The organism is Acidocella sp., assembly GCF_028687955.1.
Classification (GTDB): Bacteria; Pseudomonadota; Alphaproteobacteria; order Acetobacterales; family Acetobacteraceae; genus Acidocella.
In genome coordinates, this window is record NZ_JAQTZC010000011.1 from 1 (window position 1) to 41,859 (window position 41,859).

General features: G+C 62.9%; 51 protein-coding genes and 1 pseudogene. 28 read left to right on the forward strand and 24 right to left on the reverse strand.

Annotated elements, in window-relative coordinates; translation table 11 throughout:
* Positions 1-95 precede the first annotated feature (95 nt).
* The gene (locus PHE40_RS02535) at positions 96-1,310 is read right to left on the reverse strand and encodes an NADP-dependent isocitrate dehydrogenase (RefSeq protein ID WP_299957563.1); all 1,215 of its coding nucleotides are present in this window, start codon (positions 1,308-1,310) and stop codon (positions 96-98) included.
* A gap of 137 nt (positions 1,311-1,447) precedes the next feature.
* On the opposite strand from PHE40_RS02535, the gene PHE40_RS02540 reads away from it, so the two are divergent.
* Genes PHE40_RS02540 through PHE40_RS02550 form a run of 3 tightly spaced genes read left to right on the forward strand, consistent with a single transcriptional unit; the run spans position 1,448 to position 4,065 of the window.
* Positions 1,448-2,203 carry an orotate phosphoribosyltransferase gene (locus PHE40_RS02540; protein WP_299957566.1) on the forward strand — a complete coding sequence of 252 codons (756 nt, stop codon included), beginning with the start codon at positions 1,448-1,450 and terminating at the stop codon, positions 2,201-2,203.
* Positions 2,203-3,618 carry an FAD-binding oxidoreductase gene (locus PHE40_RS02545; protein WP_299957568.1) on the forward strand — a complete coding sequence of 472 codons (1,416 nt, stop codon included), beginning with the start codon at positions 2,203-2,205 and terminating at the stop codon, positions 3,616-3,618. The genes PHE40_RS02540 and PHE40_RS02545 overlap by 1 nt, the downstream gene beginning before the upstream one ends.
* Positions 3,619-4,065, forward strand: a complete 447-nt coding sequence (locus PHE40_RS02550) for a thioesterase family protein (RefSeq protein WP_299957572.1) — start codon at positions 3,619-3,621, stop codon at positions 4,063-4,065.
* Here PHE40_RS02550 and PHE40_RS02555 read toward each other — a convergent pair.
* Both PHE40_RS02555 and PHE40_RS02560 read right to left on the reverse strand, forming a co-directional pair.
* Positions 4,043-5,650, reverse strand: a complete 1,608-nt coding sequence (locus PHE40_RS02555) for a PhoX family phosphatase (protein WP_299957575.1) — start codon at positions 5,648-5,650, stop codon at positions 4,043-4,045. The genes PHE40_RS02550 and PHE40_RS02555 overlap by 23 nt on opposite strands.
* Before the next feature lie 3 nt (positions 5,651-5,653).
* Entirely contained in the window at positions 5,654-6,190 is a 537-nt protein-coding gene (locus PHE40_RS02560; RefSeq protein WP_299957578.1) for an outer membrane protein assembly factor BamE, read from the reverse strand.
* A gap of 96 nt (positions 6,191-6,286) precedes the next feature.
* Between PHE40_RS02560 and PHE40_RS02565 the strand changes: the two genes are divergently transcribed.
* The 6 genes from PHE40_RS02565 to PHE40_RS02590 all read left to right on the forward strand — a co-directional run bounded on the left by PHE40_RS02565 (position 6,287) and on the right by PHE40_RS02590 (position 10,343).
* On the forward strand, positions 6,287-6,808 hold the full coding sequence (locus PHE40_RS02565) for a DUF177 domain-containing protein (protein WP_299957581.1): 522 nt from the start codon (positions 6,287-6,289) through the stop codon (positions 6,806-6,808).
* A 124-nt stretch (positions 6,809-6,932) separates the two neighbouring features.
* Positions 6,933-7,136 (forward strand): 50S ribosomal protein L32, encoded by a 204-nt coding sequence (gene rpmF, locus PHE40_RS02570; protein WP_291425237.1) that lies wholly within the window; start codon positions 6,933-6,935, stop codon positions 7,134-7,136.
* Positions 7,137-7,187: 51 nt separating this feature from the next.
* Entirely contained in the window at positions 7,188-8,240 is a 1,053-nt protein-coding gene (gene plsX / locus PHE40_RS02575) for a phosphate acyltransferase PlsX (RefSeq protein WP_299957589.1), read from the forward strand.
* The gene (locus PHE40_RS02580) at positions 8,233-9,213 is read left to right on the forward strand and encodes a beta-ketoacyl-ACP synthase III (protein ID WP_299957592.1); all 981 of its coding nucleotides are present in this window, start codon (positions 8,233-8,235) and stop codon (positions 9,211-9,213) included. The genes plsX and PHE40_RS02580 overlap by 8 nt, the downstream gene beginning before the upstream one ends.
* A gap of 54 nt (positions 9,214-9,267) precedes the next feature.
* Positions 9,268-9,576 carry an integration host factor subunit alpha gene (locus tag PHE40_RS02585; RefSeq protein WP_299957594.1) on the forward strand — a complete coding sequence of 103 codons (309 nt, stop codon included), beginning with the start codon at positions 9,268-9,270 and terminating at the stop codon, positions 9,574-9,576.
* 11 nt (positions 9,577-9,587) lie between these two features.
* A complete protein-coding gene (locus tag PHE40_RS02590) occupies positions 9,588-10,343 on the forward strand; it encodes a MerR family transcriptional regulator (RefSeq protein ID WP_299957704.1) in 756 nt (251 codons plus the stop codon).
* 213 nt (positions 10,344-10,556) lie between these two features.
* On the opposite strand, the gene PHE40_RS02595 is transcribed toward PHE40_RS02590, so the two are convergent.
* The 10 genes from PHE40_RS02595 to PHE40_RS02640 are packed head-to-tail and all read right to left on the reverse strand — an operon-like array spanning position 10,557 to position 16,640.
* Positions 10,557-11,153, reverse strand: a complete 597-nt coding sequence (locus tag PHE40_RS02595) for a chalcone isomerase family protein (RefSeq protein ID WP_299957597.1) — start codon at positions 11,151-11,153, stop codon at positions 10,557-10,559.
* 1 nt (position 11,154) lies between these two features.
* Complete coding sequence (locus tag PHE40_RS02600; protein WP_299957600.1) at positions 11,155-11,454, reverse strand: hypothetical protein; 300 nt, start codon at positions 11,452-11,454, stop codon at positions 11,155-11,157.
* A gap of 17 nt (positions 11,455-11,471) precedes the next feature.
* The gene (locus tag PHE40_RS02605) at positions 11,472-11,627 is read right to left on the reverse strand and encodes a DUF1674 domain-containing protein (RefSeq protein ID WP_299957603.1); all 156 of its coding nucleotides are present in this window, start codon (positions 11,625-11,627) and stop codon (positions 11,472-11,474) included.
* 24 nt (positions 11,628-11,651) lie between these two features.
* Positions 11,652-12,278, reverse strand: a complete 627-nt coding sequence (gene ccmI / locus PHE40_RS02610) for a c-type cytochrome biogenesis protein CcmI (protein ID WP_299957606.1) — start codon at positions 12,276-12,278, stop codon at positions 11,652-11,654.
* Positions 12,275-12,718, reverse strand: a complete 444-nt coding sequence (locus tag PHE40_RS02615; RefSeq protein WP_299957608.1) for a cytochrome c-type biogenesis protein — start codon at positions 12,716-12,718, stop codon at positions 12,275-12,277. The genes ccmI and PHE40_RS02615 overlap by 4 nt, the downstream gene beginning before the upstream one ends.
* Entirely contained in the window at positions 12,715-13,272 is a 558-nt protein-coding gene (locus PHE40_RS02620) for a DsbE family thiol:disulfide interchange protein (RefSeq protein ID WP_299957611.1), read from the reverse strand. Before PHE40_RS02620 ends, PHE40_RS02615 begins: the two co-directional genes overlap by 4 nt.
* Entirely contained in the window at positions 13,272-15,236 is a 1,965-nt protein-coding gene (locus PHE40_RS02625) for a heme lyase CcmF/NrfE family subunit (protein WP_299957614.1), read from the reverse strand. Before PHE40_RS02625 ends, PHE40_RS02620 begins: the two co-directional genes overlap by 1 nt.
* Entirely contained in the window at positions 15,233-15,739 is a 507-nt protein-coding gene (gene ccmE / locus PHE40_RS02630) for a cytochrome c maturation protein CcmE (RefSeq protein ID WP_299957617.1), read from the reverse strand. The genes PHE40_RS02625 and ccmE overlap by 4 nt, the downstream gene beginning before the upstream one ends.
* Positions 15,739-15,867 carry a heme exporter protein CcmD gene (ccmD, locus tag PHE40_RS02635; RefSeq protein WP_291423865.1) on the reverse strand — a complete coding sequence of 43 codons (129 nt, stop codon included), beginning with the start codon at positions 15,865-15,867 and terminating at the stop codon, positions 15,739-15,741. Before ccmD ends, ccmE begins: the two co-directional genes overlap by 1 nt.
* Positions 15,864-16,640, reverse strand: coding sequence for a heme ABC transporter permease (locus PHE40_RS02640; protein WP_299957623.1), 777 nt, complete (start codon positions 16,638-16,640; stop codon positions 15,864-15,866). The genes ccmD and PHE40_RS02640 overlap by 4 nt, the downstream gene beginning before the upstream one ends.
* A gap of 64 nt (positions 16,641-16,704) precedes the next feature.
* Between PHE40_RS02640 and PHE40_RS02645 the strand changes: the two genes are divergently transcribed.
* The 4 genes from PHE40_RS02645 to PHE40_RS02660 all read left to right on the forward strand — a co-directional run bounded on the left by PHE40_RS02645 (position 16,705) and on the right by PHE40_RS02660 (position 19,275).
* Positions 16,705-17,118, forward strand: a complete 414-nt coding sequence (locus tag PHE40_RS02645) for an EVE domain-containing protein (RefSeq protein ID WP_299957626.1) — start codon at positions 16,705-16,707, stop codon at positions 17,116-17,118.
* Positions 17,115-17,654 (forward strand): peptide-methionine (S)-S-oxide reductase MsrA, encoded by a 540-nt coding sequence (gene msrA / locus PHE40_RS02650; protein ID WP_299957629.1) that lies wholly within the window; start codon positions 17,115-17,117, stop codon positions 17,652-17,654. The genes PHE40_RS02645 and msrA overlap by 4 nt, the downstream gene beginning before the upstream one ends.
* A 261-nt stretch (positions 17,655-17,915) precedes the next feature.
* Positions 17,916-18,554 (forward strand): LysE/ArgO family amino acid transporter, encoded by a 639-nt coding sequence (locus tag PHE40_RS02655; protein ID WP_299957632.1) that lies wholly within the window; start codon positions 17,916-17,918, stop codon positions 18,552-18,554.
* Between the two features lie 52 nt (positions 18,555-18,606).
* Positions 18,607-19,275 (forward strand): class II aldolase/adducin family protein, encoded by a 669-nt coding sequence (locus PHE40_RS02660; RefSeq protein WP_299957635.1) that lies wholly within the window; start codon positions 18,607-18,609, stop codon positions 19,273-19,275.
* Here the strand turns inward: PHE40_RS02660 and PHE40_RS02665 are convergent.
* A complete protein-coding gene (locus PHE40_RS02665; protein ID WP_299957638.1) occupies positions 19,272-20,789 on the reverse strand; it encodes a methyl-accepting chemotaxis protein in 1,518 nt (505 codons plus the stop codon). The two genes, PHE40_RS02660 and PHE40_RS02665, sit on opposite strands and share 4 nt — an antisense overlap.
* 139 nt (positions 20,790-20,928) lie before the next feature.
* On the opposite strand from PHE40_RS02665, the gene PHE40_RS02670 reads away from it, so the two are divergent.
* The 8 genes from PHE40_RS02670 to PHE40_RS02705 all read left to right on the forward strand — a co-directional run bounded on the left by PHE40_RS02670 (position 20,929) and on the right by PHE40_RS02705 (position 26,906).
* Positions 20,929-21,690 carry a molybdopterin-synthase adenylyltransferase MoeB gene (locus PHE40_RS02670; protein WP_299957640.1) on the forward strand — a complete coding sequence of 254 codons (762 nt, stop codon included), beginning with the start codon at positions 20,929-20,931 and terminating at the stop codon, positions 21,688-21,690.
* Positions 21,672-22,196: an SH3 domain-containing protein gene (locus PHE40_RS02675; protein WP_299957641.1), complete on the forward strand. Its 525-nt coding sequence runs from the start codon at positions 21,672-21,674 to the stop codon at positions 22,194-22,196. The genes PHE40_RS02670 and PHE40_RS02675 overlap by 19 nt, the downstream gene beginning before the upstream one ends.
* Positions 22,197-22,301: 105 nt before the next feature.
* Entirely contained in the window at positions 22,302-22,751 is a 450-nt protein-coding gene (locus tag PHE40_RS02680) for a GcrA family cell cycle regulator (RefSeq protein WP_299957644.1), read from the forward strand.
* 240 nt (positions 22,752-22,991) lie between these two features.
* Entirely contained in the window at positions 22,992-23,228 is a 237-nt protein-coding gene (locus PHE40_RS02685; RefSeq protein ID WP_299957706.1) for a cold shock domain-containing protein, read from the forward strand.
* Positions 23,229-23,332: 104 nt separating this feature from the next.
* The gene (locus PHE40_RS02690; RefSeq protein ID WP_299957646.1) at positions 23,333-24,748 is read left to right on the forward strand and encodes a M17 family metallopeptidase; all 1,416 of its coding nucleotides are present in this window, start codon (positions 23,333-23,335) and stop codon (positions 24,746-24,748) included.
* Between the two features lie 315 nt (positions 24,749-25,063).
* Positions 25,064-25,441 carry a MarR family transcriptional regulator gene (locus PHE40_RS02695; protein WP_299957649.1) on the forward strand — a complete coding sequence of 126 codons (378 nt, stop codon included), beginning with the start codon at positions 25,064-25,066 and terminating at the stop codon, positions 25,439-25,441.
* A 58-nt stretch (positions 25,442-25,499) separates the two neighbouring features.
* Positions 25,500-26,096 (forward strand): outer membrane lipoprotein carrier protein LolA, encoded by a 597-nt coding sequence (locus PHE40_RS02700; protein WP_299957652.1) that lies wholly within the window; start codon positions 25,500-25,502, stop codon positions 26,094-26,096.
* A gap of 6 nt (positions 26,097-26,102) precedes the next feature.
* Positions 26,103-26,906, forward strand: coding sequence for an exodeoxyribonuclease III (locus PHE40_RS02705; RefSeq protein ID WP_299957655.1), 804 nt, complete (start codon positions 26,103-26,105; stop codon positions 26,904-26,906).
* Here the strand turns inward: PHE40_RS02705 and PHE40_RS02710 are convergent, their stop codons facing one another.
* From PHE40_RS02710 to PHE40_RS02730, 5 genes are all read right to left on the reverse strand, one after another.
* On the reverse strand, positions 26,907-27,455 hold the full coding sequence (locus tag PHE40_RS02710; protein WP_299957658.1) for a histidine phosphatase family protein: 549 nt from the start codon (positions 27,453-27,455) through the stop codon (positions 26,907-26,909).
* A complete protein-coding gene (locus PHE40_RS02715; RefSeq protein ID WP_299957660.1) occupies positions 27,456-28,073 on the reverse strand; it encodes a glutathione S-transferase N-terminal domain-containing protein in 618 nt (205 codons plus the stop codon).
* Between the two features lie 29 nt (positions 28,074-28,102).
* Positions 28,103-29,035 (reverse strand): ribose-phosphate pyrophosphokinase, encoded by a 933-nt coding sequence (locus PHE40_RS02720; protein ID WP_299957663.1) that lies wholly within the window; start codon positions 29,033-29,035, stop codon positions 28,103-28,105.
* Positions 29,036-29,104: 69 nt separating this feature from the next.
* Entirely contained in the window at positions 29,105-29,914 is an 810-nt protein-coding gene (gene proC, locus PHE40_RS02725; RefSeq protein ID WP_299957666.1) for a pyrroline-5-carboxylate reductase, read from the reverse strand.
* A gap of 13 nt (positions 29,915-29,927) precedes the next feature.
* Positions 29,928-30,434: a YbjN domain-containing protein gene (locus PHE40_RS02730; protein ID WP_299957669.1), complete on the reverse strand. Its 507-nt coding sequence runs from the start codon at positions 30,432-30,434 to the stop codon at positions 29,928-29,930.
* 222 nt (positions 30,435-30,656) lie between these two features.
* On the opposite strand from PHE40_RS02730, the gene queE reads away from it, so the two are divergent.
* A complete protein-coding gene (gene queE / locus PHE40_RS02735) occupies positions 30,657-31,289 on the forward strand; it encodes a 7-carboxy-7-deazaguanine synthase (protein ID WP_299957672.1) in 633 nt (210 codons plus the stop codon).
* A complete protein-coding gene (locus PHE40_RS02740) occupies positions 31,289-31,666 on the forward strand; it encodes a 6-carboxytetrahydropterin synthase (RefSeq protein WP_299957675.1) in 378 nt (125 codons plus the stop codon). The genes queE and PHE40_RS02740 overlap by 1 nt, the downstream gene beginning before the upstream one ends.
* 119 nt (positions 31,667-31,785) lie before the next feature.
* Here PHE40_RS02740 and eno read toward each other — a convergent pair whose 3' ends face one another.
* Positions 31,786-33,063, reverse strand: coding sequence for a phosphopyruvate hydratase (eno, locus tag PHE40_RS02745; RefSeq protein WP_299957678.1), 1,278 nt, complete (start codon positions 33,061-33,063; stop codon positions 31,786-31,788).
* A gap of 369 nt (positions 33,064-33,432) precedes the next feature.
* On the opposite strand from eno, the gene PHE40_RS02750 reads away from it, so the two are divergent.
* Positions 33,433-34,848, forward strand: coding sequence for a nitronate monooxygenase family protein (locus PHE40_RS02750; RefSeq protein ID WP_299957681.1), 1,416 nt, complete (start codon positions 33,433-33,435; stop codon positions 34,846-34,848).
* 3 nt (positions 34,849-34,851) lie between these two features.
* Here the strand turns inward: PHE40_RS02750 and PHE40_RS02755 are convergent, their stop codons facing one another.
* On the reverse strand, positions 34,852-35,457 hold the full coding sequence (locus PHE40_RS02755; protein ID WP_299957684.1) for a Pr6Pr family membrane protein: 606 nt from the start codon (positions 35,455-35,457) through the stop codon (positions 34,852-34,854).
* Positions 35,458-35,581: 124 nt separating this feature from the next.
* On the opposite strand from PHE40_RS02755, the gene PHE40_RS02760 reads away from it, so the two are divergent.
* Together PHE40_RS02760 and cobA are read left to right on the forward strand one after the other, a co-directional pair.
* On the forward strand, positions 35,582-36,421 hold the full coding sequence (locus PHE40_RS02760; RefSeq protein WP_299957687.1) for a division plane positioning ATPase MipZ: 840 nt from the start codon (positions 35,582-35,584) through the stop codon (positions 36,419-36,421).
* Positions 36,422-36,489: 68 nt separating this feature from the next.
* The gene (gene cobA / locus PHE40_RS02765) at positions 36,490-37,248 is read left to right on the forward strand and encodes a uroporphyrinogen-III C-methyltransferase (protein WP_299957690.1); all 759 of its coding nucleotides are present in this window, start codon (positions 36,490-36,492) and stop codon (positions 37,246-37,248) included.
* A 22-nt stretch (positions 37,249-37,270) separates the two neighbouring features.
* Here cobA and PHE40_RS02770 read toward each other — a convergent pair whose 3' ends face one another.
* On the reverse strand, positions 37,271-38,242 hold the full coding sequence (locus tag PHE40_RS02770) for a succinylglutamate desuccinylase/aspartoacylase family protein (protein ID WP_299957693.1): 972 nt from the start codon (positions 38,240-38,242) through the stop codon (positions 37,271-37,273).
* A gap of 89 nt (positions 38,243-38,331) precedes the next feature.
* Here PHE40_RS02770 and PHE40_RS02775 point away from each other — a divergent pair, with 89 nt between their 5' ends.
* Both PHE40_RS02775 and PHE40_RS02780 read left to right on the forward strand, forming a co-directional pair.
* Complete coding sequence (locus PHE40_RS02775; protein WP_299957696.1) at positions 38,332-39,264, forward strand: mitochondrial fission ELM1 family protein; 933 nt, start codon at positions 38,332-38,334, stop codon at positions 39,262-39,264.
* Positions 39,265-39,266: 2 nt separating this feature from the next.
* A complete protein-coding gene (locus PHE40_RS02780) occupies positions 39,267-41,153 on the forward strand; it encodes a hypothetical protein (protein WP_299957698.1) in 1,887 nt (628 codons plus the stop codon).
* On the opposite strand, the gene PHE40_RS02785 is transcribed toward PHE40_RS02780, so the two are convergent.
* Complete coding sequence (locus tag PHE40_RS02785) at positions 41,150-41,473, reverse strand: cupin domain-containing protein (RefSeq protein ID WP_299957701.1); 324 nt, start codon at positions 41,471-41,473, stop codon at positions 41,150-41,152. The genes PHE40_RS02780 and PHE40_RS02785 overlap by 4 nt on opposite strands.
* Positions 41,474-41,506: 33 nt before the next feature.
* Positions 41,507-41,859 (reverse strand): annotated as a pseudogene (locus tag PHE40_RS02790) (hypothetical protein); the annotation flags it as partial.

The window sequence follows — 41,859 nt, forward strand, 5'->3', positions numbered from 1 at the left end:
CGCGCATACCAGTCAGCCTTAAGGCTGAATGGTATTAAAGCGATCAGGCGCTAAACTCCCTGGCCACCGGCAAAAACCGGCGGCCAGGGCAGGGGTTATTTCATCGCGAGCTTCAGATTGCTGTCGAGCTTGTTGAGGAAGTCCTGGGTGTTCATCCAGGGCGCATCCTTGGAGATCAGCGTTGCCAGATCCTTGGTCATGAACCCGGCTTCCACCGTCTGCACGCAAACCTTCTCCAGCGTCTCGGCAAAGGCCACCACATCGGGCGTGCCATCAAACTGGCCGCGATAGATCAACCCGCGTGTCCAGGCGAAAATGCTGGCGATCGGGTTGGTCGAGGTCTGTTTGCCCTTCTGGTGGTCGCGGTAATGGCGCGTCACCGTGCCGTGCGCGGCCTCTGCCTCAACGGTCTGGCCATCGGGGCTGAGCAGCACCGAGGTCATCAACCCGAGCGAGCCAAAGCCCTGCGCCACGATGTCGGACTGCACATCGCCATCGTAGTTCTTGCACGCCCACAGATACCCGCCGCTCCACTTCAGCGCGCAGGCCACCATGTCGTCGATCAGCCGGTGCTCATAGGTCAGCCCGGCGGCATCGTATTTCGCCTTGAACTCATTGTTGAAGATCGCCTCGAAGGCATCCTTGAAGGTGCCGTCATAGGCTTTCAAAATCGTGTTCTTGGTTGAGAGATAAACCGGGTATTTGCGCATCAGCCCGTAGTTGAAGCTGGCGCGCGCGAACCCCTCGATCGAGGCCAGGGTATTGTGCATGCCCATGGTCACACCCGCACCTTTGAAGTCATGCACTTCCAGGCTCACGGGCGCGCCGCCATCGGCGGGGGTGTAGGTCAGCTCCACCTTGCCCGCGCCGGGGACTTTCATCTCAACCGCGCGGTAAACATCACCATAGGCGTGACGGCCGATCACGATCGGCTCCGACCAGTGCGGCACCAGGCGCGGCACATTCTTGCAGATGATCGGCTCGCGGAAGATGGTTCCGTCCAGCACGTTGCGGATGGTGCCGTTCGGGCTGCGCCACATCTTCTTCAGGCTAAATTCAACAACCCGCGCCTCGTCGGGCGTAATGGTCGCGCATTTAACGCCCACGCCGTATTTTTTGGTGGCATGGGCGGCATCCAGCGTTACCTGGTCGTCGGTCTGGTCGCGAGATTCAATGCCGAGGTCGTAATATTTAAGGTCGATGTCGAGATACGGGAGGATCAGCTTCTCCTTGATGAACCCCCAAATGATCCGGGTCATCTCATCGCCATCCATCTCCACGACCGGGGTTTTTACCTTGATTTTCGCCATGCGCAACGCTCCTTATATTACGGCGACTTCCATATCATTCCAGGCTGGGGAGACAAGCCTGCCCAGCGGTCAGCCCCCGCATGGACGGGTTGCGCAACTCGGGATAGGAAAACCCCAGGATTCTGAGGAGTTGAACCATGAGTGGGCGGATTGCGGCAAAAATTGACTGGGCGAGCGACTGGGACAGGGACGCGGCGCTGACCACGGCCAAGCTGCTGCTTGAGATCAAGGCGGTGAACTTCCGCCCGGAGGAGCCGTATACGCTCACCTCCGGCTGGAAATCCCCGGTTTATATCGACTGCCGCAAAATCATCTTCTTCCCCCGCGCGCGCGCTAAAATCTGCGACCTCGCGGTCGAGAAAATCAGCCGCCACATCGGCTATGAGGCCATCCAGGCCGTGGCCGGCGGCGAGACGGCAGGCATCCCCTTCGCCGCCTGGATCGCCGAGCGCATGAGCGCCCCCATGGCCTATATTCGCAAGCAACCCAAGGGTTTTGGCCGTAATTCCCTCATCGAGGGCGATGTGCCCGAGGGCATGAATACCCTGCTGGTGGAGGATTTAACCACCGACGGCGGCTCCAAAATCCAATTCGCCAAGGCCCTGCGCGATGCGGGCGCCATCTGCAACCACACCTTCGTGGTGTTTTTCTACGGCGTCTTCCCCGGCAGCTTCGAGACCCTGGCGAGCATGGATATTTCGCTGCATCACCTATGCACCTGGTGGGACGTTCTGGAGGCCGCCAAGAGCCAGCCCTATTTCTCCGACTCGGCGCTCACCGGCGTGCGTAAGTTTTTGGAGAACCCCATGGCGTGGTCGGCGGCGCATGGCGGCGTCGGCACTGCTGAGGAGGCGCTCGCGCATAAAATGGGCAAAACCGCGAAACCAGCCTGATGGCGCTGTTCGCCGCCCTGCGGGAGATTGCCGGGGAGGGTGCCGTCCTCACCGCCCCGGCTGACCGCGCCGCGTATGAGACCGACTGGCGCCAGCTCTCGCGCCACACGGCGCTCTGCGCGGTGATGCCGCAATCCACCGCCGAGGTCGCGGCAATCGTGAAGCTGTGCGCCGGGGCGGGGGTCAAAATCGTCCCCCAAGGCGGCAACACCGGCCTCGTCGCGGGCGGCGTGCCGGCCCCTGGCGGCAATCAGATCATCCTCAACCTGCGCCGGTTGCACCAAATCCGCGCGCTGGACCCGGTGGGTGACACCATCACCGCCGAGGCGGGGGCAACCCTGCACGCGGTGCGCGAGGCGGCGGCGCGCGCGAACAAGCTCTTTCCCATCAGCTTCGGCGCGGAGGGTTCGGCCCAGATCGGCGGGATCGTCTCCACCAATGCCGGCGGCATGCAGGTGCTCTCCTACGGCTCCACCCGCGCCCAGGTGCTGGGGCTGGAGGCCGTGCTGGCCGATGGCCGTATCTGGAATGGCCTTGGCGCCCTGCGCAAGGACAACACCGGCCTCGACCTCAAGCAGCTTTTCATCGGCGCGGAGGGCACGCTCGGCATCATCACCGCCGCCACCCTGCGGCTCTACCCCGCGCCAGGCGCCCAGGCCTGCGCCCTGGCGGGGGTGGCGGATGTCGCGGCGGCGCTGGAGCTGTTCACGCGGCTTCGCCGTCAATGCGGCCCCGCGCTCACCCTATGCGAGTTTATCGGCGGCCCGGCGATGCAACTCGGCGCCGCCCACACGCCAGGCGGGCGGCTGCCCTTTGCCGCGCCCGCTTATGTTTTGCTTGAACTCTCGGCCCTTGATGCCGCCGCCACCCCCACCGCCACGCTGGAGCGCCTGCTGGGCGAAACCCTGGAATCCGGCCTCACCCAGGACGCGGTGATCGCCCAGTCCACGCGCGAGGCACAAAACTTCATCGCCATGCGCGAGGCCGTCTCCGAAGGGGAGTTGCGCGAGGGCGGCGCGGTCAAGCATGACATCGCGGTGCCTCTGGCCGCCATCCCCGAGGCCGTGGCGGCGATCGAAGCCCTGGTGGCGGAAAAATACCCTGATTGCAGGCTAAACATTTTCGGCCATCTGGGCGATGGCAATCTGCACATCAACATCCGCCCGCCGGCGGGCCAGACCCTGGCCAGCCTCGCCACCCGCAAAGCCGCCATCACCACTGACATCGAAGCCCTGGCGGTGGCCCGTGGCGGCAGTTTCTCGGCCGAGCACGGCATCGGCCAATTCCGCCTCGCGGGCATGCGCGCGCATAAATCAGCGGTGGACCTCGACCTCATGCGCGCCCTCAAGGCCGCGCTGGACCCGCAAAACCTCCTCAATCCGGGCAAACTGCTGCCAGAGAAAGACCTGAGCTGAATGACCTCCCATCCGCTGCTGGCTGATTTTCCCTCCCAGACCTACGACAAGCTCCGCTACGGCGACATCGACCGCCAGGGCCATATCAACAACGTCGCCTTCGCCACTTTTCTTGAAACCGGCCGCGTTGCCTTGCTCGAGGCCGCAGGGCGGATGCTCGCCAAGCCAGGCTTCAGCTTTTTCCTGGCCCACATCTCTATTGATTATCTGGCGGAGATCCATCCGCCAGGAACAGTCGAGATCGGCTCAGCCGTCAAAACCATCGGCAACAGCTCGGTTACCTTAACCCAGGCCCTGTTTCAACGCGAGAAATGCGTGGCCACCTGCGAGGCTGTCGTGGTCCAGGTGGACCCGGCAACCAGCCGCCCCGCCGCGCTCAGCCCCGCCCTGCGCGCGTCGCTGAATGCGCTGATGTCATCGGGCTCTAAACCCGCACCAGCCCGATAATGGTGGTCTGCGGCGGCATGTTGGGCAGCAGTGTCGGCCAGCGTGTCGCCGGATCGTCAAAACTGGCGGCAGGCGTAGCGCCCGGATGGCGCACCGCCGCGAAAATCGTACTGCGATCAAAGCCCACCCCGCCCATCGCCGCGCCAACCGGCGCCAGATAAGCGGTTGTAAGCAAATACGGGCTGGGGCCTGCGGTCTGCATCACAAACAGCCCGTCCGCGCCCAGGCTGGTGTCACCGCCCTGGTCAGTGCCGATCCACAGCTCACCCGTGGCGGCCAGATTCAGCGTGCGCGGCTTACGTAGCCAGCCGCTGGAGCCCGCCACATAGTTCGTGCCCGCCGTGGTGGCCGGGTTACCGGCGGCCAGCACCACCTTTCCGGCAAAATTTTCCGCGCTCACATCGCCGCCCGGCGGCATCAGCACCACGATATGCCCGTTGCCGTCCCCCGCGCGCGGGTTGAGCGCATCGGGCGCCGTGCGGGCGGGGTTTCCGGCACAGGCAAGGTAGATTGTCCCTCCGTCCGCGCTGATGGCGATTCCACCCGGCGCATCAAAGGCCGAGCCTCCGGCGATCGCGGCGGCGTTCACCGCCCCAACCAGAGCCGGGATGGTGCCCGGCAGATCGAGCCAGATAATGCCGCCAGCGGTAATCTGGGCGACTGCCAGCGTGCCTGAATCCAGTGACGTGCCGCCGGTTGTGGGGGCGGCGGCGGCGATGAAGCGGAACAGATACCCGCCTGGCGCATCCTGGCTCATAAAAATAACCGCCCGGCCATCCTGTGTCGCCGTGGCGGCGATCCCCGCGCGCGCAAAACGCCCCAGCGCCGTGCGCTTCGCCGGTATCGACTCCGGATGCAGCGCGTTCAGCTCGCTCACCCAGCCGAAGCACGGCGCCTGCGCCGGGTCGTCATAGCCATAACCCACCCCCGCGAGGCGCTTCAGCCAGGGCGCGGTATGGCCCTCGGCCAGCAGCACATTGCCCCAGGGGGTGGCGCAGCCCGCTTGCGGCGCCAGCAAACCCTGCACGGTGCTGCCGATAACCGGCGCCACGGGCCCGGTGATTTCGCAGAGCGTGCCGTCCGTGATGCGGCGCGACTGATAGCCCCCATCAACCGTCACCCAGCGGCCGGACATGTATTGCAGGTTCAGGATGGTCGCGCCCTGCAACCGGCCGGCCACAGCGGGATTATCAATCCCGCCGGGAAAGACCATGCGCGCCGGCGCCGCCGGGTTGGCCACCACCATCACCAGCCGGGGAATACCATCCTGCGCCGGGGGCGGGGAGATCATCGCGGCGATCACGCCGTCATAGGGAAATTGCGCCCGGGCCTGATCCGCGTTCAGCGCGTCCGGGTTGAATGGCGGCGCATTGGGCAGCACGGCATCGCCCCAGCGGATCATGACAATGCGGTTGAACCCTTCGCCCACCGTATCGTCGAGCTTGGCGGCCTGCGATCCACTCCCCGTTGCGGCGGAGGCCGCGGGTGCGGAATCACTGGTAACGCCCAGCACGGATTGCGCCCGTGCGCTGGCAAGAGAGAGTGTGGCGAGTGAAAGGCCGTTAAGCAGATCCCGCCGTTTCATGGGCTAAAACCCGCTGCCGCTGCTGGGGCCGCCAGCCGGGGCGCCGCCCAGGCTGCTGGCGCTTGAACTGGCGCTGCTGGTATCCGCCGCGGCTCCCAGCGGGTTGTAGCTGCCAACCCCGCCGATCAGCTGGCGGATGAAACTCGGCTTGCCGCCCGGCACCGGCGTCTGCGCGCCATCCATCGCGACATACACGCGATTCTTAAGATCTTTCTCTGAAATGCCTTGCAGAATACCGCTATTGTTGAACTTCAGCACCACGACATGCTGGTGCTTCACGCCCTCGGTCTGGCCGATGCGGATTTTCGTGATCTGGCTGACATAATCCCAGTTGTTATTGTCGAACTGCTCCACGAAGGTCGGCGGACCGAGCAGCGCCTGCACGTCGGCCTGGCTGGAAATCCCCGGGGTCAGCTCGTTAAGGTCATGCTGCGTCACGGCGATGCCGCGGTAGTGCGGCGCATCGGTGAACACGGCGCAGCCCGGCAAGGTCAGTATCGCGCAGAGCAGGGTCGTCAATGACAGCGGGGCAGGGCGCACGCTTGGGGTCCTTAAAGAGCTTGGAGAGGGTATCTCAGCCGATTGGGTCTCACGGCAGGGGCTTCCGTGTCAATGCAGTCAGCCTATATCTAGGGCATGGAACAGAATTTTCACCGGCCCATCAGGGCCTCGCATATTAAAGACGCCACGCAGGAACATATACTGCTGGCCGATGAACCGACCCGCGCGGCGCTGGCATCGCGCTTCACCCTGCCGGGCATCGCCCTGCTGCGGGGGGAGTTCGCGCTCCGTCACGAGCGCGCCGGGATTATCGCCGCGCGTTTGCGCATGCAGGCCAAGGTCACGCAAACCTGCGTCGTCAGCCTGGAGCCTTTCGACACCCGCATCGACGAGGAATGCGAGCTGCGATTCGTCCCCGCGCAGAGCCTGCCTGAGTCCGAGGGCGTGGAGCTGGACCCCGAAACGCTCGAAGGCCCGGACGAAATTCCCTACACGGCTGACCTGCTGGATCTTGGCGAAGCCCTGGCCGAACAGCTCGCCCTGGCGCTGGACCCTTACCCGCGCAAGCCTGGCGCAGCCCTTCCGGCCGAATTGAGCGGCGAGCCGGAAAGCCCCTTCGCCGCGCTCAAGGCCCGCAAAGGCGGGGCTGACGTATAAATTCCCCGCCCGCCGCCAGCCCTTCCGCCTTCGCGTGGCATCTATGACTTGCGACACAGCGGCGCCTCTGCTACGCCGCGCCTCTCGTTCCTCTTTACCGTATTTTTTTAAGGTTGCAGCAGCTATGGCCGTTCCTAAACGTAAAACCTCCCCCTCGCGCGCCGGCATGCGCCGCAGCCATCAGGCATTGCGCGCGGAAGCGCACGCGGAATGCGGCAACTGCGGTGAGCTCAAGCGCCCGCACCATGTCTGCGCCCATTGCGGCCATTATGATAACCGTGAAGTCGTTGCATCCGGCAAGACCGCCAAGGGCGTCGTTCGCGTCTAGCGCCTTTCTTTCGGTAAAATCGGTAACAGGAATCTCCCCCAAGGGTATGCAATGAGCCGGAGCAATATACTGGCTGTGGATGCCATGGGGGGGGATCACGCGCCCGAGGTGATTATCGCCGGGCTCGAGATTGCCGCGGTGCGGCATCCGCTGGCCCGTTTTTTATTGTTCGGCGATGAAGCGGTGCTGGCGCCGCTGCTCGCCAAAACCAAGCGCCTCAAGTCTCAGAGCACGCTGCACCACGCCGGCGCCATCGTCACAGGCGACATGAAGCCGACGGTCGCCTTGCGGATGCGCGATTCCTCGATGCGCCGCGCGATTGACGCGGTGCACGATAACCAGGCCGCCGGGGTAATCTCCGCCGGCAACACCGGCGCGCTGCTCGCTCTCTCCAAAATTGTCCTCAAAACCCTGCAAGGGATTGACCGCCCGGCGATGGCGGCAACCGCCCCCTCGGCCAGGGGCGATGTCGTGATGCTCGATCTCGGCCTCAACGTGGTCTGCGATTCCCGCAACCTGGTCGAATTCGCCCTGATGGGCGAGATGTTCGCCAAAATCGTACTGGGCCTGCCCGCGCCCACCATCGGCCTGCTCAATGTCGGCTCCGAGGAAGGCAAGGGGAACGACATTCTCCGCGCCGCCGCCGCCACGCTGCGCGAAAGCCCGATCGGCGCGCAGTTCCACGGCTTCATCGAAGGCCACGACATCACTGCGGGCACGGTCAACGTCATTGTCACTGATGGCTTCACCGGCAACGTCGCGTTGAAAACCGGGGAGGGCGCCTTCAAGCTGGTCGGCGACCTGCTAAAGCGGGTTTTCGCCTCCGGGCCGCTCGCCAAGGCCGGTTATATACTCGCCCGGGGCGCGTTGCGGCGCCTGCGCGAGCTGTTGGATCCCCGCCGCTACAACGGCGCGGTGCTGCTCGGATTGAACGGCGTGGTGGTCAAATCCCACGGCGGAACGGATGCTGAAGGATTTGCGCATGCGGTGGATGTGGCGATGGATATGATAAACAACGATTTCAACAGCCGTATTGCCGAGGGGCTGGCCGCCATGGACCGCGCCATTCTCGCCTTCGAACAGACAGCCAACCCCGATGTCTGAGCGTTTGCGCCGCCGCGCGGTCATGGCTGGCATCGGCGCCTACCTGCCGGAAAAAATCGTCTCCAACGCCGAAATGGCGGAACGCGTGGACACCTCCGACGAATGGATCACCGAGCGTACAGGCATCCGCCAGCGCCACTTCGCCGGCCGCCATGAGACCTGCGCCTTTATGGGCGCCGCCGCCGCGCGCGGTGCCCTGGCCACCGCCGGCATTGCGCCGGAGGATGTCGGCGCCATCATCCTCGCCACCTCCACGCCGGATCAGGCTTTTCCCTCTACCGCCGTGCATGTCCAGGGGATGCTGGGCGCGAAAAACGCCTTCGGGTTTGATATTGCGGCTGCCTGCTCGGGCTTCATCTATGGTCTCGGCATTGCCGAGGCGATGATCCGCTCCGGCCAGGCGGATCACATTTTGGTGATCGGTTCCGAGGTTTATTCCCGCATCCTCAACTTCGCTGACCGCGGCACCTGCGTTCTATTTGGCGATGGTGCGGGCGCCGTGCTGCTCAGCGCCCGCGACGTGGCGGAGGAGGGCCCCGGCATCCTCTCCACCCATCTGCACTCCGACGGCACCCTGACCGATATTCTCTATGTTGATGGCGCGGTCGGCCAGCCTGACAAACCAGGCCATCTGGTCATGAACGGGCGCGAGGTTTTCCGCCATGCGGTTACCCTTCTGGCTTGCGCTGTCAACGAAGCTTTGGCCGCTAACAATTTGACAGCAAAGGATATCGACTGGCTGGTGCCGCATCAGGCCAACCGCCGGATTATTGATGGCGTTGGCCGCAAGATCGGCCTGCCGCAGGAGCGGGTGGTGGTCACGGTGGACCAGCACGCCAACACCTCCGCGGCCAGCATTCCTCTGGCGCTGGCGCAGGCGATCAACGACGGGCGGATCAAGCCCGGGCAGCTGGTTTTGCTGGAAGCCCTCGGCGGCGGCTTAACGTGGGGTTCAGCGCTGCTCCGTATGTGACGGAAAAACAAAACGAATTGTTGACCGCGCGCGCGCGCGTGCTAATCTTGTAAAATGAACACATTGACGCGCGCACAACTAACCGAGGCGGTCTATGCCGCCGTTGGCTTGTCTCGCAACGAATCAGCCGATTTACTCGAAGCGACTCTCGCGCGCATGGTGGACGCGCTCACGGAGGGAAAATCCGTTAAAATTAGCGGGTTTGGCACATTTTCTGTCCGCCAGAAAGGCCGCCGCGTGGGCCGTAACCCGAAAACCGGCGTCGAGGTTCCTATTTTACCCCGCCGTGTTCTGGTTTTCCGCCCCAGCCAGATGCTGCGGGACGCGGTAAATGCCCCGCCTCGCCCTTCGGTTGGGCTGTAACGGAATAATTGATGGTTCGCATGGTGGATGAAGAATACCCCGACGAGGAAGACGTATTGCCGGAGGCCCACGCCGAGTCCGGACGGGTTCGGCCACGCAAAACCGCGGATGCTTTTCGTACCATCAGCGAGGTAGCCGACGAGCTTCATGTGCCGCAACATGTGCTGCGCTTCTGGGAGACTAAATTTCCCCAGGTGCGTCCGCTCAAGCGCGGCGGCGGGCGGCGGTACTACCGTCCCGAGGATGTGTTGCTGCTCCGCCGTGTAGCGGACCTGCTTTACACCCAGGGCTACACGATCAAGGGTGTGCAGCGCTTGCTGCGTGAAGGCGGCGGCGCTCTGCATGAGAACATCCCCCCCGCCTCGCAGGAGGAACGCCAGGCGGCCGAGGTTGAGCTTGGCGCGGCCCCAGTGCCGGTCGCGGTAAACGCGCCCACCGCACCGCAGATCACCCCGCACTTGCCGTTGCCAGGCTTCGCCGCCAAGGCTGAGCCCGATGTGGCGGATGAACCGGCCAAGGCGTTGCCCGGAGCCGCAATGGCCATCCCCGCCGATGAGGACATCTTCAGCCATGAATTTGCCGCCGAGGAACCGGCCACCGGCAACCCCGTTGGCGCTGAACCCGTTGGCGCTGAACCCGCTGGTCCCGAACAAGCGAGCATGGAACGCGCAAACTGGATACGCGCGAACAGGGAAAACGAACGCCTGCGCACCTTGCTGGCTGAGACGCTGGCAGCACTTGAAGAACTCCGGGGCATGCTGAGCTAGTGGATAGATTTTAACACTTGGTACCCCGCCCGACCTTCAAAAAAGCGGCCGAGCAGTTCCTCAAGGAATATGGTGTCATCACCGAAGGTGAGGGTTCCGAAAAATGGGCCGAGAGCCTGCACGAGGCTTGTCTCTACCTGTGCCACGAGCGGCGCAATGCGCGGTCCTTGGCGGTTAATGCCACTGTGATACCATTCAGCCGGATTTTATCCACTAGCCTGTCGCTGGCCCATCTCCAAGCAGTTGCCGCTTCAATTGCGGCACTGTGGTGTTTTGCCCGATAAATACCTCCAGCATCAGCCGCGCGAATCCCGGATCGTCGATCTTTCCCACCGAAACCCCGTCATAAAACGCTTCAGCGCCCCAGGGCTGAAATTCGATGCTCACATCCTCTCCGGCTTTTACCGGGCGCAACGCCGCCAAAAATTGCGCCAGCCGCGCTTGCGAGAGCACACACGGCGCAACGCAGTTCTTCGTTAATCCCCTGCGCCAGGCGCCGCGCATCGCGCTCACACCAACACCATGCACAAAATGCATCTGCACCAGCTTGATCCCGGGTGAGGCCAAAATCGCTTCAGCATCATGGCTCGGCTGCTGCAAATATAAGCCTGCGACATAAATATGGATGCCCAGCACCGAATAGGTGCGTAGCCCGATGCCGTTCAGTTGTAGCTGCGTTGTCCCCACGGTTTGCGTGTCCGGCAGAGTCACGCCCGCAAGCTGCGACGCCAGGGCCGGCCGCAAGCCGAAATCCAGCATCGCCAGCACCATGAAAACAATCCCCGGCTTGCCGGACAAGCCCCGGATCATCCTAGAAAGCCTTCCAGAAATCATAGGCGCAACTTACACTTACCGGAATATTCGGATGTGCGTTGGCCTCCGCGGCACTCGTCGCCTCGCCGGTTGCAACCGAGCGCGCCAATCCGTTGAGCATACCATAAATTGGCCCCGTGGTTGATCCCGTCACATTGCGCGCGGCATTGCTGGCATTGTATTTTTCCAGCGCCTGGCACTCATTTCCCGTATTTTCCGCGATCAGCGGCACCACAAAAAACAACACGATCCCCGCCACCACGAGTGGAAGCCCAACAACACCTGCAACTGACTTCACGGCAATCACTCCTGTATTCAAAAATCAGTGCAGCGTCCATTTTTTTCCCAGTCGCCATAGCGTGTCGGCTCGGGGCCCTTCTGTCCACCAATCTCCGGCGGCAGCTTTATCGTCTGCGGCTTTGCTGGCGCTGGCTGTAAGTTTTCTGTCTCAGACTTTTTATCTATATCCATGTCCCCACCATAAACTTAAATCGTTTACTGTGAAGCTGCCTGCGCGGCCTCGCCAATCCGCTGCACATCCAGCGGCCGCCACGAAGCATTCTGCGGCGCATTCGCCAGCGACTGCTTGAAATATCCCAGTGCCTCGGGCGTAATTTCCCCCGCCTGTTCCGCCAGCGCCTCACCCAAATACGCCTCGCCCTGGCTGGCATCCGCCGAATTGGGATCTTCCGCCGCCAGCCGCGCCCGCAACTCCGTCACGAACACCGCCAGTTTCGCCTGCGCCGCCTGTTCCTTCGCCAGCCACTGCGTATGCGGCTCGGAGGGAACACCAGGCGTGCTCCCCGGCAGATACAGCGCGAACGCCGCCACCGGCACGGCCACCACGGTCGCGATCAGCAGCAGCTTCGCATTGCCGTTCCACACCGGCTCCACGCTGCCATCCGCGGTGAGCAGGCGGCGTTCCACCTCCAGCTTCGCCGCCGCGTATTCCGCCTCGCCAATCCGTCCATCGGCCAGATCGCGCGCCAATTCCACAAGCTGCGCCTTATGCAGCGCGAGCGCCACCTCGCGCCTTCCTTGCGTGCGGCGCGGTGAGACGAACATCACGGCCAGCGGCAGCATCAGCACCAGGGCCAGCCCCAGCATCATCAAAAATATCATTTCAGTAGTTCATCCAACCGTCTGGTATCGGCGTCGGTGAGCGGGGCAGGGGCCTCCGCTTTTGTGCGCCTCATGAGCCAATATCCAAAAAATCCAAGTATGATACCGATAAACGGCGAGGCATACAGCGCCCAGGTCAGCCGCATGAACGGCGGCATCAGCAGCACGAAAATTCCATAACGCTGGACCATGTAATTCATGATGCTCTTGCTGGAATCTCCGGCCACCACCTGCTGGCGGATGATTGTGCGCAGTTGCTTTGCCAAATCGGCTGAGGAACCCTCAATGCTTTCATTCTGGCACACCAGGCAGCGCAATTGGCTGCCGATATCCTCAGCCCGCGCCTCCTGCGCCGGGGTCAGCGTCACGCCATCGCGCGTCAACGTCTGGGCATAGGCCAGCGCTGGCACCAGAACGAGCACAAAAAGTAATTTTCTCATGCGTATTTCTGCAACAATGGCTGCAACGTGCCGCTCACCACATCATCGGTCAGCGCCCCGGCGTAACGCCACCGCACAATCCCCTGCTTATCGATGAAATACGTCTCCGGTACACCATAAACCCCCCAGTTGATGGCCGTCAGCCCCGAGGCATCCGCCGCCAGCCGTGTATAAGGGTTGCCGTTCGTGCTGATGAAATTCGCCAGATCCTGTGGATGATCCTGATAGGCGATCCCCCAAATCTCAAGTCCGGTCTTGGCAAGTTTCATCAGCATCGGCGCCTCCTGCAAGCAGGGCATGCACCAGGAGGCAAACCAGTTAACCAGCATCGGCTTGGGCGGCGCCAATAAATCGGTATTGCTGAAACCCTGCATCCCATCGGCGCCAGGTAAGTTGAAGGCAGGCGGCCGCTTGCCAATCAGCGGCGAGGGCAGGGCGTGCGGGTCGTAATCATTTTGCTGCATCCGCCTCAGGATAATATAAAACCCCTCACCACCGGCCACGGCCAGCGCGAGCGGAATTCCAAACAACAATCGTCTACGCAAAGGCGACATCAGGCCACAGCCCCCGCTAGCTTTTTGCGCGCCGGCGCGCCCACCCGCAAGCGCCGGTCAGAGAGTGAAATCCCTCCCCCCAAGGCCATCACCAACCCGCCCAGCCATATCTCAGGCGCCAGCGGATGCCGGTTCAACCGCAGCTCCGCCCCGCCCGAGCCCGGCGGTTCAGCCGCAAACACCGCATATATATCCTGGAACCCGTTGGTCCGTATCGCGGCCGTGTTGGTAATCACCTTCTGCGCGCTGAAAAACCGCCGCGCCGGATGCAGCGTCATGAACACCTTGCCATTTTCACTCAACGAAATATCAGCCACCCGCTGCGAAAAATTCGGCCCAGGCGCATCATGAATGTCATCCAGCGTCCAGGTGTAGCCGCCAAGCTGGGTAGATTGTCCAGGCTTCAGCACAATCACCTTCTGCGTCGCCAGCGTCATCCCCGCGATTCCAAGCACCATCATGCCAAAGCCGATATGCCCGAGCGTCGCCCCCACAACCGCGCGCGGCAGCACCCACAGCCGCGCCAAGGAGCTTCCGGCTGAAACCCGGAACAACCTGATCCGCCCGGCAATATCTGTAATCGCCGCCATCACCACCCAGGCGCCGCCCGCCAGCCCCAGCGCCGCGATCACATGCCGGTTCGCCGCCATCACCAGAAACACCAGCAACCCCACCGCCGCCGCCAGCCACAATTGTCGCAACACCGGCAACAATGCCGCCCGCTTCCAGGCCATCATCGGCCCCACGCCCATCGCCAGAATAATCGGCCCCGCCAGCGGCAGCACCGTCTCATTGAAAAACGGCGCGCCGATGGAAAGCTGAACGCCAAACAGCAAATTCACGAACGGCGGATACAACGTGCCGACAAACACCACCATCGCGATCGAGCAGATGAAGATATTGTTCAGCACCAGCGCGCTCTCGCGCGAGAGCGGCGCATAAATCCCCGTCGCCGCCAAAATCGGCGCCCTGATCGCAAACAGCAACAGCGAGCCGCCAATGGTAATCGCCAGCAGTGCCAGAATAAACAATCCCTGGTTCGGCGCCGCCGCGAATGAATGCACCGAGTTCAGAATGCCGGATCGCACCAGAAACGTGCCTGACAAACTCAGCGAGAACGTGGCAATCGCCAGCAACACCGCCCACGCCTTCAGCGCCTCGCGCTTCTCCACCACAATCGCGCAATGCAACAGCGCGGTGCCGGTCAGCCATGGCAGCAACGCCGCGTTCTCCACCGGGTCCCAGAACCAATACCCGCCCCAGCCCAGCGTATAATAACTCCACCAGCTCCCCAGCGCGATCCCGGCGGTCAGAAAACACCAAGAGATCAGCGCCCACGGGCGCACCCAGCGGCCCCAGGCGGCATCGATGCGCCCCTCGATCAGCGCCGCGATGGCAAACGCGAACGCCACCGAGAACCCGACATAGCCGGTATATAAAACCGGCGGATGGAACGCCAAGCCCGGGTCTTGCAAAATCGGGTTAACCCCGGCGCCATCCAGCGGCGGCGGCCACAACCGCGTGAAGGGGTCAGACACTGTCAGCGTGAACAACAAAAACCCGCCGGAAACCAGGCCCAGCACGCCCAGCACGCGCGCCCTCAGCGAGGCCGGTAGCCCGTTGCCGAATGCCGCCACGGTCGCCCCGCAGAGCGAGAGGATGAAGCACCATAGCAGCATGGAGCCATCATGGTTCCCCCAGGTGCCGGTAATCCGGTACAGCAGCGGCACCTGGGCGGATGAAAAATTCGCAACATTTTCCACAGTGAAATCCGAGACCACCCCGGCATAGATCAACGCGAGAAACGCCGCCCCGATCGCCAGAAACTGGCTCAGCGCCAACGCGGGCACCCCGCGCATCGCGCGCGGATCACGCAACCCCGGCGCAAAAATCCCAATTACCCCCTGGGCGAAAGCCAGGGCCACCGCCAGCGCCAGCGCGAAATGTCCAAGTTCCGGTATCACGATCCGCTCCCCTTCACTTTCATGGTGTTCCACGTATCGGCGGCCGGGGCCGGACCGAAGGCCGGATTCCATTTGCCGGCATTCTTCAGCGACTCTTCAACATCCTTGGGCATATAGGTGGACCCATGCTTGGCCAGCACCTCATCGGCGGCAAACTGCCCGCTGGCATTCATCGCGCCGATCGCCACAATCCCCTGTCCCTCGCGGAACAAATCCGGCAGCAGCCCAGTATACACCACCGGCACGGAGGCTTGCCCGTCGGTCACCCGGAAACTTGTCGTCGGCGTGCCGGCGTTAATCACGGTCTTCACAGTCCCTACCTGCACAATGCCGCCGAGCCTGAAGTTCATTCCCGGTGCCGGGTGTTTTGCCAACACCGCGCGCGGCGAGAGGAAAAACGTCAGCGTCGATGAGAATGCCGCCAGCGATAGCCCAACCGCCGCGCTCAAACAAAGCCCGATCGCCAACACCAGATACAGCCGCCGCTTCTTCGCGCCGCGCATCAGCGTGTCTCCACCGCGCGCAGGCGCCGCACGGCGCGGCGGTAGCGCGCAAAGGTCAGCCAGCCCACGCCGAGCAAAAACGCCACGGTCACACCATAACTGCCGTTGATAAATACCGCGAATTTCATGATTCGCGCTCCGCGGCTGCCACCAGGAGCGTTCGTGTCCGCCGTTCCATGATCGCGGCGCACATCCGCGCACACACCAGCGTCAAAAAGCTCAAATAAAATCCAAGCGTCGAGATCAGCAACGGATACAGCATGGTGATATAAATTTTAGAACCGCCGGTAAACGAGATCGTATTGCCCTGGTGCAGCGTATTCCACCACTGCACGGAGAACACGATGATCGGCAGGTTGATCGCCCCGACCATCGCCAGAATCGCCGCCGCCCTGTGCCCATGCGCCGGGTTATCAAACGCCCGTATCAGCGCGATATGCCCCAGATACAAAAAGAACAGCACCAGCACCGAGGTCAGCCGCGCATCCCAGACCCAGTAAGCCCCCCACATCGGCTTACCCCACAGCGCGCCGGAGACCAGGCAGACAAACGTAAACCCAGCCCCCACTGGGCCGACCTCCTCCGCCGCCAAATTCGCCAGCGGATGCCGCCATACAATGGAGAAGAACGAAACCCCCGCCAGCATCGCATAGCCGGACATCGCAACCCACGCCGCCGGCACATGCACATACATGATCCGCGCCGCATCCCCCTGCTGCCAGTCCGCCGGGGCAAAAGCGTAGCCCCACACAATGCCAGCCACCGTTAGCGCGATGGAAATGGCCGCCGCCCAGGGTAGGGCTGGGCGCGCAAACCTTAAAAACCGCCCGGGATTGGCGAAGTAATGCAACCAGGCCCCGGTCTTGCTCATGCGCGCGGCCATCATCACGTTTTCATTCATGCGCGACTAATAGGCCAGTGAAGCCAGGATTTGAAGCATCAGGAAATCCGATTACAGTAATGTCATGACAAACTATTGGCTGGTAAAATCCGAACCCGATTCCTTCTCCTGGGATCAACAGGTGCAAAACCGCGTGGAACCCTGGACCGGCGTGCGCAACCACAGCGCCAAGCTCAACCTCATGGCCATGCGCAAGGGCGATCTTGCCTTTTTCTACCATTCCAACATCGGCAAGGAGATCGTAGGAATCGTGCAGGTTGCCGCCGAGGCCTACCCGGACCCCACAGCCACAAGCGGCGCCTGGGTCTGTGTTGATATGCAGGCCCTCAAAGCACTTCCCCGCCCCATCTCCCTTGCAACCATCAAATCAGACCCCAGATTCAAAGACCTTGCCCTGGTCCGTCTCTCCCGGCTTTCCGTCGCCCCGGTGAGCGCGCAACACTGGGCGGAGTTGTGCGAATTAGGGGGGGTGAAATGACTGAAACCGCAATCCTGGGTGGCGGCTGCTTCTGGTGCACCGAGGCCGCCTTCTCCGAGCTTCAAGGCGTCACCGCCGTGCAATCGGGCTACGCTGGTGGCCAGGTTGCAAACCCCAGCTACAAACAGGTGTGTACCGGCGTCACCGGCCATGCCGAGGTCGTCCAGGTCATTTTTGACCCCGCAATCCTCCCTTTTGAGGATCTGCTGCGTGTCTTTTTCACCATTCACGACCCCACAACCCTCAACCGCCAGGGGGCGGACATCGGCAGCCAGTACCGCTCGGTCATCTTCTACCAAAGCCCCGCCCAACACGCCGCGGCTGAAAAAATCATCGCTGAATTTGAAACCGCCGGCGCCTGGGGGCGCAAAATCGTCACCGAACTTTCCCCCGCGCCGGTTTTCTACCGCGCCGAGCCGGAACATGACCAATATTTCGCCCGCAATCCTTATTCCGGGTACTGCAACGCCGTCATCACGCCCAAAATCAGCAAACTCCGCAAAGTTTTCGCAGCCCGCCTACGCAAACCCGCCTGATGTATCAACCATCCACGCCCAGGCTCTGGCGTGCGGCCGTGCAAACGGCCCTGGTCAAATGGCGCAACGCCGCCGCGTGCAGGCGCGCAACGGTCCAATAAAGCTTCTTCACATCCAGCCGTAAATATGGCGGCAGCTCAATCAGGCGGCCCGCGGCGATATGCGGCCGCGCCAGCTCCAGCGGGTGCAGCCCCTAATGCTTAGCCAACCTTAGAAAAACATGCTTTTCTAATGTCAAACCGGCGGCCATAGCTCTCAGCCATGGAAACCTTCATCCCCCCCTTCGCCACTGGCTTTGCCACCTCCGCCGCGCTGATCATCGCCATCGGCGCGCAAAATCTCTTTGTTCTGCGTCAGGGGCTGCGCCATGAGCATGTCGGCGCCATCGTTCTCTTCTGTAGCGGCGCTGACGCACTGCTGATCGTGGCAGGGGTGAGCGGCGTTGGCGTGTTCCTCTCCGCCGCCCCGCAATTAACCCTGTTGCTCTCGCTTGGCGGCGCGGCGTTCCTGGTCTGGCATGGCATCATGGCCTACCGCCGCATCGGCGGCCCTCATTCGGTGGTCCTGGGGCAGGCCGCCAGGCTAACCCTTGGCCAGGCGCTGGCGGCAACCGCGGGGTTTACCTTCCTCAACCCGCATGTGTATCTTGATACCGTTTTGCTCCTGGGCATGGTCGGCTCGGCTCAACCGCCGCACCTGCGCCCGTTTTTCGCGACGGGCACAGCCACGGCCAGTTTTCTTTGGTTTTCCGCGCTTGGCTTTGGCGCGCGTCTGCTCAAGCCTGTGTTCACCCGCCCGGCCGCCTGGCGCGTGCTCGATGCCCTGGCGGGCACCGTCATGCTGGCGCTGGCGGCTTCTTTGCTCTTGCATGCTTTGCACCAGTTGGGCTGGCTTGGTTAATTCGTTGTTTTTTTCATACCAAAACGGCGCCAGATTGACCCCGCCGCCTCCCATGTTACGAAAACGTATGATGCAAGACCGCACCGCCCTCATCGCCGCCGCCCGTGCCATGTCCGCGCGCGGCTTGGCCCAAGGCACTTCCGGCAACCTCTCCTGCCGCACGGAGCAAGGCATTCTCATCACCCCTTCGGCCATCCCCTATGATCAGCTCACGCCGGAAATGCTCCCGCTGATCAAGCTGGACGGTGACTACGGCGCTTATGACGGCGATTACCGCCCCTCCTCGGAATGGCGGTTTCATCTGGATATTTATCTCGCCCGGCCGCAGACCGGCGCCGTGGTGCATCATCACGCGCCAAACTGCACCGCCCTCTCCATGGCCCGGCGAGATATCCCAGCCTGCCATTACATGATCGCCCGTTTCGGCGGCGCGCCGGTGTATTGCGCGCCCTATGCCCTGTTTGGCACGGCGGAGCTTTCAGCCCATGTGTTGCGCGCCTTGGAGGAACGTAGCGCCTGCCTGCTGGCAAACCACGGCGCCATCGCCACCGGCAGAACCATCGAGGCCGCGATGAGTGCCGCCGCCGAGTTGGAGACCCTGGCGCAACAATATCTGCTCTCGCTTGCCGCCGGCGGGCCGGTGCTGCTTACCGATGCGCAAGTGACCGCCGCGCTCACGCAATTTTCGGAAGTCTACGGACCCAACATTAAAAAAAACTAATCCACCGCCGCCAGCCGCCGCCGCGCCGCCGCCGGGTTGCGGCCGCCCAGTGGGTTTGCCCGTCCACGGTTGATCTTGAATGAGGAAATCGAACGGTTGAGCTCGTTGATTTCGCTTTTCAGCGAATGCACCGCCGCCGAGGCCTCCTCAACCATGGCGGCATTCTGTTGCACCACCATGTTCACCTGGTTCACCGCCTCGCTCACCTGGTTCAGCCCGCCGGACTGTTGCTGCGCCGCATTGGCGATACCCGAGACCAGCCCCTCGATCTGCCCCATATTGGTGCCGATGGTCTCCAGCGACTGTCCGGTCTTGCGCACCAGCTCCACTCCCTGAACAACCTGGGACGAGGAGGTTGAGATGAGCGATTTGATCGCCTTCGCCGCCTCCGCTGAGCGCTGGGCCAGCGCCCGGACTTCGGATGCCACAACCGCGAAGCCGCGCCCCGCATCGCCGGCGCGCGCCGCCTCCACCCCGGCGTTCAGCGCGAGAAGATTGGTCTGGAAGGCGATATCGTCGATCAACCCGATAATCTGGCTGATTTCCTGGGAGGATGCCTCGATCTTGTTCATCGCATCACCTGCCTCGCTCACCACGTTGCGCGAATTGGCCGCGCCCGAATTGGCGCCCCTCACCGCGGCATTCGCCTGTGCCGCGCCGGCGGCCGTGCGTTTCACCCCTTCGGTCAACTCGGTGAGCGCGGTGGTCGTCTCCAGCAGGTTGGCGGCCTGCTGCTCGGTCCGCCGCGCCAGATCGTCGGTGGCTTGGGAAATTTCGTCGATACCGTTGTTGATCATCCCGGTCGCAGCCTGAATCCCGGAGAGGGTGCCGGCCAGACGCACCAGCGCGTTGTTAAAATCCTCGCGCAGCCGAGCGTATTCATCAGGCAGCGTATCGCCGATGCGGTGCGTGAGATCCCCCGCGGCGAGCGCGCTCATCGCCTCGCTCACCGTCTTCATCACTTTTGCGCTGGTGCTTGCGGCAAGGTTCTCGGCGGCCTGGCGCGCGGCCTCCGCGGCTTGCAGATATACCGAAATCGCCAGGTCCATATCCAGGAAAGCCGCCTTCAGCAGCACACCGATTTCCTCGCTCAGCTCCCCGGCGTTGTTCTGGCGCCGCCAGAACACGGGTTTGGGCCAGCGCGCGGCGACCACGGCGGCCGTGAGGGATTCAAGCATCAGCGCATAACCGCCGATGTACCAGCGCGGCTCCAGCCCGATGCGGGCGTGAACCTCCCCCACTTTGGTGACCTCATCGAGATATTCCTGGCCGAAATCGCCTTCCAGGATGGTGCTCCAATGCAGCGACTGCCGGGCCTGTGCATGTTCCATCATCGCGGGCGTAGCGAAAAAACGGCTGGTTCGCGGCTCCGTGCCAATTTTGGCGTAGAGCGCGTTGAGCGCCGCGGGCAGCGCCTGCCAGATGATGGATTTCATCCCCCGCAACCGTGCTAGTGCCTTTGCGCTCAAATTAATGAAATTGAGACGATCGGCCAGCGGGTTCACGTCCGGCATTACATGGATCCTTTGGGCGGCTAGGAAAAATTGCTTCACTGTACTGGGGGGAGCTTAAGCGACGATTAAAACCAGGACGGAAAACTGCGGCCCCGGGCGGGGCATTTGGCCGCCGCTGGCGGTTATTCTATAATGGCGCATGGATTTAGATTTTTCCGAGGACGAAATTCAACGCTATGCGCGGCATATTTTGTTGCGCGAGGTTGGCGGAGCGGGCCAGGCGCGGCTGAAGGCCGCTCGTGTGCTCATCGTGGGCGCTGGCGGGCTCGGCTCGCCCCTGGCCTTGTATCTGGCCGCCGCCGGGGTGGGCTGCATCGGGCTGGTGGATGGCGATGTGCTGGAGCTCTCCAATCTGCAGCGCCAGGTTGCCCACGGCATGGAAAATCTGGGCCGGGCGAAGGTCGAGTCGGCCGCGGAGTCGATGCGCCGGATCAATCCTCTGGTGCAGGTGAATATGCATAACCACCGGCTGGATGCGGCCAACGTGGCGGGGCTGTTGGAAGGCTACGATATAATCTGTGACGGCACGGATAATTTCGCCACCCGCTTTCTTCTGGCCGATGCCTGCGTGGCGGCGCGGCGCACGCTGGTGAGCGCGGCGGTGCTGCGTTTCGAGGGGCAGCTTTCCACCTTTAAGCCGCATGCTGACCCGCAGGGGCCTTGTTACCGATGCCTCTACCCCGAACCGCCGCCGGAAGGGCTGGTGCCGAGCTGCTCGCAGGCCGGCGTGCTGGGCGCGGTGACCGGGGTGATGGGCAGTTTACAAGCGAGCGAGGTGCTAAAGGAGATCATGGGCATCGGCGCTTCCATGTCTGGCTGGCTGCTGATCTGGGATGCGCTGGCGGCGGAGTTCAGGAAAGTCAGGTTGCGGAAGGACAAGGCATGCCCCGTATGTGGTTGAGGGGGGCTGCCCTCGCGCTGCTGTTGCTTGGTGGCTGGACCGCGGTGCCCGTTGGCAGCGGGCCTGGGCCGGCAGTGGGGCAGGTAACGAAGCTGCCGGTGCCGCGCTTTGTCTCGCTGCGCACCAATGAGGTGAATTTCCGGGCCGGGCCGGGGTTTCAGTACCCTGTGAACTGGGTTTACGAGCGCGATGGGCTGCCGGTGGAGATCATTGGCGAATTTGACGTATGGCGCCATGTGGTGGCGCCAGACGGTGGTACCGGCTGGGTGCATATGGCGACGATCCGCGCCCGGCGGACGTTTTTCATTACCGCCCAGCAGGCGGTGCTGCGGCACAGCCCCGCCCCGGATGCGGCGCCCGTGGCGTATCTGCAGGGCGGTGTCACCGGTACTTTGATTTCATGTGACCGGAGCTCGGATTTTTGCAAGGCGTCGGCCGGGCGCTATACGGGCTATCTGGCGCGCGAGGATTTCTGGGGTGCGTTTCCGGGCGAGACGTTTAAGTAATAATAGTTTTCCACAGAAAAGGACTCGGGGAGACCCCGCTAGATATTGCGATTGGGGCCCGCTCTCTCTACTGTATTTTGTAGTTTGAGTGAGAGGGACCACAATATGGAGTGGACGGAAGAGGCAATTGCAAAATTGCGGAGTTTGTGGGCTGAAGGGCTTTCGACTGCGGAAATTGGCCGCAGGCTGAATATTTCAAAAAATGCCGTGGTCGGGAAGGCGCATCGCCTTAATCTGCCGCCGCGTCCCTCGCCGATTCGCCGCAACGAGGGTGAAACCGCTGCCGTGCGTCCGGTGGTGCCCAAGCGGGTGCAAGGGGCAACGCTGCCGCCGCTTTCAGCTTCGATGTCGGCGCCGATGCCAACGCTGCGCGCGCTGTTGCCGGCTGTGAAATTCAGCCAGCGCGCCACGCCGTGCTGCTGGCCGATCGGCGAGCCGGGAAAGCCGAGTTTTCATTTTTGCAATGCGTCCGCGGTGACAGGGAAACCCTATTGCGAGGAGCATGCCGCGATCGCCTATGTGCGGGTGCGTGACCGCCGCGAGGATGTCGCCTGATTTAGAGGCGGATCTTATCTGGCTCTAATGCCTCGGCCGTGCGCCAGGGTTTGCGGAAAATCGCGCAACCGCGGGTGCGTATTTTTTGCGGGGCTTCAAATCTTTCTGCTGCGGCGCAGCACATGTTCCAATTGATAAATTCGGATTAATGCGCGTAGACTCACGCGCCCGGCGGGCATGACCGGTGCCATGGTGTATGTCCAGCGAAACCGGTGCAAGGAAGGTGTCGATATGGAAATGATGCATGACGAGGGTGCACGGCCTGAAACGGCCATTACAGGGGTTGTGAAATGGTTCAACCCTGGCAAGGGGTATGGGTTCATCGCGCCCGATACTGGTGGAAACGATATTTTTGTTCATATCAGCGCGGTGCAGCATGCGGGGTTGCGCAAGTTGAATGAAGGTGAGCGCGTGCGCTTTGCCGTGCAGCAGCGCGAGGGGCGGGTAGCCGCCGTGGGTATCGAAAAGCTGCATTAGAGGCGCGCTTCTTAAATCCGCCACAAAATCAGCACGCTCGTGGTTTGGGCGCAGTTCCTGCTGGCCGCAGCTGATATAACAGCCCGGTAAACATGGAGTCGGGCATGATGCGGGAACTGGCGGGATTGGCGATGAATGACGTTGCGGCGCTGCCGCTTTATGGCGTGCGGCCTGAGCGTGTGGCCGCGGTGCTGGATGGATTGCCGCCCGGGCAGGCGGCGCTGGCGCGGTTGCAAGATTTCGCAGGCCAGGCGGGGGCGGTTGTGTTGCTCACCGGTGGCGATGGTGCGTTGCAGGGTGCGGTGCTGGGGCTGGGAAGCGCGCCGGCGGTGCATGGTTTTGGCGCGGCGGCGGGTGCATTGCCAAGCGGAACGGTGTGGCGGATCGTCGATGGCGATTTCTCAGGCGAGGATGCCGCGCTGGGGTTTTTGCTCGGCGCCTACCGGTTTGAACATTTAAAAACCAGGGCACCAAAGCCGCGGGCGCAGCTGGCCGCCGCGCAAGTGCCTGCACGCGCAATGGTGATTGCAAGCGCGGTCTGCGCGGTGCGCGATCTGATCAATACACCCGCGAACCTGCTGGGGCCGGCCGAGCTGGCCCAGGCCGCGATGGATATGGGCGTGCGTTTTGGCGCGCATACCACGCATGTTTACGGCGCGGCGGTGGCTGAACGCTACCCCGCGCTGGCGGCGGTGGGGGCGGGGTCTGAGCGCGGGGCGGAGGCGGTGCTGCTGACATGGCATGGCTCACGCGCGGATGCGGACGCGCCGCTGCTCTCGCTCTGCGGCAAAGGCGTGTGCTTCGATACGGGTGGTTATGACCTGAAGCCGGGCGCTGCGATGCTACGTATGAAAAAAGATATGGGCGGTGCTGCAATTTTGCTGGGACTGGCGCAAGCGGTGATGGCGCTGGATTTACCGTTACGGTTGCAACTGAGGATTGGCTGCGTGGAAAACAGCATCTCCGGCCATGCCATGCGGCCATCTGACGTGCTGCAAACGGTTGCTGGTTTGAGCGTGGAGGTTGGCAATACGGATGCGGAGGGCCGGCTTGTGCTGTGCGACCTGCTCGCGGAGGCGGCTAGCGAAACACCAGATTTTCTGATAGATGCTGCAACGTTGACGGGTGCGGCGCGCGTGGCGCTGGGGCCGGATTTGCCGGCGTTGTTTTGCAACGATGAGCGGCTTGCGCAATCCATTCTGGCGGCGGGGCAATCGGTTAACGATCCGCTCTGGCGCTTGCCGTTGTTTGAGGGTTACACCGCGTGGCTGGACAGCCCGGTTGCCGATCTCAACACTGTTTCCGCGAAACCCATGGCGGGCGCGATTGTTGCGGCTCTATTCCTGAAACGTTTTATCCCTTCCGGAATCGCATGGGCGCATGTGGATGTTTACGCATGGAATGATTCCAGCCGCCCCGGCAGGCCGGAAGGCGGTGAGGCGCAGAGCCTGCGGGCATTGCTCGCGGCGGTTGAAATGCTTGGTTCGCCGGCCAACCGGTTGCAATCACGAGATGATTAAATCTTTGAAACGTTCAGTGCAGTTGAAATGTTTTTATGTTTCAAATGCTTGATTTGTGTAGCTACAATGCGTATTTCCTGAAAGCTTGTTTCGGTGTAGGATGTTTTGCCTGTTTGGTTTCGGTTTGTTTGCCGGGGGCAAGCAAGGACAAGCTGGGAATGGCTTTTGACACGTTGATCGTCTGCGAATGGCTTTTGACACGTTGATCGTCTGCCATGCCTTTATGATGGTGCTTTGATCGTCAACTGAGTTGATATAAAGCTACATATAAAAAATAAAAGCGACTTTCAAATTTTTAGTTAAGGATCTTAGTTTATGGCGGCGCAACTTTCTTCCGACCAGCTGGTCGGAATTCTTCGTGATACAATTGTCTCGCTGGTGCGGCGCGAGGGGGTTGATCTTTCCGCCCGGCAGCTAGGCGTGTTTCTGACCTGCTATCTCAACGACGGCGGGCATACCGTGCGCGGACTGGCGCAGGATCTTAATGTTTCCAAGCCAGCGATCACCCGCGCTCTGGACCGTTTGACCGAGCTTGATTTTGTTCGCCGGAAGGTCGACCCGTCTGACCGGCGCAGTGTGCTGGTGCAGCGTACGGTGAAGGGGGCAGCGTTTTTGCGTGAGACGCGCCATATCATGACCGAGGCCCTGGCCGCAAACAAGACAGAAGCCGCGAGCCGTCGCAGCGCGAGCTAGAGCGGTGGCTTTGCATGCCCGGCGCGTTCTTCTGGCGGCGTTGCTGGGGGGGCTGTTTATGCGCGGCTTGCCAGCGATGGCGCAGCCGGCACCCTTTGTGATGACCCCGGCGGACCAGGCTTTAGTCTCGCAGATGGAGACGTATTTGAACCAGCAGACTGGGCTGACCGCCAATTTTTTGCAGGTGGCGGCTGATGGTTCGACACGCACGGGCAAAGCCTGGCTGCAGCGGCCGGGCAAGATGCGCTTTGAATATGATCCACCCGACAAGCAGCTGCTCGTGGCTGGTTTTGGGCTGCTGGTGTATTACGACCCGGCATTGAATCAGACGACGAATATTCCGCTGGGGAGCACGCCGCTCGGGATTTTGCTGGCCAAGCATGTGAATTTGAACGCTGGCGGCGTGGTGGTCACGAATATTCAGATGCAGCCGGGGGAAGATGACATCACGCTGATCCGCAAGGGCAAGGCCGCCGAGGGCAGCCTGACCCTGGTGTTTGCCACCGATCCCCTGGAGCTGCGGCAATGGGTTGTGGTGGATGCGCAGGGGCGGCAGACGCGGGTAAGCCTTTATGACATCGTGCCGGGCGGGCCGTATCCGGATTCATTGTTCCGGTTCATCCCCGCCACATCTCCGATGCCCTCCGGCGGTTAAATCTTCATGGATCTGACGATAGCAACCTGGAACATTAATTCATTGCGGCTGCGCCAGGGGTTGCTGCCCAGGCTGATGACCGGGCTGGCGCCCGATGTTATCTGCCTACAGGAAACCAAGGTGCCAGATGAGCTATTTCCCGAGGCCATTGCCGGGGAAATTGGTTTTCCACATGTGCTTAAGCGCGGCATGAAGGGCTATAACGGTGTTGCGATCCTCTCCCGGCTGCCGTTGACGCTGGAGGAGAACACGCCTGACTGGTGCGGCAAAAATGATTGCAGGCATATTTCCGCCCGGTTGGAGACAGGCGGCGTGCCGTTGGTATTGCATAATTTTTATGTGCCGGCGGGTGGCGATATCGCGGACCCGGCACTGAACGTGAAGTTCGCTCATAAGCTGGATTTCATTGCGCAGGCGCGCGAGCATTTCGCCGCGTATCCGCCGCGGCACAGCGTGCTGGTGGGGGATTTGAACATCGCGCCGCTGGAAAACGATGTGTGGAACCACAAGCAGTTGCTGGGCATTGTCAGCCACACGCGGGTGGAGACGCAGGGGCTGAACGCCTGGATGGCGGAAGGCTTTGTTGATGCGCTCCGCCATTTCGTGCCGCCGGAGCGCAAGCTCTATACTTGGTGGTCGTATCGTAACCGCGATTGGGAGGCTTCCAACCGGGGGCGGCGGCTGGACCATGTGTGGGTGAGCTGCGACCTGGAAGCCATGCTGACGGGGTATAAAGTTCTGAAGGAGGCGCGCAACTGGGAGCAGCCATCGGACCATGTGCCCGTGAGCGTGACGCTCAAACTGGGCTGATCAGGGCATGCGGACTTCCCAGCCGTTTTCCGTGGGGTCGCAGAACAGGGGGACGGCGTTGGGGGTCAGGCCCTCTTTGCTCAGGCCCATGAGGTCGCGCAGGGCGCGGAAAATGCCGCCATGGGCGACGATGAGCACCGGGCCGGGCTGCGCCAGCACGCGGCGCATGGCGATGCGCGTGCGGATGGTGACTTCGGCAAAGGTTTCGGCGCCCTCGGGGGTGTAGCGGCCCTCCATCCATTCAGGAAACCAGGGCTGCAGGGGCTTGCCCTCCATGCCGCCGAAAATCACCTCGCGCAGATCAGCCTCGATGCTGACCGGCAGGTTAAGAAATTCATTGACGATGGCGGCCGTCTCGCGGGTGCGGATCATGGGGGAGGAGATGATGGCGCGAATCCCCTGGCCGGCCAGCAGCGGGCCTGCCACCTCCGCCTGCGCGCGGCCGGTGGCGTTCAGCGAAATGTCCAGCACGCCCTGGGAGAGGCCGGCGGCGTTATAGTCCGTTTCGCCGTGGCGGAGGAACCAGAACGGAACCGCGGGGAGCTGCATTCAGGCCAGACCTTCGGCTGCCAGGGAAGACTGCACGCCTGGGCGGGCGAGCATGCGGTCCAGATGCGCGTCAAGGTTTGCCGGCAGGGGGACTTGCGCGCGGTTGCGGGCCCAGAATTCCAGGTAGAAGAGGGCGGCGTCAGCAATTGAGAAATCCCCGAAGAGATAGGGCTTGCCGCCCAGCGCCGTTTGCAGGTTGGCGAAGCCATGAAGAACAATCTCGCGCCCGGTCTGGCGGATTTTATCCTCATCGCCGGGGGTTGTGCTGAACATGCCGGGGCGCATCAGACGGGCAAAGCCGCGCATGTGGATGGTGGCGACCATGTAGTCGAGCAGTTCCAGCGTGCGGACCTCACCCTCCAGCCCGGAGGGAAGCAGGTTTTTGTCTGGATTGGTGCGCGCTAGGTAGATGGCGATGGCGGGAAATTCGGTGAGGATGCTGGCATCGTCACGTTGCAGGACCGGCACCTTGGCTTTGGGGTTCACGGCCAGAAATTCGGGCGTGTGCTGTGCGCCCTTGTGCAGGTCAGTCTTGACCAGCTCGAAGGGCTTGCCGATTTCGCGCAACAGGATCTGGATGCCGATGGAGCAGGCACCAGGGGAGTAAAAGAGTTTCATGAGATGCCCTGTGATGTGGGGATGCGCGGTTAGTCGAACAATGAGCTGACGGAACTTTCGGTTGAAATTCGGCGCATGGCTTCGGCCAGAAGCGGGGCGATGGAGAGCTGGCGCACGTTATGGGCCAGGCGCACGGCCTCGGTGGCGGCGATGGAGTCGGTGATGGTCAGCATCTCGATCTTGGAGGCGGCGATGCGCGCGACGGCGCCGCCCGAGAGCACGCCGTGGCTGACATAGACGCTGACCGAACGCGCGCCCTCGTTGATGAGCGCTTCAGCGGCGTTGCAGAGCGTGCCGCCGGAATCCACGATGTCGTCAATGATGATGCAGTCGCGGCCTTCCACCTCGCCGATGATGTTCATGACCTCGGAGACGCCTGCGCGCTCGCGGCGTTTGTCAATGATCGCGAGATCCGTATTGAGGCGCCGGGCGATGATGCGCGCGCGCAGCACGCCGCCGACATCGGGCGAGACGATCATCGGGTCGCGCCCGGCGAAACGCTCGGTGATGTCAGCCGAAAACAGCGGGGCGGCGGGGAGGTTATCCACCGGGATATCGAAGAAGCCTTGGATCTGACCGGCGTGGAGATCCATGGTGAGGACGCGGTTGGCGCCGGCCTCGGTGATGAGGTTGGCCACCAGCTTGGCGGAGATGGGCGTGCGCGGGCCTGATTTACGGTCCTGCCGGGCATAGCCGAAGTAGGGAATGACCGGGGTGATGCGCCGGGCTGAGCCGCGGCGCAGGGCGTCGCAGGTGATCAGCAGTTCCATCAGGTTATCGTTGGTCGGATAAGAGGTGGACTGGATGACGAACACATCCTCCCCGCGCACGTTCTCGTGAATTTCCACGAAAACCTCCATGTCGGCGAAGCGGCGGATGGAGGCTTTGGCCAAGGGGATGTTCAAACCGGCGGCGACAGCTTCGGCCAGCGGGCGGTTGCTGTTGCAGGCAACAATTTTCATGGAATTTCTTTCCGGTCTGGCTAAAATTTAGATTGGGCGGGGTTTAGCAACCGGGGGGGGCAATGTCCATTAACTGGAGAGCTCGCGTGACCGTTCCGTGGCCGCCTGAATCGCTTTTGTGAAAGTTTGCGGCCAAGCGTCATCCGCGCGCAACACTGCCAGGGCGCGCTCGGTAGTGCCGCCGGGGGAGGTAACGGCGATGCGCAAGGCGGCGGCGTCCTCATCGCTGGCGGCGAGCAGGGCGGCGGAGCCAATGACGGTCTGGCGGGCCATCCGGCGGGCCAGCGCGGGGGGCAGGCCCTGGTCAAGCCCGGCCTGTTCCATCAGCTCGGTGAGGAGGAATACATAGGCGGGACCGCCACCGGAAATGGCGGTCACGGGGTCGAGCAGGGCTTCGCTCTCGACCCAGGAGATCATTCCGGTGGCGGCGAGCAGATCATCAGCCAGGGATTTTTGCACGGGGGTGACGTGGCTGCCGGCCACCGCGACCGTAATGCCCTGGCGCACCGCGGCGGGGGTGTTGGGCATGGCGCGCACGATGGCGGTCTTGACCCCGAGCATGGCGGCGATGGCGTTAAGGGTTTTGCCGGCCATGATGGAGATGAACACCGCATGGCCGGCGAAGCGGGCGTAGGCAGGTAGGGCCTGCGCGGCCATTTGCGGCTTGACCGCGAGGATGACGGCGCTGGGGGCGAAACCATGCGGAATACCCGCCGCCGAGGCCACGACGGTGACATTCGGCCCGGCCAGCGCGGCGGCGCCGGGTGAGGGGTCAACGACGAGCACGGATGAAATTCCGCGCTCGCGCCAACCAGCCAACAAAGCGGAGCCCATGCGGCCGCCGCCGACGAGAAGAAGCGGGGGGAGAGATACGGTCATGCAGGGCGGGGTATCACGCCTCGCCGGCACATTCCAGCATGGCGGCTTCCAGCGCGTCGCTGGGGGATTTGCCGCCCCAGAGGGTGAACTGGAAGGCGGGGAAGAAGCGTTCGCATTCGGTGATGGCGATGTCCACCAGGTCTTCGATGGATTCCGCCGAGGCACTGGGGGTGCCGCGCAGCAGCACCGAATGGCGGTAGATTGGCATGCCGGTGTCCTCGTCCATGCCAAAATGGCCGATCCACAAGCGCTCGTTGGCTTTGGCCAGCAGCTCATAGAGGGCACCGCGGCGCTTGGGCGGGGATTTCAATTCGAAGGCGCAAGAGAAATGCATGACGGAAATTTCATCCGACCAGCAGAAATACAGCCCGTAGTCGCACCATTTGCCGGGGGCTTGCGCGGCCATGTCAGAGTCTGAACGGCGGTCGAACGCCCAGTCGTTGGCGGAGATGACCTGCTCGACAAGGTCCAGAGGATTGGCGACGGAGGTATTGTTCAGGGAAAGAGCGAGGCTCGGCATGGGAGTCTCCTGATCCAGAGGTGGTCAACGCGGGGAAGGCGGCTCAGGCCTTGGTGCCGGGAGCGTCTCTCCCCCGCGAATCCGAGTGTACCGGCTTTTGGTGCCGCGCGGCAATAAAGGAATTCGGGCGGTGGCGGTCTTGCCAGTTTTGCCCGGGGCGATGATAGAGGCGCCGATTATGGCCGCGTGCGGTTTGGACTGGGCGCCAGAAGGGATGGGGTGATGAGTTACGCGGTGAAGGAGATATTCCTTACCTTGCAGGGCGAAGGCTTGCAGGCCGGAAGGGCGGCGGTGTTCTGCCGTTTCGCGGGTTGTAACCTGTGGTCCGGCCGTGAGGAGGACCGCGCCGCGGCGGTTTGCACGTTTTGCGACACGGATTTCATCGGCACGGATGGGCCGGGGGGCGGGCGCTTTGGCGATGCGCGGGCGCTGGCCGGGGCAGTTGAGGCGGCCTGGCGCGGCGGGGCGGCGGAGCGGCTGGTGGTGCTGACCGGCGGTGAGCCGTTTTTGCAGGTTGATGCCGCGTTGACCACGGCGTTGCACGCGCGGGGGTTTCGCATTGCCGCGGAGAGCAACGGCACGCTGGCGCCGCCTGAGGGGATCGACTGGCTCTGCATCAGCCCCAAAGCCGGAGTGCCGCTCGCGGTGAAGAGGGGCGATGAGCTGAAGCTGGTGTTTCCGCAGGAGGCGGCGCTGCCCGTGCGGTTCGAGGCGCTGGATTTCACGCATTTGCTGTTGCAGCCGATGGACGGGCCCCAGCGCGCCGCCAATACCTCGGCGGCCATTGCCTTCTGCCTCGCCAACCCGCGGTGGCGGCTTTCAGTGCAGACACATAAATATCTGGGTATTCCTTAATGCATGAGCTGAGCAAACAATTCCGCTTCGAGGCGGCGCATACCCTGCAACGGCGCATTGATGCCGAGCCCAGCCGGCGGATCCATGGGCATTCGTACCGCGCCGAGGTGGCGCTGCGCGGCACGCCGGACGCCGGTAGCGGGATGTTGATTGATCTGGGGCATTTTGCCCGTCGCATTGCAGAGGTGCGCGAGGCGCTGGATCACCGGTTTTTGGATGAGATCGCGGATTTGGGCCCGGCGACGCTGGAGAATCTCGCAAGCTGGATATGGCACAGGCTGGAGGGCGATTGCGCGGGGCTGGCGCGGGTGAGCGTGTACCGTGACAGCGAGGGCGATGCCTGTAGCTATTTCGGGCCCCGGCAGGTGGAGATATAAAGCATATGAAAAACCCCGGTGGCGCGCCACCGGGGTTGCTGGTTTCTGAGGGCGATTCACGCTTTCGTCTCGCTCGATTGAGCGAACCTCAAACGATCACGCTCTGATGGTTCAGCGGATCAGCCGCGGCGCAGGGCCGGGCCGTTGTAGCGGGCGGTGAGGCCCAGCTCGTCTTCGATGCGCATGAGCTGGTTGTATTTGGCCGTGCGGTCGGAGCGGGCGAGCGAGCCGGTTTTGATCTGGCCGCAGTTGGTGGCAACCGCGAGGTCGGCGATGGTGGAATCCTCGGTCTCGCCGGAGCGGTGCGACATCACGGCGGTGTAGCCGGCGCGATGCGCGATCTCCACGGCTTCCAGCGTTTCGGTCAGCGTGCCGATCTGGTTGACCTTGACCAGGATGGAGTTGGCGGTGCCGGCCGCGATGCCCCGGCGCAGGCGGGCGGGGTTGGTGACGAAGAGATCGTCGCCGACGAGCTGCACCGTGGCGCCGAGTCGCTCGGTGAGGAGTTTCCAACCGTCCCAGTCATCCTCGGAGCAGGCGTCCTCGATGCTGGTGATGGGGAAGCGCGAGCAGAGCCCGGCCAGGTAGTCGATGAACCCGGCGGCGTCGTATTTTTTGCCTTCGCCGTGCAAGTTGTAGATGCCGTCCTTGTAGAACTCGGTGGCGGCGCAATCCATGGCGAAGGTGATGTCCTCGCCGGGGCGGTAGCCGGCGCGCTCAACCGCCTTGGCGATGAAGCTGAGCGCCTCATCGGCGGATTTCAGGTTGGGGGCGAAGCCGCCCTCGTCACCCACGTTGGTGTTGTGGCCAGCCTCAGCGAGGGATTTCTTCAGCGCGTGGAAGACTTCCGAGCCCATGCGCACCGCCTCGGCGATGGAGGAGGCGCCGACCGGCTGGATCATGAATTCCTGGATGTCGATGGGATTATCGGCGTGCTGGCCGCCGTTGACGATGTTCATCATCGGCACTGGCAGGGTACGGGCCGAAACGCCGCCGATGTAGCGATACAGCGGCATGCCGTTATCAGCCGCGGCGGCTTTGGCCAGCGCGAGCGAGACGCCGAGGATGGCGTTGGCGCCCAGGCGCGCCTTGTTGGGGGTACCGTCCAGGTCGATCATGATATTGTCGATCGCGATCTGTTCCTCGGCGTCCATCCCGCCGATGGCGTCGAGTATCTCGGTTTCAACCGCGGCGATGGCCATGGTGACGCCCTTGCCGCCGTAGCGCGATTTATCGCTGTCGCGCAGTTCCACGGCCTCATGCGCGCCGGTGGAGGCGCCGGAGGGAACGGCGGCGCGGCCAAAGGCACCGGATTCCAGAAGCACGTCGACTTCGACGGTCGGGTTGCCCCGGCTGTCCAAGATTTCGCGGGCGACGATGTCGGCAATGGCGGTCATGGTGGGCTCCTCCGGTTGACAAGCGGGTTGTGCGCGCGGGGTAGACCAGCGGGCGCGGGCAGGCAAGCTTCTGATGTCCCAATTCTGAAATTCGCGGCATCAAAACAGCTTCCCATGCGGGGCAATAACTCCCTTACGGGGGACGCGCTTTTTTGTTTGCGGTGGCCTGCTTATTCCTTCTGTCCGCAGCCCAATGCGGCGGGCTTCAGAGGCAGGACGCGCGTGGGGACGTACCAAGTGTGATGAAGCTAAATGAACGCCCCCACTTCACGCCGTGTTTCAATCTGGTAATAGAACACCGTATATATGGATATATGGGCGCGTCCTCCCAAGGGGGTGGGCTAAATGCCAAACCAGGGTTTTCGGAAAATGAAGCTTATCAATGCCATCCGCATGGGCGGAACTGAAATTCTGCCCCTCGTGGAAGGCGGCAAGGGTATTGCTGTATCCAACGGCGTAACCGCCGGCCATTGGGCCGCGGGCGGCGGAGCGGGGACGTTCTCGGCGGTCAATCCTGATAATTACGACGCGCAGGGGCATGTGATCTCGCCGGTTTATCATGGCAAGACCCGGCGGGACCGCCATGAGGAGCTGATAGCCTACGCGATCGAGGGCGGCGTTGCCCAGGCTGAGCGCGCTTATGAGATTTCCGGCGGCAAGGGGCGCATCCATGCCAATATCCTGTGGGAGATGGGCGGCGCGGAGCGGGTGATCACCGGCGTTCTGGAGCGCACCAAGGGGTTGGTGAACGGCATCACCTGCGGTGCGGGGATGCCCTACCGGCTCTCGGCGATCGCTTCCAAGTTCAATGTGCATTATTATCCCATCGTGTCTTCTGGGCGCGCATTCTCGGCACTGTGGAAGCGGGCCTATTCCAAGGCGGCGAATCTGCTCGGGGGGGTGGTGTATGAGGACCCATGGCTGGCCGGGGGGCATAACGGGCTTTCCAACAGCGAGGACCCGGGCAAGCCCGAGGCGCCGTTTCCGCGCGTGCTGGCGCTGCGCAAGATCATGCGCGAATTCGGACTGGCGGAGACCCCGATCATCATGGCCGGCGGCGTGTGGGCGCTGGAAGAATGGGAAGATTGGATCGATAATCCCGAGTTGGGGCCGATTGCCTTTCAGTTCGGCAGCCGTCCGCTGCTGACCAAGGAAAGCCCGATTCCGGCGAGCTGGAAGGAGCGCCTGCGCACGCTCAAGCCGGGGGATGTGTTCCTCAACAAATTCTCCCCCACGGGGTTTTATTCATCCGCCGTGAACAACAGCTTCATCCAGGAGCTGCGCGGGCGCAACGAGCGGCAGGTGGCGTATTCGCCCGAGCCGGTTGGCGAGCATGTGGTGGAGTATGGCGTGGGCGCGCGGAAGCGCTCCGTGTACCTCACCGCGCCGGATTATGCGCGGGTGAAGGACTGGGAAGAGGCCGGTTATGTGGATGCGCTGCGCACCCCGGATTCCACGCTGATCTTCGTGACCCCGGCGAAGGCCGGGGAGATCCATACCGACCAGGTGAACTGCATGGGCTGCCTGAGCCAATGCCGGTTCTCCAATTGGAGCCAGGAGCCGCCGGAATATGACAACGGCAAAAAGGCCGATCCGCGCAGCTTCTGCATCCAGAAGACCTTGCAGGATATTGCCCATGCCGCGCCGGATGATCTGGACGCGCTGGACCATAATCTGATGTTCGCCGGGCATAATGCCTGCCGTTTTGGCAGCGATCCGTTCTATTCCAACGGGTTCATCCCGACGGTGCGCGAGCTGGTGGACCGGATTCTGACCGGAAAATAAGCATCAGGCGGGGTTGGGCAGGTAGCGCCCGGCAGCGATGAAGCCGGCGCCCGTGCCTGCGAACAGTAGGGCGAGACCAGCGATGTTCAGGCTGACCCGGGGGTAGCCCAGCGTGGTCGCGTTGAGAAACGGGTATGGGTAATAGCCGCTAAGCGCGCCGTGCAGCAGGGTGTAGGCCGCGTAGACCAACGGGCAGATGAGCCAGTAGGGGAGATGGCGGAAACGCAACGGCCGCTTGGGCGCGAAGAACGCCCAATCCAGCACGTAAAGCGGCGGGTTGATGTCGTGTAGTTGGAGGTTCACGTACCAGTCCAGCCCGGTGAGATGATAAAGCCTGCGCAGTAGAAAATAATAGACCACCGCGATGACGAGGATATAGACCCCGATGGCGGCGCGCACGCCTGGGCGCAGGAAGAACGCGGGGCAGGCGGTTGCGGGCAGCAGCGGCGCCGTGAAGGCCAAGGCCACGAGGAGATTGCCCCAGATGGTGAAGAAGCCGCAATAAGTGATGCTGCCGGGGAGCAGGCCCGCGTGCGTGGTGGTGAGCCAGTATTGGGTGAGCAGCGCGGACCAGCCGGAGCAGGCGCCCAGTACACGGTATGGCTTCATGACATCCCACCTCCTCTTTCAGCAAGGTTATAAGCCGGCGCAGCGGTGCAGCATAACGAATCCTTGGGCAGAATCGATAGACTCGGTTAAAGAAGGATTCGAAACCCGAGTCGGAGAGTTATCCATGGCCAGCGTGTCTGCCCAATCGCGTCCTTATGTCATTGTGCTAGGCAATGAGAAGGGCGGTTCGGGCAAATCCACTACCTCCATCCATATCATCGTCTCGCTGCTGCGCGATGGCTACAGCGTGGGCGCGATGGACCTTGACGCGCGACAGGGTACGCTGGCCGGCACGCTGGCGGCGCGGAAACATTTCGTGGAGAGCAAGGGGATTGTGCTGCCTTTGCCAGCTTTCCATTCGGTACACCGCTCGATCCTGGATAACCGGCTGGAGGCGGAGGCGGAGGAACGCTTGCGCTTTGATACGGCGCTGGCCGAATTCGAGGGCATGGATGTGGTGGTGATCGACTGCCCGGGGGCTGACACATATCTCTCGCGCTACGGGCATAGCCACGCGGATACGCTGATCACCCCGATCAACGATAGTTTTGTCGATTTTTCGATGCTGGCGAAGGTGGACCCGGATAATCACGACATCGTGAACCCAAGCATCTACTCGGAAATGGTGTGGGAGGCGCGCAAGAACCGCTTCTCGCGTGACCGCGGCAAGATCGACTGGATGGTGATGCGTAACCGGCTGGCCGCCTCCGAGGCCCGCAACAAGCGCGATGTGGGCGAGACGCTGGACCTGCTGGCCAAGCGGATCGGCTTTCGCACGCTCAAAGGGTTTGGCGAGCGGGTGATTTTCCGTGAGTTGTACTTACAGGGGCTGACCTTGATGGATGTGCGTGAGGCGAATATCGGCATCGCGCTGGGGCTTTCGCATATTGCCGCCCGTAATGAGGTGCGTTCGCTGATCAGCGCGATCAAGCTGCCGCCATCGAAAATGTCGCTGGTGGCCTGAAACGCGGATTTAGGACTCACGCTCGGGCGGCGGGCACATTATATCGCGGCAAAATGCTGGAGTGTGTGATGGCGCGCGTGTTTCTGGTGGGGGCTGGTCCCGGAGACCCGGAATTGCTGACCGTGAAGGCCGTGCGGGCGATCGCGGCGGCCGATGTGTTGCTGTATGACAGCCTGGTGGACCTGCGCGTGGTGGCGATGGCCAGGGCGGATGCGCGGCTGATTGATGTCGGCAAGCGTTGCGGCAGGCATTCAGCCAGCCAGGCGGAGATTTGCCGCATGCTGGTGGCGCAGGGCCGCACCGGCGCGCTGGTGGTGCGGCTGAAGGGCGGCGACCCGATGGTTTTTGGCCGCGCCACCGAAGAGATGGACGCGCTGCGGGCGGCGGGGATCGGTTTTGAGGTGATCCCCGGGGTGACGGCGGCGACGGCGGCGGCGGCGGCGCTGCGCTGCTCGCTGACACGGCGTGGCGTGGCGCGCTCGCTGCATTTTCTTGCCGGGCATGGCGCCGAGAGCGGATTGCCGGCGCATGATTGGGTTTCCCTCACCAAATCCGGCGGTACGCTGGTGGTGTATATGGGCGGGCAGACGTTGCCCGGTTTGGCTGCGCATTTCATCGAGGCGGGGATGGCGCCGGGCATGCCGGCGGTGGCGGTTGAGAGTGTGAGCCTTGAGGGGCAGCGGATTATGCGCGGCACCATCGGCTCGCTGCCAGGGCTGGTGGTGGGCGCTAGGGCCGCGGGGCCGGTGATCGTGCTGATCGGCGAGGCACTGGCTGAGCCGGAGGCGCTGGACAGCTTGTTGCTGCAAATTGAAACGGAAGTATAACTATCTGTTTTTGAAGAAGTATTCACACAATCCGGGCCAGCCGCACGGCGGTGTGGCCATGGCTGACGCGCAGGCTCGGCATTACCAGCATGCAATTATCATAAGGGGTGAAGATTTCGGTTTCGCCGTCATGCGCGATGAGGGTGCCCGCGGCGGGGATGATTTCGCCGCCATGGAAGTTGCGTAAAAAGACGAAGCGGTTGGTCCGCGCGGTGACGGTGTGGGTGACCTGCGCGAGGGTGATGGGTGATGGCGGCGGCGGCGGCGCCATGAGCATGCCGGTCTGGCGCAGCAGGGCGTGCACGGTGGCGCGGGTTTGGCTCAGGGCCGCGGGTTCCCAGTGCTGCCCGGCTTCAGCCAATATGCCGGCGGCCTCGCTGAAGCGGCCGTAGTCAATAAGGCGCTTGCCCCCGGCATGGCCGTGGTCCGCGACGACGGTGGCCGGTGTGCCCAGCTTCATCGCCAGTTCGCGCCCGCGCGCGGTGGGGCCGCAGAGCAGCACCGGGCATGAGGGCCAGAGCATTGTGTGCAGGTCCAGCAGAACGTCGGCCGTGTCGATCAATGGGCGGATTTCGCGTGCGCGGTTCAGCTCCAGCGAGCGGCGCACGCCGAATAATTGCAGATCGTCCCACACGCGGTTGAGGTCTTCCTCGACATGGCGCGATGCGAGGGGGGATTGGGGGTTGAAGCGGTCAAATGCGGCGAGGTTGGCGAAGCCGAGGGTGAGCTTGCCCCGCAGGGGCATGAAACGCGCGCGCAGCAGCTCAGCCAGAATGGCGGCGCCCGCGATCTCGTTGCCGTGGATGAGGCTGACCAGAATCACATGCGGGCCGGGTGTGCGGGAGTCACGCGTGGTGAAGCCGGGAATGCCGGTGTTGCCCTGGCGGAAGGGGGCGATGTCCGGTGTTGCGATTTGGACCGCAAACGCGGGTATTTCCGCCGGGCTGGCGGGGGCTGCGGGGGCGCAATCAGCCGGCGGGTGGCCAGGAGTCATGGGGGCAGTGTAACGAAGTTGTGAGAAGGCGCAATCGCGCGGGTTTGTGCGGGATTGACGCCAGCGAGCACACGCCGCAAAGCCGCCGCATGGTGACCGCAAGAATTTTATGCACTGACATCGCGGGGTTGCGCTCGCAGGCGATTGGTCTGGCAGAGGCCGCTGGCATGGCGGTGGACATGCGCACGCTGGCGTTTTTGCCGCCATGGGATAAGGTTTCGCCCCGGTTGTGGCCGGGAATCCGCTGGGCGGTGAAGAGCGAGGCGTTCGCGCCGCCCTTGCCGCAGGTGTTGCTGGGCTGCGGCGGCGCGGGGGCGCGGGTGGCGGCGAGCTTGCGCGGGCCGGGGGTGAAGGCGGTGGCGATTCAGCATCCGCGCATGAATCTGAACAAATTCGACCTGGTGATGGCGGCGCGCCATGATGGCATAACTGGTGCAAATGTGATCGTGACCCGCACGGCGCTGCACCGGGTGACGCAGCCGCGCCTGGCGGCGGAGCTGCTGAAATGGGCGCCGGTGTTTGCGAAGTTTCAGCGTCCGCTGCTGGCGGTGCTGCTGGGCGGCAGCAACGGGCGCTACCGGTTTGAGCCGGCGCAGGGGCGCGAGCTGGCAGGGCAGCTCGCCGCACTGATCCGCCAGGAGAAAATCGGTGTGGTGATCACCCCCTCGCGCCGCACCGAGCCGGAGATTGTGAGAATTCTGCGCGAGACACTGGAGCCGCTGGGCGCCTGGATCTGGGATGGCGCCGGGGAGAATCCTTATTTCGGCATGCTGGCTTGCGCCGATGCAATTTTGTGCACGGCGGATTCGGTCTCCATGGTCTCCGAGGCGGTGGCGACATCCGCGCCGGTGTTTTTGCTGCGCCTGCCGGGCAAGTCCGCGCGGATCGGCGCATTCATGGATAGTCTGGTGGATGCCGGGCGGGTGCGCGATTTTGCCGGAAAACTGGAGCTGTGGGATACCAAGCCCCTGGATGACACGCAGATGGCGGCGCAACAGATGCGCGACCGCTTAGGATTGTAACGATGCTGGATATTGAGACTTTCGATAATCTGCGTGGCGGCAACGTGGCTTATAAGGCGCTGGCGCATCCGGTGGCGGCCGAGGGGCTGCAACGCCTGGCGGCGGAGGCCGGGCGGGTGGCGATTTTTGACCCAGACGGGATCGCCGGGCCGCTGCTCGCGCTATGCCCGGATTTTGATGCCGAGGGTGTGTATGTGCAGGATAGTTTGGCCATCGGCCAGCTGCGCGGCGGGCATGTGGCGCGCGCGCTCACATGCCTGTGCGCGGCGGAGGTGGAGAGTGTGCTGATTGCCGCCTTCGATGCCGGGCGGGCGGTGGAGCGGCTAGCGCGCTTTGCGCCGCCAGGCGCGCGGATGCTGACGCTGGACGGCGCGAAACTGCCGGAGGCGATGCTGACCAATGCGGCGCGTTACCTGGATCCGCTCAATTTCGCCACCAATTTCGTATTTTTCCGCGAGGATGGGCATTTTTCCACGCGGCTGACCACGGCGAATTACTGGGCTGGATATGGCGCGAAGGCCGTGCGTTTTTTCTGCCGCCTCTACGGCGCGACGGGTGAGGTTCTGGCGCAATGGGAAGATCCGGCGCCAGCTGGGGCGGGCGGTTTCGTGCTGGAGAGTGCCGCCGTGCGCGCGCGTTTTGGCCTGGGGCCGTTTACCGGGCAGTTGTTCCTGCACGCGATCGGCGCGGCGGGGCATGATGTGGTGAAATATGCGCTGGATACCTACGCCGCTGACAATGGGGCCTCGCTCTCCTGCACGCATGATGCGAATGCCTGGCCATCGGAGCGGTTTGCCGGATTGCCAGCGCCGCGCGCGGATGAGCGGGTGATATTATGGGTGCAGAACAGCCATGCTGTGCCGGTTCCCGCCGGGGCGATGGCGCTGGACCGCATGGGCGCCGAGGCGCCGGTGGGAATTGCCGCCGGGGTTGCGCCCTTCGCGACTCTGGCGGTGGATGTGGCGGCGGTGCTGCCGGGTGTTTCCTGGCCGGCGCAAGTTGAATTGCGCGCCGGGCGGCATGTGGTGCGCCCGCGTTATGAGGTTACGCGCGCCGCGCGCACGCGCATCGCGCATGTGAATGTGGAGCGCGCGGATTTGCACGGCGACGCCGGGATCAAAGCGTTGCATTCAGAGCTGGGGCGGGGGTTTCTGCTGCCCTTCCCGGTGCTGCCGCGCGGGCGGTTCAAAACCATCGTGCAGCCGACGCCGATGGCGGTGCATGAGCACAACATGCCGCTAAGGCTGGATGTTTTCAGCGCGCAGGGCGAGAAGCTGGCGGAGCGGTTCTTGGGCGTGCTGCCGCGCGGCCATTGCCTGGCTGTGGATATGGACGATGTGCTGCGCCCCGGCGTGCTGGCCGATGGCGGGCATGCCGAGCTGGTCTATGATTTTCGCGAAGGCGGGGAGGCCAACGGCTGGCTGCATGCGCTGTTCCGGTTTGAGGACCGGGCGAGCGGCCATGCGGCGGAGAGCAGCTTTGGCGGGCATATTTTCAATACGATCATGACCTATAAAAACGAGCCGCAGAGCTACACCGGCAAGGCGCCGGGGCTCTCGACGCGGTTGTTTTTGAAGCTGGGGTTTGGCGGGCGGCAGAGTTTTTGCGTGCTGATTTATCCGGCATCCGGGCCGTGGCTGGATTTTTCCAGCACGGCTTTGGAGCTTTATGATGCCGGGGGCGCGTTGCTGGCGAGCGCGGCGTTGCGGATCGCGTGTTCGGGCTCTGCCATTGTGTATCCGGCGCAGCATTTTTCCGTGGCCGAATTAAGCGCGGCGGGGGAGGCGGGTTATGTGCTCATCCGCGATACCACCTGCCGGTTGTTCGGGTTTCATGGGGTTGATGACGGCGCGGGCGGGTTTTCGTTCGACCATATGTTTGGGTTTTAGAGTGAGCCGAAAATCAGCGCCTCTGGCCGTTTGACCTCGATTTCGACGAAGGCCATCGGCGTATCGGAGGCGTTCATCACGTCATGCTCGATGCCTGAGGCGCGGCTGTATGACTCTCCGGCCTTGCGCGGGTAGTCGGTAATGTTTTTGCCATCGTCAACGCGCATGGTTGAGTCGGTGAGCATCACGATGAAATAGGGCAGGCCGTGGCTGTGCCATCCGGTCACCGCGCCGGGGGCAAAATCCCAGCGGGTGATGCGAACATCGGCGTCGTCACGCTGCAGGGTGGGGACCGCGGGGGTGGTGCATGCGAAGGGCATTCAGTTTCCTTGTCGTGATCAAAAATGCGGTTGTTATCCGGCGGGCGCGAGTGCCGCGGCTGTGAAATGGTGCACCCGGTGTTCCACCAGCGGCACCCATTGCCCGTGTTTTAACACCTCGCTGGGGCGGAATTTGGCCTTGTAGGCCATTTTGCGGCTCTCCTCGACCCAGTAGCCGAGGTAGACAAACGGCAGACCCAGCGCCACCGCCCGGGCGGTGAGCCAGAGGATGGCGTAGGTGCCGAGGGAGCGTTCGTCCATGCCGGTTTCAAAGAAGCTGTAAACGGCGGAAAGCCCGTCGCCGAGATGGTCGGTGAGACAGGCGCCGAGCAAGGCGCCCTGGGGGGTGCGGAATTCGATGAGCGAGGTTTCAATCGGCGTGTCCT

What these genes read in the sequence shown, in the direction of transcription:
- PHE40_RS02775 (WP_299957696.1), top strand. Translation starts at nt 38,332, where the DNA reads ATGGTGACCGCAAGAATTTTATGCACTGACATCGCGGGGTTGCGCTCG.
- PHE40_RS02690 (WP_299957646.1), top strand. Translation starts at nt 23,333, where the DNA reads ATGATGCGGGAACTGGCGGGATTGGCGATGAATGACGTTGCGGCGCTG.
- PHE40_RS02605 (WP_299957603.1), bottom strand. Translation starts at nt 11,627, where the DNA reads ATGGATATAGATAAAAAGTCTGAGACAGAAAACTTACAGCCAGCGCCA.
- PHE40_RS02785 (WP_299957701.1), bottom strand. Translation starts at nt 41,473, where the DNA reads ATGCCCTTCGCATGCACCACCCCCGCGGTCCCCACCCTGCAGCGTGAC.
- PHE40_RS02720 (WP_299957663.1), bottom strand. Translation starts at nt 29,035, where the DNA reads ATGAAAATTGTTGCCTGCAACAGCAACCGCCCGCTGGCCGAAGCTGTC.
- PHE40_RS02680 (WP_299957644.1), top strand. Translation starts at nt 22,302, where the DNA reads ATGGAGTGGACGGAAGAGGCAATTGCAAAATTGCGGAGTTTGTGGGCT.
- PHE40_RS02555 (WP_299957575.1), bottom strand. Translation starts at nt 5,650, where the DNA reads ATGAAACGGCGGGATCTGCTTAACGGCCTTTCACTCGCCACACTCTCT.
- PHE40_RS02540 (WP_299957566.1), top strand. Translation starts at nt 1,448, where the DNA reads ATGAGTGGGCGGATTGCGGCAAAAATTGACTGGGCGAGCGACTGGGAC.
- PHE40_RS02645 (WP_299957626.1), top strand. Translation starts at nt 16,705, where the DNA reads ATGACAAACTATTGGCTGGTAAAATCCGAACCCGATTCCTTCTCCTGG.
- cobA (WP_299957690.1), top strand. Translation starts at nt 36,490, where the DNA reads ATGGCGCGCGTGTTTCTGGTGGGGGCTGGTCCCGGAGACCCGGAATTG.
- PHE40_RS02710 (WP_299957658.1), bottom strand. Translation starts at nt 27,455, where the DNA reads ATGCAGCTCCCCGCGGTTCCGTTCTGGTTCCTCCGCCACGGCGAAACG.
- PHE40_RS02685 (WP_299957706.1), top strand. Translation starts at nt 22,992, where the DNA reads ATGCATGACGAGGGTGCACGGCCTGAAACGGCCATTACAGGGGTTGTG.
- rpmF (WP_291425237.1), top strand. Translation starts at nt 6,933, where the DNA reads ATGGCCGTTCCTAAACGTAAAACCTCCCCCTCGCGCGCCGGCATGCGC.
- PHE40_RS02705 (WP_299957655.1), top strand. Translation starts at nt 26,103, where the DNA reads ATGGATCTGACGATAGCAACCTGGAACATTAATTCATTGCGGCTGCGC.
- PHE40_RS02545 (WP_299957568.1), top strand. Translation starts at nt 2,203, where the DNA reads ATGGCGCTGTTCGCCGCCCTGCGGGAGATTGCCGGGGAGGGTGCCGTC.
- PHE40_RS02700 (WP_299957652.1), top strand. Translation starts at nt 25,500, where the DNA reads ATGCGCGGCTTGCCAGCGATGGCGCAGCCGGCACCCTTTGTGATGACC.
- PHE40_RS02590 (WP_299957704.1), top strand. Translation starts at nt 9,588, where the DNA reads ATGGTTCGCATGGTGGATGAAGAATACCCCGACGAGGAAGACGTATTG.
- PHE40_RS02715 (WP_299957660.1), bottom strand. Translation starts at nt 28,073, where the DNA reads ATGAAACTCTTTTACTCCCCTGGTGCCTGCTCCATCGGCATCCAGATC.
- PHE40_RS02655 (WP_299957632.1), top strand. Translation starts at nt 17,916, where the DNA reads ATGGAAACCTTCATCCCCCCCTTCGCCACTGGCTTTGCCACCTCCGCC.
- PHE40_RS02780 (WP_299957698.1), top strand. Translation starts at nt 39,267, where the DNA reads ATGCTGGATATTGAGACTTTCGATAATCTGCGTGGCGGCAACGTGGCT.
- PHE40_RS02565 (WP_299957581.1), top strand. Translation starts at nt 6,287, where the DNA reads ATGGAACAGAATTTTCACCGGCCCATCAGGGCCTCGCATATTAAAGAC.
- ccmI (WP_299957606.1), bottom strand. Translation starts at nt 12,278, where the DNA reads ATGATATTTTTGATGATGCTGGGGCTGGCCCTGGTGCTGATGCTGCCG.
- plsX (WP_299957589.1), top strand. Translation starts at nt 7,188, where the DNA reads ATGAGCCGGAGCAATATACTGGCTGTGGATGCCATGGGGGGGGATCAC.
- proC (WP_299957666.1), bottom strand. Translation starts at nt 29,914, where the DNA reads ATGACCGTATCTCTCCCCCCGCTTCTTCTCGTCGGCGGCGGCCGCATG.
- PHE40_RS02580 (WP_299957592.1), top strand. Translation starts at nt 8,233, where the DNA reads ATGTCTGAGCGTTTGCGCCGCCGCGCGGTCATGGCTGGCATCGGCGCC.
- PHE40_RS02585 (WP_299957594.1), top strand. Translation starts at nt 9,268, where the DNA reads ATGAACACATTGACGCGCGCACAACTAACCGAGGCGGTCTATGCCGCC.
- PHE40_RS02730 (WP_299957669.1), bottom strand. Translation starts at nt 30,434, where the DNA reads ATGCCGAGCCTCGCTCTTTCCCTGAACAATACCTCCGTCGCCAATCCT.
- PHE40_RS02640 (WP_299957623.1), bottom strand. Translation starts at nt 16,640, where the DNA reads ATGAATGAAAACGTGATGATGGCCGCGCGCATGAGCAAGACCGGGGCC.
- PHE40_RS02550 (WP_299957572.1), top strand. Translation starts at nt 3,619, where the DNA reads ATGACCTCCCATCCGCTGCTGGCTGATTTTCCCTCCCAGACCTACGAC.
- PHE40_RS02535 (WP_299957563.1), bottom strand. Translation starts at nt 1,310, where the DNA reads ATGGCGAAAATCAAGGTAAAAACCCCGGTCGTGGAGATGGATGGCGAT.
- PHE40_RS02760 (WP_299957687.1), top strand. Translation starts at nt 35,582, where the DNA reads ATGGCCAGCGTGTCTGCCCAATCGCGTCCTTATGTCATTGTGCTAGGC.
- ccmE (WP_299957617.1), bottom strand. Translation starts at nt 15,739, where the DNA reads ATGCGCGGCGCGAAGAAGCGGCGGCTGTATCTGGTGTTGGCGATCGGG.
- ccmD (WP_291423865.1), bottom strand. Translation starts at nt 15,867, where the DNA reads ATGAAATTCGCGGTATTTATCAACGGCAGTTATGGTGTGACCGTGGCG.
- PHE40_RS02660 (WP_299957635.1), top strand. Translation starts at nt 18,607, where the DNA reads ATGTTACGAAAACGTATGATGCAAGACCGCACCGCCCTCATCGCCGCC.
- PHE40_RS02670 (WP_299957640.1), top strand. Translation starts at nt 20,929, where the DNA reads ATGGATTTAGATTTTTCCGAGGACGAAATTCAACGCTATGCGCGGCAT.
- eno (WP_299957678.1), bottom strand. Translation starts at nt 33,063, where the DNA reads ATGACCGCCATTGCCGACATCGTCGCCCGCGAAATCTTGGACAGCCGG.
- PHE40_RS02595 (WP_299957597.1), bottom strand. Translation starts at nt 11,153, where the DNA reads ATGATCCGGGGCTTGTCCGGCAAGCCGGGGATTGTTTTCATGGTGCTG.
- PHE40_RS02740 (WP_299957675.1), top strand. Translation starts at nt 31,289, where the DNA reads ATGCATGAGCTGAGCAAACAATTCCGCTTCGAGGCGGCGCATACCCTG.
- queE (WP_299957672.1), top strand. Translation starts at nt 30,657, where the DNA reads ATGAGTTACGCGGTGAAGGAGATATTCCTTACCTTGCAGGGCGAAGGC.
- PHE40_RS02620 (WP_299957611.1), bottom strand. Translation starts at nt 13,272, where the DNA reads ATGTCGCCTTTGCGTAGACGATTGTTGTTTGGAATTCCGCTCGCGCTG.
- PHE40_RS02750 (WP_299957681.1), top strand. Translation starts at nt 33,433, where the DNA reads ATGAAGCTTATCAATGCCATCCGCATGGGCGGAACTGAAATTCTGCCC.
- PHE40_RS02755 (WP_299957684.1), bottom strand. Translation starts at nt 35,457, where the DNA reads ATGAAGCCATACCGTGTACTGGGCGCCTGCTCCGGCTGGTCCGCGCTG.
- PHE40_RS02615 (WP_299957608.1), bottom strand. Translation starts at nt 12,718, where the DNA reads ATGAGAAAATTACTTTTTGTGCTCGTTCTGGTGCCAGCGCTGGCCTAT.
- PHE40_RS02665 (WP_299957638.1), bottom strand. Translation starts at nt 20,789, where the DNA reads ATGCCGGACGTGAACCCGCTGGCCGATCGTCTCAATTTCATTAATTTG.
- PHE40_RS02770 (WP_299957693.1), bottom strand. Translation starts at nt 38,242, where the DNA reads ATGACTCCTGGCCACCCGCCGGCTGATTGCGCCCCCGCAGCCCCCGCC.
- PHE40_RS02675 (WP_299957641.1), top strand. Translation starts at nt 21,672, where the DNA reads ATGCCCCGTATGTGGTTGAGGGGGGCTGCCCTCGCGCTGCTGTTGCTT.
- PHE40_RS02695 (WP_299957649.1), top strand. Translation starts at nt 25,064, where the DNA reads ATGGCGGCGCAACTTTCTTCCGACCAGCTGGTCGGAATTCTTCGTGAT.
- msrA (WP_299957629.1), top strand. Translation starts at nt 17,115, where the DNA reads ATGACTGAAACCGCAATCCTGGGTGGCGGCTGCTTCTGGTGCACCGAG.